This is a genomic window from Providencia alcalifaciens, assembly GCF_020271745.1.
Classification (GTDB): Bacteria; Pseudomonadota; Gammaproteobacteria; order Enterobacterales; family Enterobacteriaceae; genus Providencia; species Providencia alcalifaciens_B.
On record NZ_CP084296.1, the window covers coordinates 4,093,132 to 4,150,802 of the forward strand.

The following is a 57,671-nucleotide window of genomic DNA, read 5'->3' on the forward strand; positions in this document are numbered from 1 at the left end:
TTGATCAGATGTTTGGTTGTGATGCTGATATCAATGCGGTTATCCACTATGACAAAAACTACTCCAATGCATTTTGGAATTCTCAAGCTATTTTCTTTGGGGATGGTGATGGAACTGTTTTTGGCCCGTTCTACAACGATATTGACATAATCGCTCATGAACTTGCTCATGGATACATTAGCTCACAAGCTGATTTTAACTATGTCAATCAATCCGGTGCGTTAAATGAATCGGTCGCTGACGTTTTAGGGATGATGACAAAGCAATATGTTCAAAAACAAACTGTGCAACAGTCCAACTGGTTACTGGGAGAAAACTTATTTATTGATAAGAAAAAGGGGCCTGCATTACGCTCAATGAAAGAGCCGGGCACCGCTTACTATTTCACTAAATCAAACAATGATCCACAAGTGGGACATATGCAGCAATATCGCGATTTACCTCGCTATGTGGATAATGGCGGTGTGCATATTAACTCAGGAATTCCAAACAAAGCCTTCTATTTACTGGCAACAAGATTGGGCGGTTATTCTTGGGAAGTGGCAGGGAAAATCTGGGTCGCCGCAGTGTCGGATCCAAACGTATCAAATACGGCAACCTTTATTGAATTTGCTCAGGCAACAATTCGTTCAGCGAAAAACCTGTTTGGTGATCAAATTGAATTGGCAACTCGCCAAAGCTGGCTAGATGTTGGGTTACGTGTTCAATAAAAATGAAGTGTAATAAGTGAGTTACATACCATTGTCGGCCCATAAAGAGGCTGACTTTTATCTAAAACTTTGATCTAAAATCATAATAAAAAAGGCCAAGTACAAACGAGTTTCAGGTAACTCATCCTCAGCCTTTTCTCACTTCACTATCTTTTATTTTGTCATTTGCCCAATTAACGTTTTTTCTTTTTACGTCCTGGCTGGGTAAATTTCTTTTTCGGTGGTTCCGCATTTGCTTTCGGCTTTTGACTACCTGTGCCTTGTTTTCCTGCGGCCTTCCCACTGCCACTACGTACTTGAGGTTTTGCCGCTTTTTTAGGCTTAACATCTGACTCTGATTTTTCAATCAAATTAAACAGCTCGATAAGCTCATCATCAGTTAAATCACGCCACTCACCTACAGGAATACCTGTAAGCCTTACATTCATAATCCGCACTCGTTCTAACTTCGTGACTTCGTAACCAAAATGTTCGGTCATACGGCGAATTTGGCGGTTTAAACCTTGAACCAGCGTAATACGGAAAACAAACGGCGCCTCTTTTTTGACTTTACATTTCTTAGTCATGGTACCGAGAATTGGCACACCAGCACCCATACCACGAATAAATTCATCGGTCACCGGCTTGTTTACAGTAACGATGTACTCTTTCTCGTGGTCATTACCCGCACGTAAGATTTTATTCACTAAATCGCCGTGGTTCGTCAGGAAGATCAAACCTTGAGAGTCTTTATCTAAGCGGCCAATTGGGAAAATGCGGGTACTGTGATTCACATAGTCCACAATATTATCTTTTTCGCCACTTTCAGTGGTGCTGACAATCCCAACAGGCTTATTCAACGCGATCAAGACTAAATCTTCTTCGTTGCGTGGTTCAATTAACTGCCCATTGACCTTGACCACGTCTCCCGCAGAAACTTGATCGCCAATACCTGCACGTTTACCGTTAATGAACACATTACCTTGCTCGATATAACGATCAGCCTCACGTCTAGAGCAGATACCGCTCTCGCTAATGTATTTATTCAGGCGTGTGGTTGAATTGATTTCCATGGTTTTCCTCAGTCATTAAAACAACTTAAATTTTAGGGCTGTGGCGAGCTAATAAATAATAGTAAAAAGCCGTAACAACATAATCGGGTTACGGCTTTAGTCTGTTTATCGCGCTAACAGTTGGCGATTAGCGTTTTTTCAAGTGCTGCATCAGACGCTTACGTTTACGTAACTGGGTTGGCGTCAATTTATTTTTCTTATCTGCATATGGGTTTTCACCCTCTTTAAACAGAATACGAATTGGCGTTCCCATCACATTTAATGAACGACGGAAATAGTTCATTAAATAACGTTTATAGCTATCTGGTAAATCAGAAACTTGGTTACCGTGGATCACAACGATTGGTGGGTTATGACCCCCCGCATGCGCATACTTCATCTTCACGCGGCGACCACGGATCAATGGTGGTTGGTGTTCATCTTCTGCCATTTTCATAATACGCGTTAATAGCGCAGTACCAACACGACGAGTCGCTGACTCATACGCTTCTTGTACAGATTCAAACAAGTTACCCACGCCGCTACCATGTAGCGCAGAGATAAAGTGAATACGGGCGAAATCCACAAAACCAAGACGCAGTTCCAGCATATCTTTTACATGCTCGCGATCTTCAGGCTTCATGCCATCCCATTTATTCACTGCAATCACTAATGAACGACCTGCGTTCAAAATGAATCCTAGTAACGATAAATCTTGATCAGAGATACCTTCACGGGCATCGATAACCAGCAAGACAACGTTAGCATCTTCAATTGCTTGCAGCGTTTTAATAACTGAGAATTTCTCTACAGTTTCAGTTACCTTACCGCGCTTACGCACCCCAGCGGTATCGATGAGAATATATTCACGCTCATCACGCTCCATTGGGATATAAATACTGTCACGAGTGGTTCCCGGCATATCAAACACGACCACACGGTCTTCACCGAGAATACGGTTAGTCAGGGTAGATTTGCCCACATTTGGACGCCCTACGATAGCCAGTTTTATTGGCAATGTGCTCGGGTCGAAATCATCTTCTTCGTCTTCGGAGAATTCGCCTTCTGCTTCCAGCTCTGCCCAATAAGCAGCATTCGCTTCTTCGTCAGTAAGTTCGACTTCTTCGTCTTCAACCTCGATAAAAGGCTTTAAAGAGTGCTCAATTAACTGAGTAACACCACGACCATGAGAGGCGGCAATAGGGTAAATTTCCCCAAGACCCAGTGAATAGAAATCACCAACAACAATATTGGCATCAATACCATCAGTTTTGTTGGCAACTAAATACGTTTTTTTCTTGCGGCTGCGTAAGTGCTTAGCGATGCCTTCATCTGCTGGCATCAAGCCTGCTCTTGCATCTACCATGAAGAGAACAACGTCAGCCTCTTCAATCGCTTGAAGCGACTGAGCCGCCATATGGGTTTCTACGCCCTCTTCTGTACCATCGATACCACCAGTGTCGATAATAATAAATTCGTGCCCTTCAACTTCTGCACGACCATATTTACGATCACGGGTCAGACCGGGAAAGTCCGCTACAAGTGCGTCACGGGTACGGGTTAATCGGTTAAATAACGTGGATTTTCCTACGTTTGGACGCCCAACCAGCGCTACGACGGGTATCATTCTTCAGTGCCTCACAACTTTAATTAACTAATAGAATTCTGAGGCTAAACTCAGAAAACAAAAAAACGAAACGGCCCCTGTATTCAGGAACCGCTTATTTTATCGATAAATTGTCTGCTTGTCAGAAAATTAACGTGTTAACAGGTAAACTGTTCCGTTTCTTGTCTGAACCATCAGTTTATCACTCGCAATCACAGGGCGACTGTGGATCCCTGAACTATTCAGTTTATTTTGAGCCACAAAACCTCCGGTGCTGGTATCTAACCAGTGCAGATAACCTTCTTTGTCACCCACAACAATATAGCCGTTATAAACTTCTGGCGCAGATAATCCACGGTTCAGTAATTGATCTTGAGTCCATAATGTCACGCCGTCGCTCTTACGAACAGCCAGCACGCGGTCGGTTTGGTCAACTAAATACAGGGTATCACCCGATAACACCATATCATTGATGGAGCCTAAATCACGCTTCCATAACATTTGACCAGAACGCATGTCCAGAGCTGCCAATGTGCCGTTATAGGCAATTGCGTACACTTTGCCATCATCAATCACAGGCGTCATATCCACATCGTTCAGACGACCAATTTCTGTTGAACTGGTGACTAAAGAGATACGTTGTTGCCAAATCAATTGACCTTGAGACAGCAGGACTGCACTCACTCGACCGTTATCACCGCCGACGATAGCCGCACCGAATGCAACCGCAGGCGCAGATTCACCACGTAATGACAGTGATGGCGTATCCATATTCACTGTCCACTTAATCGCGCCTGTCGCTGTATCCAGCGCTTGCAATTGACCATTGCTAGTGTGGATAATCACCATATCGCCACTCACGACAGGCTTGGACAAGGCTTCGCCTGCCACTTCCACATCCCACAACACTTCACCATTTTCTTTATTTAGCGCAATAACTGTACCACGCTCAGTACCGATGAAAATTTTGTCATCAGAAATGGTCAAGCCACCAGACAGTAACGCAGATAAATTGGCAGAAAGAAAACCAGTACGTTTTGATAAATCGACAGACCACAGTTCTTTACCGCTATCAAGTTCTAGCGCTTTAACTAAGCCTTTACGATCTGCAGCGTAAATTGCAGAACCATCCCACACAGGAGAAAGTTCAGAATAGAACTGCTCAACACCATTACCGACGGATTTATCCCAAACAATAGAAGGTGTAAATTGATTCTCAACCTGTGGTAATGGCGCCATCACAATAGAATCAGTTTCGCTGGAACAACCGGCAAGTAAAGCTGAAGCAACCAGGCCTACCAAAAGAGTTTTGCGCAACTGCATAGTGTGTCGTTTCCTTTCTTCTTATGAATTAGATACGTTGTTCAATTTCAGAGTCAAAATACCTCTGAGTGATTGAGAACCTTCACTTTCTAACCCCTGAGTGTATGCCGCTTTAGCGCCGGATTTATCACCCTTATGGAGTAAAGCATCCCCACGAACATCCTGTGCCGTAGCTTGCCATGACTTACCTTGGATCTTAGCAACAGAGGCGATAGCCGCATCCGCATTACCGAGTGCAAGTTGGATACGCGCTAAACGCAGGTTAATCACATCTTGCAAATCAACGGTTTTTGCTTTAGCTAATGCATCAGTCAGTGCTTTCTCAGCACCTGCTAAATCGCCTTTATCAGCAAAAACTTGCGCCAGTTCCAGTCCAGTCATTGAACTGTAAACGTCGTTAGTTTCTGCTGCAAATTTTTGTGCAGCTTGAATACCTTCCGCTGAACCTGAACGTAACTGAGTATTGACGGCTTCGTATTTTGCTGCACTTTCTTGCAACACATTCGACTGGTGTGATTGCCAATAGTTCCAACCAAACACACCACCGACACCAATAACCAGTCCAACCACTAAAGCAACGCCGTTGTTAGCGAAAAAACGTTTGATCGCCTCAACTTGATCTTGTTCGTTTGTATAGACTTCCACTTGTCTCTCCTTAACCTAACAGCGCTGCGATACGCGATGCCATTAGTTGCTGTGAAATAGTTTCTTGCTCACCAGTACGTAAATCTTTCAACGTCACTTGGCTATTATTGATTTCGTCTTCGCCTAAGATCAGAGCAATTTTTGCCCCTTGCTTATCAGCACGCGCTAGCTGCTTCTTAAAGTTACCGCCGCCGTGGTTGGTCATTAGGCGCAGGGTAGGTAACTCGTCACGCACTTTTTCAGCCACTAAAAGCGCTGATTGTTGGCTATTTTCACCAAACGATGCCAAATAAACATCAGCGACCGAAGTGTCTGCAGTAAACTCTGGATTCACTTCTTGAACCAGCAGAACCATACGCTCCATACCCATTGCAAATCCAACGGCTGGTGTTGCACGACCGCCCAGTTGTTCAACCAGACCATCATAACGCCCCCCCGCACAGACCGTACCTTGGGAACCTAACGCAGTTGTCACCCACTCAAATACTGTGCGGTTGTAATAGTCTAAACCGCGCACTAAGCGTTGGTTAACACGGTATTTAATGCCCGCGTTATCTAATAATTTGCACAGACCCTCGAAGTGTTCGCGAGATTCCGCGTCCAGATAGTCAAACAGTGCTGGTGCATCATTTAATAATGTTTGAACATCTTGGTTTTTAGAATCCAAAACACGCAGAGGATTGCTGTACATACGACGCTTGCAGTCTTCATCCAGTTTATCTTTGTGCTGTTCAAGGAAAGCGACTAACGCATCACGGTAGTTTGCGCGAGCTTCTAATGAACCGATGGAGTTCAGCTCCAGAGTGACATGCTCGCTGATCCCAAGCGCACGCCACCAGCGCGCTGTCATTAAGATCACTTCTGCATCAATATCGGGGCCAGCCAGACCAAATACCTCAGCACCTAGCTGATGGAATTGGCGGTAACGTCCTTTCTGTGGACGCTCATAGCGGAACATTGGCCCTAAATACCATAAGCGCTGTTCCTGATTGTACAGCAAACCATGCTCAATACCGGCGCGTACGCAACCTGCGGTATTTTCTGGACGCAGTGTGAGGCTCTCTTCATTACGGTCGTTGAAGGTATACATCTCTTTTTCAACAACGTCAGTCACTTCACCAATCGCCCGTTTAAATAACGGGGTCTGCTCTACAATCGGGGTACGAATTTCGCTAAAACCATAACCCTGTAAAATATTTTTCAATGTTGCTTCGATTTTTTGCCACACTCGAGTATCTGCTGGCAAGTAGTCATTCATGCCTCGGATGGCTTGGATATTTTTTCCCACTTTATTTCTCTATTTTCAGAATTACATAAGGTCGATTATAAGAGCGAAATGTCATCAGGTTCAATCAACAAACTGCAAATCCACTATGGAATCGGGAATTATCTGTTGATTTTGGTCGCTATGGCGTAATTTTAAGAAAAAATGACCGTGATTAACACTGCTAATCACGGTGATAAATAAAAAACTGACTCATGATGAGCCAGTTTCTAAATATTATTTCTCTATCTGATTAATATTTATTCGCATGCTTTCGTCTAGCATTGCCGCTTTGGCTCGAATTTTAGCTTCTAGCTGATCAATGATGTTGTTATTATCAAAGCGCTCTTTTTGACGAATACCATCTTCGTAGAATCCGCTCTTGGTTTTCGCACCCGCGACACCCAATGTGGACACTTCAGCTTCACCGGGACCGTTCACTACACAACCGATGATAGACACATCCATTGGCGTGATAATGTCTTCAAGTCGCTGCTCTAACGCGTTCACCGTGCCAATCACGTCAAATTCTTGGCGTGAGCATGTTGGGCAAGCAATAAAGTTGATGCCACGGGAACGAATACGCAGTGACTTCAGAATATCGAAGCCCACTTTGACTTCTTCAACGGGATCCGCGGCAAGAGAAATACGCAGTGTATCCCCAATGCCTTCAGAGAGCAGCATACCTAAACCAATAGCTGACTTCACGGAACCTGAGCGTGCACCACCCGCTTCAGTAATACCTAGATGAAGTGGTTGGTCAATTTTTTGAGCCAGTAGACGATAAGAGCCCACGGCAAGGAATACATCAGAGGCTTTCACACTGACTTTAAATTGATCAAAGTTCAATCTATCCAGAATATCCACATGACGCATGGCGGATTCAACCAACGCTTCTGGTGTCGGTTCACCGTATTTTTCTTGGATATCTTTTTCCAGCGAGCCGCCATTCACGCCAATACGAATAGGAATATTGTAATGACGAGCGCAGTCAACCACTTGGCGAATTCGCTCTTCGCTACCGATATTTCCCGGGTTAATACGCAGGCAATCAACACCATATTCTGCCACTTTTAAGGCAATACGGTAATCGAAGTGGATATCTGCGACCAAAGGGACATTGACTTGCTGTTTGATTAATTTAAAGGCTTCTGCGGCATCCATCGTGGGTACCGATACGCGCACAATATCCACTCCAACACGTTCAAGGGCTTGAATTTGGCGGACAGTCGCTTCGACATCGGTTGTACGGGTATTGGTCATTGATTGAACAGCGATAGGTGCGCCGTCGCCAACAGGAACATTACCGACATAAATACGGGTGGATTTGCGTCTTTTGATTGGTGATTCGTTATGCATTTTTATTTAATTCTCCGAACATCCATGTGCTCATTTTAATACCATGGCGCTCTTTAATATCATGGCATAGTGTACGGTCATTGCTTTAACGCGACCCACTATACACAAGAAAGCAAACTATAAACTATCACAAAGAGTGTTTTAGGATATAGTTTGCTTCTTTAATTTCGTAATATTTTTATGCTTCTGGCAACTTAAATTTCGCGGAACGTTTCGCTTTGATGAAACGGCTTAAATCAACGTTTTTACCTTGGAACGCCACAATCACATTGGCTGGTGCACCGATGTTTAAACGATAAGGTTGCGCACCATTAAGCTCTAATTTATCACCGCTATTTTTCATGCCGCTAAATAAAACTTTATTATTTGCGTCACGAATTTCTAACCAACATTGACCAGAGAAACTTAACGTTAAACCATTACCTGTTGTAACTGGCATCTCCGTTGTTTCAGGGGCATCAGTTTGGGCTCTATCTACAGAAGGCGTTGTTTGCGGCGCATTTGGCAGCGGGATAGTTTTTACACCTTCTGCGTCAGTATTCGTTGCTGGTTGAGTGTCCGTCAATACAGGTGCAGGGTCGACCTGCGGATCGGTTTGCACAGCGCTATTGTCAGTTGCAAGTGGCATATCAACCGCAATATTATTTACGGGTTCGCTACTATTTTGTTGAACCAATGCTTCATTTTGGTTCGCCATCGTTAACAGGTCTTTCTGTTGCGCATTGTGCTCTTGCCACCACCAAATACCCACCATAGCAATCAGCACAATGACTATCAGCCACGTCAGTTTCATTAGCCAACCTTCGCGTTTTTTACGCTTTTTACCTAATGAGTAGCTTTGCATTGGGGAAACATTGGAAGACTGCGCGGGAACATCACTTTTTAAGAGTGTGTTAATATCGTTTTCAGAAATTCCGACCATTCGTGCATACAGACGAATATAACCACGTAAAAACGTTGGCTCTACGCCCGCAGGATGAATATCTTGTTCTATTTCCTTTACCGTACTCACTTTAAGACACAGTCGCTCCGCAACCGTTTCTTGAGTTAGTCCCATACGCTCACGCGCTCGGGATAATAATTGCCCTACAGTGATAGAAGTTTGTTCGGTATTATTTTCGATAGTCATTAGCTGGCAACACTATTTCCAAGTTTAATTAATATAAAGCAGATTTCTCGCTACTTTACCCGTCTGATTACGTCATAATTTCCAACAACAATAGAGAAGATATGCCGCTTTAATTATTGTAGGCGAACCAGGGCGTTTTGCCTAACCATAAAACGCCCCGTGTTATAACCTAACTCACTGATTACATATTATCTATATATCAGACTGATTTTACCTGGATAGGTTCCCCAGCAAGGCGTTTTTTCAAGGTACGCTTCGTCCTATCAATAACATCCCCTGCCAGCTGCCCACATGCAGCATCAATATCATCACCACGAGTCTTGCGAACTATCGTGGTAAAACCGTACTCCATCAATACTTTAGAGAATCGATCAATTCGGCTGTTGGAACTGCGACCATAGGGCGCTCCCGGGAACGGGTTCCATGGGATCAAGTTGATTTTGCTTGGCGTATTTTTCAAACATTCCGCGAGTTGATGGGCTTGCTCAACGCTGTCGTTAATATGATCAAGCATCACGTATTCAACCGTGACACGCCCCGCATTCGCGTTGGATTTCGTTAAATAACGATTCACGCTAGCTAAGAATGTTTCGATATTATACTTCTTATTGATTGGTACGATGTCATCACGCACATCGTCCGTTGGCGCATGCAGAGAAATGGCCAGCGCGACATCAATCATATCGCCTAACTTATCCAGTGCAGGAACAACGCCTGAAGTGGAAATTGTCACGCGGCGTTTTGATAAACCGAATCCAAAATCATCTAACATGATTTCCATCGCAGGAACCACGTTGTTTAAATTCAATAACGGCTCCCCCATCCCCATCATCACCACGTTGGTGATAGGACGGCGGCCACTAGACTTCAGCGAACCGATGATTTTAGCCGCACGCCAAACTTGTCCGATGATTTCGGAAACACGTAAGTTACGGTTGAAACCTTGCTGGGCTGTAGAACAGAATTTACATTCCAATGCACAGCCAACTTGAGAAGAGACACACAGTGTTGCGCGATCAGCTTCAGGGATATACACCGTTTCAACCAGTTGATCACCGACTTTGATAGCCCACTTAATCGTGCCATCGGATGAACGTTGTTCATCAGCGACTTCAGGTGCTCGGATCTCAGCGACTTCTGTTAATTTCGCGCGCAGCACCTTGTTGATATCAGTCATTAGCTCGAAATCATCGTAGCAATAATGGTAAATCCACTTCATCACTTGGTCTGCACGGAACGGTTTTTCGCCGAGCTCAGCAAAAAATTCGCGCATCTGCTTGCGGTTTAAATCGAGCAGGTTAATTTTTTGACCGCTTTTTTCTGGCTGCCCATTTTTTTCTGGCATAGCAGATACAGCAGAAGGAGTTGCACATTGTGCATTGGTAGTCATATCAGACATTGAGTTTGCCTCGTTATTACACTTTCGGCAGTGCGAAAAGCACGACGTAAATTGGGATTGCGATTAGTCGGGACGACTAAAAAATAAATCACCCTGTTAACGCGATGATTAACAGGGCGACGTATTGTACAAATATTATAACAATAATGCTAATGCATTATTGAGAACGCCTTAGCGTGGGCAGATTTCGTCAGCAGCGAAGAAATACGCGATTTCACGTGCAGCAGACTCTTCTGAATCTGAACCGTGAGTTGCGTTTTCAGTGAAGCTGTCTGCGTAGTCAGCACGTAAAGTACCCGCTAATGCGTTATCAGGGTTAGTTGCGCCCATCAGGTCACGGTGACGTTGGATTGCGTTTTCGCCTTCTAACACTTGTAACATGATTGGACCAGAAGTCATGAATTCAACCAGACCATCAAAGAAAGGACGACCTTTATGCTCAGCGTAGAAGCCTTCAGCTTGTTCACGAGTCAGGTGCATCATTTTAGCAGCAACGATTTTGAAGCCTGCGCTTTCAAAACGGTTGTAAATTGCACCAATGACGTTTTTCTTAACTGCGTTTGGTTTGATGATAGAAAATGTACGTTGAACAGCCATAAATAACCTCTTAGCGATTGACTTGACTTTTACTCTTTATTCTCTGCTTTGTTTCTCTTACTTAACCCAATGTTTCCACTAGGATTTCAAGAAGGACATGTGAAGAACCAAGAATATGTGCCTGTTGTAGTTTTTATATTGTTTCTATTCCTGATGTTAGGAAGCAGAAAAATAGGGCGTTGATTATAGGGGCTTGGATTACAATTTCCTACAGTCACATCAACATTTTGTTAATCTTTTTGCAGCAATAAATGCTAACTTTTTAATTAAGTCATTGTTTTATGCTATTACTTGACCTTAAAGTTGATAGCTGTGACCTGACCACTCATATCTAAGACAGATATTTGGTAGTTTCCACTTTTTTCGAGCGTCAGCAAAATTGCCCCATTTTGCTCTGTATTGTTCACTTGCTCACCGTTTAAAAACCACCATTTTTGCCCTTGCCCACCTTGAGTGAGTAGACGTAGGTCTAAACTGATTTTTCCGGGTAAACGCTGTAGGACTTCCCCCTCGCGTATCCCTGAAATTAATAATGGCGGCATTTCAAAATTTAGCGGCGGACAAACTGTATCGGGCTTAGGCAGTCGATTCATTCGTTTTTCACTTGCGGGTAGCCATGACTCTACGGTGATAGGCCATAAATGGATCTCTTTTTCTTGAGCATTTGGGCAATCTGGTGCAACTTGTAGCCCCTGCTCATTCACCCACACTTTTTGTCTGAGTCCAAGAGAAGATTCTTGATCCCGTGCCATTAACGTTGGTGGAATAGTATTGTCTAGAATCCAACTCAAACGGCGCTGGCGACAATTACTATCTTCTTTCAATAATGAGGTTCCCCCCGGCCAGCAGATCACGGCTTGGCTAACACTCGCGGGTCTTGAATCTTTGGGGAGTACTTCGCGAGATTGATAAATTCGCGTCAGCAGCATGTTATTCACTTGGTTCATAATTGGGATCGCTGTGGCATAGCCAAGTTGCCCTGCAACTGGCGTGGCATCAGGGCGTCCAACCCAAACACCAATCGTATAACGCGGGTTCACACCAATCGCCCAAGCATCGCGGTAGCCGTAACTGGTCCCTGTTTTCCATGCAAGGTTTGGCTGTCCAGATAAATTAGCATCAGGGACTGGGCGGGCTTCTCCGGCCATAATCCGGCGAACAATCCACGCTGCACCCGGAGACATCAACGCACGATCTCGGATAACATCGGTCGGTCGATAACGCAGAGGAGAAACGTGCCCTTGGCGTGCAAATGCACTGTAAGCTGACACTAAATCTTCCATTCGCGCCGCCGTTCCCCCAAGGATCAACGATAAATTAGGCTCTCCGCCAACGGGGAAACGCAGTTCTGCGCCCACATTACGTAATTGCGCTGCAAAACGCTTACTGCCGTAGACATCCAGCAATTGCACAACGGGTAAATTTAATGAGCGCACTAACGCATCACTCACACTGACAGGGCCATTAAAGCCACTATCAAAGTTACCGGGACGATAATCATTAAACCGACGAGGCACATCCTGCAACAGTGATTCGGCGTGGATCAGGCCATCATCCATTGCCAGCGCATATAAAAATGGCTTGAGCGTTGACCCCGGCGAGCGCCATGCACTGATCATATCCACGTGACCAAAGCGGCTATCATCCTGAAAATCAATCGACCCAATATAAGCTTTCACGCTCATATCCGTATGATCAACCACCAGTAATCCTAAGGAAGTTTGCTTAGGTAGTTGGTTTTTCCAGTTCATTGCCATCTCTTCGAGCTGCTTTTGCAGGCTAGCATCAATGGTGGTTTCCACGATGGATTCTTGGGAATCTTTGATCATCCGACGCGCCAGTAATGGCGCTGAATGTGGATTTTTACGTGGGGCAAGCCAGATTTGCTCTTGCTTAATTTCATTGACTTTTTCAGTGCTCCAAACTTGGTATTCAGCCAGTCTGTCGAGTACTTTATCCCGTGCTGCTTGCGCCCGTTCTGGGTATCTATCAGGTCTTAAACGACTTGGCGCTTGCGGTAAAACAGCAAACAATGCCGCTTCACTTGCGGTCAATTTTGCGGGGGATTTATTCAAATAAACCCAACTGGCCGCTCCAATACCTTCAATCGTGCCCCCATAAGGCGCACGATTAAGATACATTTCGAGAATTTCATCTTTGGAATAGTGATATTCCAGCTGTGCGGTACGCCATAACTGTTTAAGCTTGCCACCAAACGTACGCTCATGTGGGTCAATCAGCCTTGCTACCTGCATTGAGATGGTACTGCCCCCGGATACAATGCGTCCTGAGCTCACTAACTGCCCGGCTGCACGCATTAACGAAAATGGGTTAATCCCCGGATGCTGATAAAAATGGCGATCTTCATAGGTTAATAACGCATCAATATATTCCGGCGAAACCTCGTCCAATTTAACCGGGAAACGCCAAATTCCTTCTTTGTCGGCAAAGCGCCATAACGGAGTCCCATCTCCCGCGACGACCGTACGCGCCATCTCAATCTGCTTGATTGGCAATGGCCAAATTTTATCTGCTGCTAAAAAGGCCAGTGGCAATACCACGACCAAAACCAGTAGCGTCCACCCAATGCGACGTAGCCATCTCTTCATTCGTCAATATACCGAGAGTTATTATTTGTTTTTATGATACTAAAAAAAGAGGGAAACACACGCTTCCCTCTTTATCTTCATCTAGTTCAATGATTCTCTAATTTAATATTAATTAACGAACCACTTCCAACTGACCATCGGAGTAACCTGTTGCACGCCATTCTGGCACATACATAGATTCCACCTGTGGCACTGGTTTGTTATACACACCCGGCGTAACCGCGCGAGCTAAGTAAACCAGTGTGGTTGGACGATATTGCTGAACTTCCACTGCCGCCACAAAACGGTCATCACGGTATTCCATATGACGAATTTGCGATTGCTGCATATCATCAATCATCTCTTGCAGATTTGGCGCTGATTCACTGAGGTTAGCGCTGCTATTGGCTAAGTTTTGGTTTTCCAATTCTAAGCCCGCAGGTAATAAATCCACCACCAGTGCATCAGGGACAGTTTGGTTGGCATTCACTTCCAACTTCACCACTACCATTTCGCCGCTTCTTAATCTATCGATTGAAACACGGTTGCCTTTCATATCGTAGTAGCTGCGTTTGATATCCAGTACATTTGAGTATGGCTTCGGTGAACGCATCGGGTAGCCGACAACATTCAAACGAGTATACAGTGTGCTGGTACCGCTGTTTTCAACACTATAACCATTCACTAGCTGTTGTTTCGTTAAGAACTCGCTCACTGGTTTATCTGAAACTAATGGCGGCTCTTGACCATTCACTAGCGCTTTCCATGGTGTTTCTGTCTCATTGGCATAGAAACGACCCGCTAAGTACAGGGCATTGCTCTCTTGAGTCGAGAAATACTTCTGTGAAGTCAGGTTGTTAGACAGCGTTTGCAGTTTCTGATCTCGGGATTTTGGCATCAAGTTATATTCATTCAATAATGCTACGATCATCGCATCATCACGGATAGCTGAGCCGTAATCACCAATGCTGCTGTAACGTGCGCTCTGTTTCTTCATACCATCAATAATGGCACTTTCACCACGCGCTTTATCACCCATCAGGTTTAATGCCACACCGAGTTGAACTAACGCTAAACCGCTGGTCGCATTATTGGCTTGACCATAGATTTGACGCAGTGCCCCTAATGGCGCTTTCTGCTGAGTCGCTAACACTAAGCCTGCATACGCCTGAGTCGCAAAGCGTGAAGCATTTGGCAGGTCGGTGTATGGGTAGTTAATTTGACTACCATCTTGTAAGTAGCTTAACAGACGTGCATTCGCATTATTCAACGCACTTTGCGGTACGGAGAAACCACGCTGATTCGCTTTATTTAAGAAATCCGTCGCATACGCGGTTAACCAATACTCTTCACGCCCCATTTTATCCCATAGAGAGAAGCTACCGTCATCACGCTGCATGCTCAGTAAGTGTGGGATCCCTAACTCAATCGCTTTATGGCGATCCGCATCAGTTTGTGAATTAATACCCAGTTTTTGTAATTCAGCTTGTGTAGAGAACAGTGACGGATACAGCCCGCTCACGGTTTGTTCTAAACAGCCGTATGGATACGCAAACAGCTCACGAATATAGCGCGCAATTTGCAGTGGAGGACGGCTCGTTAACAGCACTTGCCCTTCCAGCGTATCTTGCTGTAAATAAGCAAAATCATTGGTTGGTAATGACCAAATTTCACCCGGCTCAATCGCGGTAGCAAATGCCACGGTTTCCGCTGGTTGTGCTGGGCGTACACCCACTTTCCAACTGTTTTTGTACTCTTTCTCCGCTTCCCCTTCGACTTTTACGCCGTTGATGGTCATGGAGACTTCACCTTCACCAAAGCCATAATCAGCACTGACTGGCAGCGTCACTGTAGTACGTTTGCCTTTGGTCAGTTCGATATCACGGGTCGGTGCGCCGTCTAATGTCACCATGCCCGATGCTTTGAATGTGACAGTCACATTCTGCGTGTTGTCGGTCATATTGGTAAGATCTAACGCGAAGTAAGATTTATCGCCACCCGCCATAAAGCGAGGCATCGACATTTGCGTCACTAATGGTGCTGCAACAACGACTTTACTGTCTGCATGACCAAAATCTTTTTGGTTCCATGCTTGCGCCATTAAGCGTAACTCCCCATTAAAATCAGGGATTGCCAGCGTAATTTCACCTTCACCATTTTTGTCTAAAATGACCGGTTGCGCTTGCTCCGCAATGATTTGCACCTCTGTCAGAGGCTTCATACCACCACGTTCCAATGCCGCATCTTCACCATCACCACCAAAACGCAGGTTAGCTAACTTGCCTTGGCCTTCAATTAAGTGACCATACACATCATATTGGTCAACGCTATAGCGCTTACGACCAAAGAACGCATCGTATGGATCCGGGGTTTTAAAATCGGTGATATTCAAGACACCTGTATCGACAGCAGACAGCAACACGTTCACTTTTTCAGGCAGTGGCTTGCCATCTTGAGAAGTGGCTTTGATCTTCACTTTCAGATCTTCATTTGGGCGCATTTTTGTCGGCGCGTTCAGTGCCAATGCAATCTTACGATTTTCATCTGCTAGCGGCAGATGTAATACCCCAACCGCGCGTTTAACAGTCGCCTCTTTAGAATCATCCCCCGGGCGAACAACCACCGCTGAGATATATAAATCATGGCGCGCCCACTCTTTATTCACAGGCACTTCCACATCTAATCCGCCAGCTGGGACATCAATTTCCTGCCACCATAATGGCGCGCTGCTGGATTCAAGCAGAATATAGCCTTTACCTGCTTTTGGCGCTTCAATATGAACTTTCGCTTTTTCACCTGGTAAGTAAGCAGGTTTGTTCAAGCTTAATTTCACTTGGTCGGGACGTACAGAACCGCTGCCCCCCGTATTATCTTGCCAAGAGTAGCCCGCCCAAAATTGAATGCTACTTACCAGTTGATTCTCAGAGTTAGTAATTTCTAAACGGAATGAACCCCAATCTACAGGGAATGAAATCTTAGCGGTACCATCTTTCGCAATGGTGATATTTTCATTCGCCATCACGAGATCTTTTTGATCGTAATTAGATACCCAACCGCCACTTTCTGACCAGCTCCAGTAATAATCGCGGCGCTCATACACTAAACGTGCTGTGAGGTTATCAGCCGCAAGCTTGTTCCCTGCCATATCAGCCATGACAATTTCGAACTCAGCTAATGAATTTTCATCGACGTTATAACGCTTCGCGTAGCGATCTGTACGGTAATCGTAGATCTCTTTTTTCTCAAAGAGAGGACGAATGCCCACCAATTTTTTCGCTGGCCAAATCGCTTGCTCAGCACGACGAGTTACTGGCCGACCTCCTGCCTCTAATAAGCTAGCTTGCAGAACCGCTGTAATTGGTGAACGGGTTGATTCCCAGTTACTTTGCGGCAAGGAAATCACAGTTTCACCGCTACCATCTAAGGTTAAATCAAACTCATCCAGTTTACGTGGTAAACCTTCTTCATTCGTCGCACCGAATTCAAAGCCCGGCAATTTCGCAACCGCTTCACGATTTGCTTTCAGCAACACTTGCCCTTGCAACTGATTATCCGCGGCTGGGGCGCCGTAGAGGTAACGACCTTTAATGTCAAAGTCAACGGGCTGCGAACTTAATACCGGCTTCTCACTGCCTGTAATATCCAGCGCCATACGCTCTGGCATAAAATCTTCAACATTGAATTTGTAATAACGTTGTGGTGAACCATCACCTAAATCAAAACGCAGTGACCAACCACCCGTTTCAGCATTTTTCGGGATCTCTAGCTGATACTGGTACAGACCATCTTGTTTTTCATCCCCTTGCCATACAAAGCTCTTGTAGACTTGCCCATCCGTCTTTAAGACATCCACTTTGACTGGCTGAGATTTCACTGGCTGGCCATCGCCATCACGCAGTAAGCCATTCACTAGCAGTAATTCGCCCGGACGATATAAATCACGAGGACCAAATACAAAGAACTGTTTTGCATAGCCTGAAGGGCCTGAAATATCAAACTCAGACAGGTCTAATGCGGGTTGAGTCAAGTCAATCATACTGGTTTGCCCTTCGTGGGTTGCCAGTAATAATTTGCCACCAGCCAGTTTGTCTAACTGTGCATGACCGTCACCATCAGTCGTGCCTTTGGTGACTAATTGACCTTTTTCATCCAAAATACGCAGCTCGACACCTTTGATCGCCGAACCTTTGGCTAATGATTGAGTGAAAATATCCACACGATCATGATAGCTATGTAATGACACGCCGATATCACTGAGCGTAAAGACTGTCGCAGGGAATTGATAACTGTAGCTACCCGCTTTTTGCATAATAGCTAAGTAGACGCCATCTTGTTGTAGCTCTTTAATATCTTTTAATGGCAACAGAATGGATTGGCGGGTATTTTTATCTGGGTTTAAATCGAAACGCCCTGTGTAGGCTAATTCGACTTTATCGAGGAATTCATCGGAATACCAATATTCATAGTTACTGCGGTATTGCCACATCGCGAGGAATTGCGGTAATTGCTTTTCATCTACTCGAAAGAAATTCACGTCGATTTTATCCACGTTCAGCGCAATCACTGGCAAGCCTTGGGCAACTTTGCTTGGCAGCAAAGAGCCTTTACTTGCGAATCCAACGGTTGGAATAATTTGCGCCGTTTGGAATTTCTTCTCAAAGCTGTTGTTGATGGTGCGTTCGTTAACCGCTTTTATTCCCGGATTAACCGAAAGGTTTAATTCTTTTGATGGCGGTAAATGGCGGAATCGCAACTCCATCTGGTTATCAGATAGCTCCCAATCTCCATCCAGCTTGCCTGATTTCACATCCACCAGATTCAGATACTGACTAAAGTTTTGATTCGGTTGTAAAGGTACCGAGAACGTCACGACCATGGCGCTCGCACCATCTAGCTGTAATTCTGAGGCATCCAAAATTTCCAGATCTTTCCCGGCATATTTCTTCACTAACTCTTCATTGGAAAGCTTAGGCGCAGCCTGTTTGGGCTCTGCAACGGGTGCTGTTTTGGTACTTGTTTCTGCCGCAGAGGTTGAGACTTTACTCTCTTTTTTCGTCGTATCGTCTGTATTATCGCAACCCGCTAGTGCCATAACGGACGCTAAGGCCAATGCTACATAACGCTTTTTCGTTTTTAAACCCGCCAATGAAGTCCAACTTGATTGTTGTTTCATTACCGCCCCATCCCTTATTAAGTTAATTTATTATGTTCATGAAGCCCAAGAAAATGCTTGAACTTAAATACGTTGCGATGATTGAGCTTAGTGTGTAATCCGCAATAATAAGTATGCGCATTAATTGAATACATAATTTAACAGAATGTAACACCCACACCTATCAGACAAAACGGAAAAAACAGCATGAAAAAATAAAGACACGGAGAAATCCGGTCTTTATTTTGAATAAGAAGAGAATTAGGTATTTTTGATGGGAATACTATCGCGCAGGAAGCTGCCTAATCGGCGTTGATAAAATGGCGCAACATGCTGGGTAATAAAGTGACTTAACCCTTTTTCGTCTTCATTAACGATGCAAAAATCAATAGATTCATCCTCATCGATATATTCGCACGCGGTTGCACCAGCTTCTTGAATAATTTCATTGATATCTTCTGCACCTGGGACAAATTCCAAAGCTATCATCAAAATATCATCAAATTGTTCATCTTCCACTTCTTGGACTGAAACAATAAACGCGCGTCGTACGACTTTATGCTGTTTAAAAAACTCACTAAGCGCCGCTGTCAGCTCTTCAGGTTCTTGTTCGAGAACGCTTAATTTTAATGAAGAGCCTTCAGGCACCGTAAGTTCAGTAAATTGAACATCGGATTGCGAGTCTGTTGTTAGGTTTTGGGATTGTTGTGTCATTCAATATCCTCTATAACCAAAAATAATGTCGTCTAAATTCAAAAACCATTCATGTTAAAGAAAAAATCGCAGGTTGCATTGACTGCACCACTGCGATTTCATTATAACGCGAATTATTTTGATTTTTTGAGAAGTAAGTTAGCTAATGTTCTCACACCAATCCCCGTTGCCCCTTCAGCCCATAAGCTCACTGGCGATTTACGGTAAGTTGCTGAGCAATCGATATGTACCCAATTTTGACGGTAGTTTTCAACAAAGTAAGACAAGAAGGCTGCCGCTGTGCTTGCACCCGCAGTATGCGAAGGCGCTGCAATATTATTCAGGTCAGCAAAACCAGAAGGCAGTTGTTGACGATGGAATTCAGCTAATGGTAAGCGCCAGAATAATTCGAACTCTTCATCTGATGCTGACATTAATTCTGCGACTAATTTGTCATCGAAACTCAATACTGAGTGGTAGTCATTACCCACTGCTGTTTTCGCTGCTCCTGTTAAGGTTGCGGCATCGATTAATAACGTTGGTTTCTCTTTGCTTGCATCAATCAGACCATCTGCTAACACTAAGCGGCCTTCCGCATCGGTATTCATGATTTCAACAGATTTACCATTACGATAACGAATAATATCCCCTAATTTAAACGCATTACCGCTTACCATGTTATCTGCAATGCACAGGAATAATTTCACGCGTTTGTTTAAACCACGAGTGATCGCGAGCGCTAAAGAACCGACTAATGTTGCCGCACCGCCCATATCCGCTTTCATCGAATTCATCGAAGCAGATGGCTTAATGCTATAACCCCCTGAATCGAAGGTAATGCCTTTACCCACTAAACAGGCAAACACAGGCGTTTTTTCATCTTTACCTGGGTTGTAATCCAATGCCAACAATACTGGCGGGCGGCTTGAACCACGACCCACAGTATGAATACCTGCATAACCTTGTTCTAATAGGTCATCGCCTTTGACAATGCGGTAACTGATATCTTGAGCGCCGACTTTGCACAGTAAGTCGATTGAACGCTGAGCCAGTTGCTCAGGGCCTAATTCTTCGGCAGGAGCATTGATCGTGTCACGAACCCAATCAATCGTGTTGATACGTTGCTCTAATTCTTTGCGATCTGCTTCTTGCAGTGCTGGCCATTCGATGGTTCTCGCCCCTTTTGGTGCACGGAAACCTTGCCAAAATGCCCAACTTTTTTCTAAGTCCCAACCTTCGCCAGTTAATGAAACATTACGAATGCCTTGGCTATCTAACTTACGACCAGCACTTTGTACGGCACACAGTTTACCTGGGTGCTTAAGGTGGATAGTCATGCCTTTATCGTTTGAGCTTAATAGAGCGCCTTCACCCCAGCATGGTGCTGCAGGTTCGCATGTAATCATGACTGGCATAATTTGTTTGGTCATTATTTTTCTCACTTTATCCACTACGTTGATTATTGCGGGATCTTGAATTTAGCTTATCACTTTCTGCTATCAATCTTTGCTAATTCGCCAACTATACCCTAAAAACGGCAATATTATTGAATTTAGTTCCTATCGGACCGATTGATTCATTTAAAGTATTTTACTTGCTGTAAGGTCTTGGCGCAGATGAAAAAAAACCGGATGCAACCTGTTCAGCGCTATCCGGTTTTTTATCCACGAAAATTATTCGTACTCGTCCAGCCAGACTAACAGAATAGCTTCGAGGATTTTTTCGTTAGATTTTTGTGGATCATCATCAAAATCTTCTAAGTCGCAGATCCATTGATGCATATCCGTGAAACGCACGGTTTTTGGGTCTGTATCCGGGTAAGCATCATAGAGTGCTTCACCGATTTCACGACTGTTTGTCCACTTTAGGCTCATATTTTTTCCAAATTCTACAAAGTAAGTTTTTGGGGATTATACCGCTCTAAATAATATTGCCTAATACTTTTAATTTACTCACTATTTTTAGTTAGCTGAGGTAAGTCTATCAGCGTCTCCAAACACGCGAGAGTGATACCATGCTCCCTTAAGGCAGTGAATAAACCATTAGACGAAACATGAGAACAACCGAGTTTATCTTTAATATGTTGAATTCTTTTATGCTCATTAGCTTCCGCACATCCTTGAATATAGCTAATTTCTTTGACTTTACAGTGCGATAATAACAAACGAATTGTGATCATTTCTTTGCGCGTAAAACGAATATGACCAAAACGCATATATTTGTGAGGGTTTAATAATTCTGGTGCTGCATTTTTTGTTTTCCCTAATAATTTGGTATCTAAGGATATATTAGCCCGCATAGGTAGGACAACTTCAGGGCTTTTTTTCCACAACTGGTAGGCATACTCTGAAATAATAGGGCGATGCTTATAGATGGATAACATATCTGAGAATGTCAGTTGCTTATTTGAATTTACCGTTGTGATTTCAAAGGTATTTTCATATCGATTACAAAAGTCTACTTTAAACTTGTTCTTTTTAGCCTTAGCAAGAATTTGCTGTAGTGAATCTGAGTAGTTATTCCAATATTGCAGGCTTGATTTTAGTCGCTCTTCCACTAATTTATCTAAATCATTAGCTATAGAAACCAATTGCCACTCATAATTATTGGAGGCTATATGCATATTTTTATTTTTTATATCTATACAAAAGTAGGTGATATCAATATCATGCCAGTCAAATATACTTGAAAATTCATTTTTAAAATTATTGCATACCCCTTCAAACACTAAACTTTCTACATTCATTTTATATCCCTCAAATTCTTTAAATTTCAATGTTTATATTTCACTTCCAGATAATTAAATATTTCTTCTATATATAATGAATCGTAGTGAACCACAAAACGTTAAGAACAAACCGATATAAACCACATTTATCGATGCAAGATATGTGATTACCAAAGGTGAAAAGCCCCCAAAAAGCATTGCTGCAAAATTAAACCCAAGAGCTAATGTAACGATCTTTCCTTTAGCAGCCTTAAATAAAATAAAAGGAGTTGTAGCTAAAATCATGGCAGCGTAAATATTGATAATAAACTGTGATAATATAATTAATTCAATGGATTGAGTATTTATCATTACATAAGCTGGAATAGAAAAAAACACCATGAAAATGACACCTAGATTAAATACCTTTTCCACGGCATTATATTTATCCGCTAGCCACCCGAAAATTAACATTAATAAAAGTGCTAGAATTGCAAGTGATAATGCCCAGTTAGTTTTATCTACGATAACTTGCATTTTATCAAGAAGTACAACGGTTGAAAAATGTTGTACAAAGAACATAATATTCCCTGGTATCGTTAATAAAAATACTGAAAACATATGAGTATAATTGACCTTTTCTTCATTAATTTCTTTAGTATTATTCTCTGGTAATTTAATTCTAAACCAAAAACTGATTGCAATATTAAGTAAACCTAAAAACAATGGAATTCGCCAGCCTACCCTTTGCATAAATTCTGGCTCTAAAAAGTACTCAAGAGAAAAAACGACACTTAATGAAAAAATAATACCAAGTAATGTACTACCATTTATTATGGCTGATAGCCTTGCCTTTTCATTATGTTTAGAGTGATTAAAAAGATAGGTTATTAATGATGGATATTCCCCTGCATAACTAAATGCCAATGCCATTTGTAAAATTAAAATAGCAATAGGCGTATAATTACCTAATAAACTAATAGGTAATAAAGCCATGCAAAGTGTTGCTGTCCCTGTAATAAAACTTGTTAATACTAAAGCGGATTTTTTACCTTTTATATCCGCATAGCGCCCTATTACATAAGCACCAATGGGTCGAATAATAAATCGCAATGCAAATATTCCCCATACCATTTCAGTCGCTTGGTTATAACCCAGCCGTTCTAATTCTGCACTTAAATAACCCGATATAGCAGCAAAAATAGCAATATCATAATACTCCAATGTATTTCCTGCTACGGCACCAAATCGATACTTCCATTTCATAATAAAATCCTTTTTATATAATATAAAAATTACCAATTTAAATAATAAGTAATTTATAGGCTTCCTTTGACCAATGGAGGTTTATTTATATCATCGAGAGGGAGAAATAAAAAGAATGGATTTAAATTAAAAATTAAAATTAAAAGGTTAATATTTTAATTAATTAAATATGAAAAATAAGCAGGATGAAATTTAAATCATGCTTTCGAAATATAAAAACTTGATGCTCTAAATAGTTCGTGCTGTAGCTAGGCGGCAAAGGAGCTAATCCCTAGGAGCATACACAAGTATGTGACTAGGGTTAGCGAGTGTAGCCAACAACGCTACGGCGCGAACTATGACGAGCCTAGGCGGCAAAGGTGCTAATCCCTAGAAGCATACACAAGTATGTGACTAGGGTTAGCGAGTGTAGCCAACAACGCTACGGTGAGAACTATGACGAGCGAGTCGATAACGCTACGGCGTGAACTACATAACGAGCATCAGTGTTCACGGGCATGGTTAATCGTATACTTCGGAATATCCACAACAAGATCCTCATCCGCCACCAATGCCTGGCAGCTTAGACGGCTTTCTGGCTCAAGGCCCCATGCTTTATCTAGCATGTCATCTTCGAGTTCGCTGCTCTCTTCGAGTGAATCAAAGCCTTCACGAACGATGCAGTGGCAGGTTGTGCATGCGCAGGATTTTTCGCAGGCATGGTCGATTTCAATTCCATTGCGCAGTGCTACGTCTAAAATGGATTCGCCCTCTTGTGCTTCGACTACGGCACCTTCCGGACATAATGTACTATGAGGTAAAAAAACGATTTTAGGCATAATTATATCTCATCCACAGAATGGCCTGACAGCGCCTGACGAATTGAAGCATCCATTCGGCGAGCGGCAAATTCTTGGGATTTCTTATCCAGTTGTTTAATTGCATTTTCAATAACAGTAGGGTCTGTGCCTTCTACTGCTTGGATTAACTCATTGACCGCATTATCAATTTCTGACTCTTCGGTTGGAGTCAGTAAATGTGCATCTTGCTCTAATGCGCTCGTTAAACTTTCAAGCACTCTTGCCGCTTCAACTTTTTGCTCCGCTAGGCGGCGCGCATTTAAATCATCTTGCGCGTTAGTCATTGAATCTTTAATCATGGTTGAAATTTCGGTGTCAGTTAAACCGTAGGATGGCTTAACTTGAATCGATGCGGCAACACCCGTGGATTTTTCCATGGCACTCACGCTGAGTAAGCCATCGGCATCCACTTGGAATGTGACACGAATATGTGCGCCACCTGCCGCCATTGGCGGAATGTCACGCAGTGTAAAGCGGGCTAATGAACGACAATCCGAAACCATTTCACGCTCACCTTGTACAACGTGAACGCTCATCGCGGTTTGTCCATCTTTAAATGTTGTGAACTCTTGCGCACGGGCTACAGGGATAGTGGTATTTCGTGGGATCACTTTTTCCACTAAGCCGCCCATGGTTTCCAAACCTAATGACAGCGGGATCACATCCAATAGCAGCATATCGCTATCCGGTTTATTTCCTACTAAAATATCGGCTTGAATTGCAGCACCGATAGCAACAACTTTATCGGGGTCAATAGAGGTTAATGGCGTACGACCAAAAAACTCACCCACTTTTTCACGAACTAATGGTACGCGAGTCGAACCGCCAACCATAACCACATTTAAAACATCGTCATTTTCTACGCCAGCATCTTTTAAGGCTCGACGACACGCCATCAGTGTACGCTTGATGTGAGTTTCAATCAGTGATTCAAAGGTTTCACGGCTAACTGTACCTTGCCAATTTGGTAGAGTGATTGTCGCGGCATCAGCGTCACTTAATGCGATTTTTGTTTCGGTGGCAATGTTCAATAATTGGCGCGTTAAACGGTGATCACCCTGAATGGAAAGCCCCGCTTGCTGTGCAATCCACTGCGCTAATACGTGGTCAAAATCATCGCCACCTAACGCCGTATCACCACCTGTTGCCAACACTTCAAAAACACCGCGGCTCAGGCGTAAAATCGAAACGTCAAATGTACCGCCACCTAAATCATAAACAGCAATCACCCCTTCCTGACCGGAATCTAAGCCATAAGCAATCGCGGCAGCAGTAGGTTCATTCAGTAAACGCAAAACATGCAAGCCCGCCAAACGAGCTGCATCTTTAGTGCCTTGGCGCTGAGCATCATCAAAGTAAGCTGGAACCGTGATCACCACGCCATCCATTTCACCGCCAAGGGTTTGTTCGGCACGCTTTGCTAACGTTTTTAAAATATCTGAGGAAACTTGAATAGGATCTACTTGCCCTGCTGCTGTTTGAATAAATGGCAGGCCGTTTTCACTCGCTGTTAGCTGGTAAGGTAAACCCGGGTAACGTTTTTGAATATCGGCTAATGAACGTCCCATCATGCGTTTCACTGAAATCACGGTGTTGACAGGATCTTGTTCAGATAATTGTTTCGCTTCCCAACCAACAATGCGATTATCTTCTTGATAATTCACTACAGAAGGAAGCAAATAACGACCTTGTTCATCGGGTAATACCGCCGCTTCACCACTACGAACAGTGGCAATCAGAGAGTGTGTTGTACCAAGATCGATCCCTGCTGCCAACTTTCGTTGGTGCGGCGCAGCGGTCATTCCTGGTTCGCTAATTTGTAATAAAGACATAATCGTTTTCTCTTAAAAGTCGTCTAGTAACCGTTCTTCGAGTTGCTCAGCTTGTTGCTGTAACTTATCGAGAAAACGCAATTTCCGGACGGTATCAGCGGCTTTTTCCCACTGCATCGCATCAAGTTCTGAAACCATCAAGGCGCTGCGCGTCTGCTGCATTTGTTTGACATTTTTCATAAAGGCAGACACCCTTTCAAGGGCTTGCGGGCTGTTTTCGATGTTATCTAACTCTTCGCGTAATTCGAGTTGCTCCATCAAGAATGCCGTGTCATGCATGGTATGTTGTTCGTTATTTATATCAAAACCATGTAATAGCAGCATATATTCCGCACGTTTCAGCGGATGTCGAAGGGATTGATATGCCGCATTGATAGTCGCAGCATGTTGGAGTGCTTGCATTTTTTCCTGTTCTGAACAGGTTGCAAAGCGATCGGGATGATATTGTCGCTGTAATTCTTGAAAGCGATGTGTGAGTTGCTCGCTGTCAATCGCGTAATTAGGGGTTAGCCCAAAAAGAGTAAAGTAATCCATAAGTGCTCAGTTTCTCGAACCGGGTACCAATGTAGCTAAGCTTAGCTAAAGATCATGTGGTCATTAACGCCACGTTAGTTACATTGGTCAAGTCATGCTCATTTAAAGACATTATACGTGAAAACTTTCACCGCATCCGCATTCACTGTTAACGTTAGGGTTATTAAATTTAAACCCTTCGTTTAAGCCTTCTTTTACGAAATCCAGCTCAGTGCCGTCTAAATAAACCATGCTTTTGCCATCAATGATGACCTTAACACCTTTGTCTTCAAAAACGGTGTCTTCTTCATTAATTACATCAGCGAATTCAAGCACGTATGCCATTCCCGAGCAACCTGAAGTTCTTACACCTAAACGCAAGCCTTCGCCTTTACCACGATTATTCAAAAATGCTTGAATTCGTTGCGCTGCACTTTCAGTAAGAGAAATCGACATTGCAAACCTCACTTTAGAAACAAACAAGGCAGATGCTAGAAATTATTAGCATCCGCCTTCAAATCATCGGTACAACTCATTATATTTAAAGTTGCATAATAAATACATCTTTAATTAATTTGAGTTTAACTATCAGTCGTGGGCTGTCCGTTTTTGTTGTTTATATGGTCTAAGGTACAGCCCTTACTTACTGATATTTATCTATTATTTGCCTTGGCGTTTGCTTTTGTAATCAGCAATAGCAGCTTTGATTGCATCTTCAGCTAGAATTGAGCAGTGAATTTTCACTGGTGGTAATTCTAATTCTTCCGCGATCGCTGTATTTTTGATTGACTCAGCTTCGTCTAAGCTTTTGCCTTTCATCCACTCAGTTACCAATGAACTTGATGCAATTGCAGAGCCACAACCATAGGTTTTGAAACGTGCATCTTCAATGATACCGTCATCATTTACCTTGATTTGTAACTTCATAACGTCACCACAAGCAGGTGCACCTACCATACCGCTACCCACGCTTGGATCATTGTTATCAAATGAACCGACGTTACGTGGATTTTCATAATGATCGATAACTTTTTCGCTGTAAGCCATTTTTAAACTCCTGAAACTGTCTGATTAATGGTGAGACCATTCGATGCTGTTGAGATCTACGCCTGCTTTAAACATATCCCATAAAGGAGACAGCTCACGTAAGTGGCCGATCGCACCATGAATTTGTTTAATTGCATAGTCAATTTCTTCTTCTGTCGTAAAGCGACCTAAAGAAAAACGAATTGAGCTATGAGCCAGTTCATCATTCATACCTAAAGCACGCAGCACGTATGAAGGTTCTAAGCTTGCAGAAGTACATGCTGAACCAGAGGAAACTGCTAAATCTTTCAGCGACATCATCAATGACTCACCTTCAACATAGTTGAAGCTGACGTTCAGAATGTGCGGCGCACCATTTTCTAAGTCACCGTTAAGGTAAACTTCTTCGATATCTTTAATACCATTCCATAAACGTAAGCGTAAACCACGCAGACGTTCAGATTCTTGAGCCATTTCTTCTTTAGCGATACGGTAAGCTTCGCCCATGCCCACGATTTGGTGGACAGGTAAAGTGCCTGAACGCATACCACGTTCATGACCACCACCATGTTGCTGTGCTTCCAAGCGGATACGCGGTTTACGACGAACATACAGTGCGCCGATACCCATTGGTCCGTACAGTTTGTGTGCAGAGAATGACATCAGGTCAACTTTCAACGCTGACAGGTCGATAGGTAATTTACCAACGCTTTGCGTTGCATCAACGTGGAATACGATACCACGGCTACGGCATAATTCGCCGATTGTCGCGATGTCCTGAACAATACCGATTTCGTTATTCACGTGCATGATTGACACTAAAATAGTGTCTTCGCGCATTGCCGCTTCTAACTCTTTCAGGTCAATTAAACCGTTGCTTTGAGGTGCTAAGTAAGTCACTTCAAAACCTTCACGCTCTAATTGACGGCATGTATCCAGAACCGCTTTATGTTCTGTTTTACAAGTGATGACGTGCTTGCCTTTTTTCTGATAGAACTGGGCAGCACCTTTGATAGCTAAGTTATCAGATTCTGTTGCACCTGATGTGAAAACGATTTCACGAGGATCAGCATTCACTAATTCAGCGATTTGATTACGAGCAATATCTACAGCCTCTTCAGCTTGCCAGCCGAAACGGTGTGAACGAGATGCTGGGTTACCAAAATTCCCATCCATTGTTAGACATTGCATCATTTTTTCAGCAACGCGTGGGTCAACAGGCGTAGTCGCTGAATAATCTAGATAAATCGGTAATTTCATTGCTCACATACTCCAAAGGACAAGACAACTTTGCCTTTAATTTTTTAATGACCCCACTGGTGCAAGCCGCTATAGGCTGGGCTTTTTCACCATTTGGTGATCGACTGCAATTTATAATCTATCTTATGTTAGATACGGACTTATTTAGGCACGAACATTGATAATGGATTCTGGCGTAATGCCGTTCGGCATTGTTTTACGCTTTTCATTATCTTGCCTATCAGCAACATCCAGAACTTCTTGATTCTTAACCAGCTCATCAAGGCTGATGCTGCTGAGAAAACTGGTAATTCTGTCACTTAGATCACGCCACAATGCGTGAGTTAAGCAGCGGTCGCCATTTTGACAACCTTCTTTGTTACCCTGACAACGGGTTGCATCCACGGATTCATCCACCGCAGCAATTACTTCAGCAACAAAAATTTGGTCAGCATCACGCCCAAGCAGATAACCGCCACCGGGACCGCGAACGCTAGAGACTAAATCGTTTTTACGTAAACGAGAGAAGAGTTGCTCAAGATAAGAGAGGGAGATTCCCTGACGTTCAGAAATGTCAGCTAAAGGTACTGGACCTGTCTGAGAGTGTAACGCGACATCTAGCATCGCAGTTACTGCGTAACGCCCTTTAGAAGTGAGTCTCATAACATAAATACTCCGTGGTAAAATATGCAGCAATTGTGACATACCTGAGTAATTTGGTCAACTATTTACCTGACTAATTTACTCAAGTATTATGCTCACTTTACCACGGCATTAACCTCATTTTTTCGCCCATTTTTCCATTGATGTCAAAATGCCACGAAGAATGTGCAACTCTTGGGTTTCAACATGAGCGCGGGTAAATAAACGTCGCAGTTTATTCATAATTAACCCCGGGTGCGCCTTGCGAATAAAGCCCGATTCATTCAATACGCTTTCAAGATGAACATAGAAACGCTCTAGATCTTCAGCCGGTGGGTATTCTACCTCATCATCGGTCGATGTTTGCGTATTTTTTTCTTCCATTGCCAAATACGCCATGCGGATCTCGTAGCTAACTAATTGAACCGCCATTGCTAAATTCAGCGAACCATATTCTGGGTTGGTAGGAATATACAAATGATAGTTACATTTTTGCAATTCTTCGTTGGTTAAACCAACACGCTCACGACCAAAAACAATCGCTACTGGTGACTCTTTTGACTGTTCAACAGATTTCACACCACATTCACGAGGCTCGACCATTGGCCAAGAAAGTGTACGAGAACGCGCACTGGTACCAATGACTAATTTGCACCCTTCTAATGCTTCATCGAGAGATTTTACGATTTTTGCATTGCCAATAACATCGCTTGCTCCCGCAGATAACGCGATAGCATGAGAATCAGGTTCAACCAGTGGATTAACTAAATAGAGATTTGAAAGCCCCATGGTTTTCATTGCGCGAGCCGTTGAGCCCATATTGCCAGTGTGTGAGGTTTCAACAAGAACGATACGAATATTTTCTAGCATGGTTTATACGTTGTCATGAAAAATTAATCGCAAGAGTCTAACACAAAATTGCTTATTGTGACGAACATCTATATACTTTGCGTCTCTTGATTTTCGTTCTTTAACATCCCAGTGGAAAATACCCATGCATCCGATGCTTAACATCGCCATACGTGCTGCACGTAAGGCTGGTAATTACATAGCTAAAAACTATGAAGATCCTCAGAACGTAACAGTAACCCAAAAGGGTGCTAACGATTTCGTCACTAACGTTGACCGTGACGCTGAACAAATCATCGTTGATATTATTCGTAAATCTTACCCAGACCACACTATCATCACTGAAGAAAGTGGTGAATTATTAGGTAAAGATGATGATATTCAATGGGTAATTGATCCACTGGATGGCACCACCAACTTCACAAAACGTTTTCCTCACTTCTCAGTTTCTATCGCTGTACGCGTAAAAGGCCGTACAGAGGTTGCTGCTGTCTATGACCCAATGCGTAACGAATTATTTACTGCGGTACGTGGTCAAGGCGCTCAAATGAACGGTTACCGTTTACGTATGGCTGAGAAGCGCGACCTTGAAGGCGCAGTTGTCGCAACTGGCTTCCCATTCAAACACAAACAACACGCGTCTATCTACATGAATATCATGGGTAAAATGTTTGATCAATGTGCAGATTTCCGTCGCACAGGTTCAGCGGCTCTGGATTTATGTTACGTGGCGGCAGGCCGTGTGGATGCATACTTCGAAATCGGTTTAAAACCATGGGATTTCTTAGGCGGTGAACTGATCATGCGTGAAGCTGGCGGGATCATGACTGACTTCGTAGGCGGTCACAACTATTTAGCATCAGGTAACTTAGTCGCAGGTAGCCCACGCGTTGTTCGTGACATTCTGGCTGCAATGAAAGATGAATTATCTGAAGCATTAAAACGTTAATTTAACCCTCGTTAAATTTGCTAAAAAGGGCGCTAGTGAAAACTAAGCGCCCTTTTTATTATTGGGTTACGGTAACTTCAGACTAAGACTGAGCCATCACTTTTGGTCGAATAAATAGCGCAGGCACCGCTAAAAGCGCCATTAAATAAAACACGACGCCATGTTGGTCAGGCATACGTTCATAAATATAACCGACCATAATGGTGATCACCGCAAGCCCTCCCCCAGTCGCTAATGCAGAATAAGCACCTTGCAACGGTATAATTTCATTTTCTTTACGCGCACTAATAAAACGCATTGCCGCTAAGTGGCAAACGGTAAAGGTGCCGCTATGCAAGATTTGAACAATAATTAAGACCGGTAATGCAGTAAATGCCCCCATCATTCCCCAGCGGACAATTCCACAAACTGCAGATAATAAGAGTAAATTACGTGCGCTCCAACGCCGGAATAATCGATGGCTCAGCATAAATACAATCACTTCTGCCACCACACCCAGCGACCATAAATTACCAATCACTAAATCGGAATAACCCGCTTCTTTCCAGAACAGCGAAGCAAAACCGTAATACGCAGCATGGGCACCTTGCAACAACGTGACACAGATTAAAAACAACAACACGTTTTTATCTGCAATCAGCTGTTTGAATGAGACCTTATTGGCGCCATTCACTTTCGCCACACCTGCGGGCATAATCGCCGGTTTTAACATCGCTCCCAATAATAGGGCAGCGCAGCTTACCACCAGCGCCACCATGATAGAAGTATGTCCCCACACACCAGCGAAATAGCCCATCGACGATGAGCCAATAATAAAGGCGATAGAGCCCCAAACACGGATTTTACCATAATCAAAAGTAAACTGTTTTTGCCATGTTCCCGCCAATGAATCGCCAAGTGGCACCATAGGGGCAAAAAATAGGTTAAACCCTATCATGACAAACATTAGCCAAGCCCAATGGGACCCAAATGAAAACCCAATGGAGAAAATAAGGGAAAGCGCCGCCAGTAATCGCAATGCATTGATAAGCTTAGAAGGCTCTTTAACTTGGGGGGTGATAAACATTGCGCCGAGAAAACGTGCCGCAAGCCCGATACCTAACAAAAGCCCTATCATTTCTGCATCAATTCCCTCACCTTGTAGCCATACTGACCAAAATGGTAAGAAAATGCTGTAAGCAAAAAAGTAGGTAAAATAATCAATCGCTAGCCAACGCGTTGATGGAATAACCATCACTCCTCCCTTATTTTCATATCCCCCTCCCTATGAAGGGGTTTACAACCGACAACAAAAAACCCGCTTTTACAAAGTGTAGAAGCGGGTTTATCATGCTAATTCAGCTTACTTTATGGGCATATCGCCATTATGCATAAACTGGGTATTTTTTGCAGATAGCTAATACTTTCTGTTTAACAGCTTCAATGGTCGCTTCGTCATTGAGGTTATCCAGAATATCACACATCCAGCCAGCTAGCTCGCGTGCATCTGCTTCATTGAAGCCACGACGTGTAATTGCAGGAGAACCGATACGCACACCAGAAGTCACAAACGGACTCTTCGGATCGTTAGGTACGCTATTTTTGTTTACAGTAATGTTTGCGCGACCCAGTGCAGCGTCAGCGTCTTTACCTGTGATGTCTTTGTCAACTAAGTCAACTAAGAACAGGTGGTTTTCAGTACCGCCAGACACCACTTTAAAGCCACGTTTTTGGAAAACTTCAACCATCGCTTTCGCATTTTTAGCGACTTGCTGTTGGTAAGTTTTGAACGCAGGCTCCATCGCTTCTTTCAGTGCTACCGCTTTACCTGCGATAACGTGCATCAGAGGACCGCCTTGTGAACCTGGGAATACCGCAGAGTTCAGACGCTTGTACAGATCTTCATCGCCGCCTTTAGCTAAAATCAGACCACCGCGTGGGCCCGCTAATGTTTTATGCGTTGTTGTAGTAACGACGTGTGCATGTGGAACTGGGTTAGGATAAACACCCGCCGCCACCAGACCCGCAACGTGAGCCATATCAACGAACAGATAAGCACCGATGCTGTCAGCGATTTCACGCATCTTAGCCCAATCAACTACACCAGAATACGCAGAGAAGCCACCGATGATCATTTTTGGTTGATGTTTTTTCGCTTGAGCCGCGATATCGTCGTAATCGATTTTACCGCTTTCATCGATACCGTAAGGAACAATGTTATACAGTTTACCGGAGAAGTTTACTGGAGAACCGTGAGTTAAGTGACCGCCGTGCGCAAGGTTCATACCTAATACAGTGTCACCTGGTTGCAGTAACGCCATATAGACGGCAGCATTAGCTTGTGAACCTGAGTGTGGCTGTACGTTTGCGTAGTCAGCACCAAATAACTCTTTTGCACGGTCGATAGCTAATTGCTCAACCACATCAACGAATTCACAACCACCATAATAACGTTTAGTTGGATAACCTTCCGCATACTTATTGGTCAGCTGAGAGCCTTGAGCTTGCATAACTCGTGGGCTGGTATAGTTTTCAGAAGCAATTAATTCAATGTGTTCTTCTTGACGTTGTACTTCTTTTTCCATTGCTTCCCACAGTTGTGGGTCGTAATCTGCAATATTCATTTCACGCTTTAACATTCGCTTCTCCTGCCTCAGCAATTCAATAAGGTAACAATCAATTCAACTTAATGACTGACAGTGTAAACTCTTTTTCGTCATTGAGATAGCCCCTAAGAAAAAATATACGCAAACGATTGCATTAATTTTTTTGCTTTCAGATACCTTTAAACAACACAAAATATAATAGCGCACATTTCAATAATACCGAGACGAATATCTAACTTTGCTAGCTACCTCTAATTTTGCGGTGAATTCCCCCACTTTTTAATGCGTTAATTATTTACATTTCTCGTTAAATATTATAAGTTGCATATAAAATACATGTTTATAAATTCATAATATCATGAAAATAATTCAGGAGTACCTGTATGCTTGACCAACAAACTATCGCCACAATTAAATCCACCATCCCTGCCATCGCAGCAACGGGTCCTAAATTGACGGCTCACTTTTATGACAGAATGTTTAGACAACATCCTGAGCTGAAAGACATTTTCAATATGAGAAATCAAACGAATGGCGATCAGCGTGAAGCTCTATTCAACGCCATTTGCGCTTATGCAGTCCATATTGAAACCCCTGAAGCGTTAATTGGTGCAGTGGAAAAAATTGCGCAAAAACACGCCAGCTTAAACATCAAACCAGAGCATTACCCGATTGTCGGGGAAAACCTGCTCGCTGCCATTGATGAGCTACTGAGCCCGGGTCAAGAAGTATTGGACGCATGGGGAAGAGCTTATGGCGTTCTGGCGGATATTTTTATTAACCGTGAAAGCGCAATTTACCGTGAAAACGCCGAAAAATCTGGCGGATGGGAAGGCTTACGTGAATTTAAAGTCACTAAAAAACAACCTCAAAGTGCCGTTATCACGAGTTTTGAATTCACTCCCGTAGACGGCAAAGCAGTGGCAGATTATCAACCAGGGCAATATATTACTGTGTACCTGAATGAAAATAGTTTTGAAAATCAAGAAATTCGCCAGTATTCACTCACCACTGCGCCAAATGGAAAAAACTACCGCATTGCGGTGAAACGTGAAGAGCAAGGTACCGTTTCTGGCTTCTTACATCAAAATCTCAATGAAGGCGATATTGTTCGTTTAGCGCCACCATGCGGTGATTTTTACCTTGATGTTGAACCGAAAACGCCAGTGACTTTAATTTCTGCTGGCGTCGGTCTAACGCCAATGCTCAGCATGCTTAACCACCTCACCATGCACCAACATCAAGCACCTGTGAATTGGCTGCACGCCGCTGAAAATGGGGATGTACACGCTTTTAATCAAGAAGTTAGTCAATTGATGTCACAACATACTCAAGGTCATTCAGCAGTCTGGTTTAATCAGCCAGCCCCACAAGATAAACTGGGTGAAGATTACCAATACCGTGGATTACTGGATTTAACGCAAGTCAAAGAGAAAGTGCTTCAGCCAAATATGCAATTCTATTTCTGTGGGCCTGTTGGCTTTATGCAACATGTTGGAAAGCAGCTAATTGAAATGGGTGTTGCTACCGATAATATTCATTATGAGTGTTTTGGTCCGCATAAAGTATTACCGTTAAATTAATCGAACTTATTCATTATAGTAAGTTGTTTTTAAAGCTTTAGTTATAAATCATTTTTAATTATTGCGGTAACGGACTCGCATATAAATATATTGTCATCCCATATAAGATATATTTATCCCGTTACCGCATTTTTCATTCTAGTTAAATGGCTTCTTCGTCCTGCTCACCCGTACGAATACGAATGACGCGAGCAACGTCGTACACAAAGATTTTCCCATCACCGATTTTGCCGGTTTGCGCCGTTTGCATAATAGTTTCTACACAGCTTTCAACAATATCGTCTGGCACAACGATTTCAATTTTTACCTTCGGTAAAAAATCCACCATATATTCTGCGCCACGATACAGTTCAGTGTGACCTTTTTGGCGACCAAAGCCTTTCACTTCAGTCACCGTCATACCCGTGATACCCACTTCGGCTAACGCTTCGCGCACATCATCAAGTTTGAATGGCTTTATAATTGCATCAATTTTTTTCATTTTCAGTTCCTGTTATGACCAGTTTTTGCGGCCAAAACCTGAGGTAATCGGATAACGACGATCTTTACCGAAATTACGCATTGTGATCCGCGGTCCAACAGGAGCCTGACGGCGCTTATATTCGTTAATATCGACAAGACGCACAACTTTGCGAACAATTTCTCTATCAAATCCGAGCTTGATAAGGTCAGCTACAGATAAATCTTTTTCTACATAACCGTCTAAGATGGCATCTAACACATCGTAAGGCGGTAAACTATCTTGGTCTAATTGGCCTGGAGCCAGTTCCGCTGAAGGTGGTCTATCAATCACGCGCTGCGGAATTGCCGGCGATATTGTATTACGATATTTAGCCAGTTCAAAGACCAGCGTTTTTGGCACATCTTTAAGGACATCAAAGCCCCCTGCCATATCCCCATACAACGTTGAATACCCAACTGCGGATTCACTTTTATTGCTGGTAGTCAGCACTAAACGACGGCGCTTATTGGACATCGCCATTAAGATCACAGCGCGGCAACGAGCTTGTAAATTCTCTTCGGTGGTATCCGGTTGAGTGCCTTCAAACATCGGCTGCAATTGCGCCATAAAGGCATCAAACATCGGTTCGATGGAAACGATATCAAATTCAACACCCAGTAATTCTGCCTGCTCTTTAGCATCATGAATGCTCATTTCAGAAGTGTAACGGAACGGCATCATAACGGCTTGTACGCGATCTTTACCAATAGCATCCGCCGCGATCGCCACGGTTAATCCTGAATCAATCCCGCCGGATAGCCCTAAAATCGCCCCATTAAAACCATTTTTGTTGATGTAATCACGGGTGGCTAAGACTAATGCTTGGTACACCTGCGCAATTTGAGACGCTTCAGGTTGCTTCCGCTGCTCAGTCACTAATTTCACATCTTCAAAGGTGACTGTCGCCACTTGCTCTGCAAACTCATCCAGTTGGTAGACTTGCTTGCCTTTGTTTGCCAACACTTTCGAGCCGCCATCAAACACGAGTTCATCCTGTCCACCCACTTGGTTAAGATAGACAATCGGCAAACCAGTACGCTGAGCATGTTCCACCAGCAGGTCACTGCGAATATGCTCTTTGTTTAAATCATACGGTGAGGCATTGATAGTGAGAACTAACTCAGCACCCGCCCCTTTCACTGCATCAATCGGCTCGTCATACCAAATATCTTCGCAAATCAATAAACCGAGCTGATAGCCTTTGAATTCCACCACGCACGTTTTTTCCGCCGCAGTGAAATAACGAGGCTCATCAAAAACACCATAATTAGGCAGTTCTTGCTTAAAGTAACGGGCTAATAGCTTTCCTTGGTGGAAAAATGATAATGCATTATAAATTTCATTATCTTCATACCACGGATGACCCACGATAATTCCGCATTGACCGCTAGCTTGTTGTAAACGTTTTAATTGCGCGGTGCATCGCTCTTCAAAATCGTGGCGGAAGAGTAAATCTTCAGGGGAGTACCCTGTTAGAGCCAACTCAGAAAACATGACGATATCAGTATTTTCGGCATGCTCTTCAACAGTTTGCAACATACGCTCGCAGTTGCCTTCGATGTCGCCAACCAACCAGTTAAGTTGTGCCAGAGTGATATTAAGCTTACGGCCCATAACGTGTTTGTTCTCCCTTAATCCTTTAGGCTATAAAGGTTTTATTCTTTAAAATCATTCGCTTCTAAATCGTGACGCCCAAGTAATTTATAAAACTCGGTGCGGTTGCGCCCCGCCATGCGTGCAGCTTGGGTCACGTTCCCTTTGGTCATCTGCAATAATTTACGCAGATAATTTAATTCGAATTGATTACGTGCTTCAACAAAGGTCGGTAGCGCCGTATTTTCTCCTTCCAGAGCTTGGCTAACGAGGGCTTCGCTGATAACTGGAGATGTCGTCAATGCGACACACTGCTCAATCACGTTCACTAACTGGCGCACGTTTCCGGGCCAGCTTGCTGTCATCAAGCACTTCATCGCATCACTCGAAAAACTACGAACAAAGGGTTTATGGCGGTTCGCAGCTTCACGTAATAAATGATTAGCTAATAACGGAATATCTTCCGCACGTTCATTCAATGCAGGGATCCGCAAGTTCACCACATTCAAGCGATAATAGAGATCTTCACGGAACTCATTTTTTTCCATCGCTTTCGGTAAGTTACGGTGAGTCGCAGAAATAATGCGTACATCGATATCTAAATCGCGGTTACTTCCTAGTGGGCGAACCTTACGTTCTTGCAGAACACGCAGCAATTTGACTTGCAACGGCATCGGCATATCACCAATTTCGTCTAAAAAGAGCGTTCCACCGCTGGCTGCAAAAAATAGTCCTTCACGGCTACTGACTGCACCTGTAAACGCGCCTTTAGCATGACCAAACAGTTCAGATTCAAGCAATTGCTCAGGTAATGCGCCACAGTTAATTGCGATAAACGGTTTATGAGCACGCGGACTAACTTTATGAATCGCTTGCGCTAATACTTCTTTACCCGTACCACTTTGCCCATTAATCAGCACACTCACATCCGATTGCGCCACCATATGTGCCTGTTCAAGTAAACGGATCATCAGCGGGCTACGTGTGACAATGCCAGCGCTCCACTCTTCATCACTAATCGGAGTGGAAGATAATGCTAACGCTTCATCAATGGCTTTATAGAGCGCATCTTTATCAACGGGTTTGGTTAAGAAACTAAACACCCCGCGCTGCGTTGCCGCAACCGCATCAGGAATCGAACCATGAGCCGTTAGAATAATCACCGGAAGATTAGGATGGGCTTTTTGCACTTCATCAAACAGTGCCATACCGTCCATTTCATCCATTCGTAAATCACTAATAACGAGGTCAATTTTTTCTTTTTGGAGTAATTTTAGTGCTTCAGGTCCACTTTCCGCTGTTGAGACTTTAAAACCTTCACTACTCAAACGCATACCAAGCAGTTTTAGCAGGCTAGGATCATCATCCACCAAAAGTAAGTTAGCTGACTTACGGCCGGTCATTGTGCTTTATTCTCCGAGGAATTCTGTTCGGCTGAGGCTGGCTTCGTTTCTGATGGCGCAGCAACAGCGGCTTCATCTTCTTTTTCAACTTCATTCGCATTTTTCTTGCGAGAAGAGAGCTGGCGTTCAATATCCGTTAAGTTTTCTAACTTGCGGGAAGTACTATCCAGCTCAAAACGCAGCTTGGCATTATCTTCTTTTAGACGGTCAAGCTTTGCATCCATCTCTTGCTGCATACGCTTATAACGTGCATTCGCATCGGCAAGATTAATCACTTGAACCTGCTGCTCGCGCCACAATTGCAATAATGGGCGAATTGGTGTTGGGAAGTTCAAACTATAGGTGTTGATGCTATCGAGCATTTGGCGACGTTCAGCGATTGTCGGCTCCGCTGAACCTAATAGAATATTTTTAGTAAATGAAGTAGCCCAATCATTCACGTCAATCTTTTTCGCTTCGGCGCGTGCTTTATCAGCATCCATTCTGTCCACACAGCCCATCATACGTAACCAATAGAGGGCATTTTCCTGTGAGACTGGCTCTTGATTTTCCCAAATTGATTCGCAAGAAGCATAACGGTAATCCGTAGTTTTCACTTCAGGGATCACGACTTTAGCTAGGGTTTCTAATGGAGATTGGCCATTCTTCGCGACACACCCGGTTAAAATAAGCGAGAATAAAATCATTCCCAAAGGGGTACTGACGTGGGAAGGCTTCACACTTGTCCCGCGGCGAATTGAGATTGTTTTTGTCTTTAACAATCTCGTTTTTGTCTTCGACAATACTGCGTTACACAATACCGCCAAAAAATCTGTAGACCTGTTTTGCATTATTATTCGTTCTCTGCGGTTAAAGGCAATTCAATTCGGAAGCAAACATCCGCTGATTTATGTGGCACTAGTGATAATTCACCACCCATCTGCTTAATACAATCTTGCGCGATGCTAAGCCCTAACCCACTTCCTTTGACGGCGCCTTTTCTTTGGAGGCTGCCTTGATAGAAAGGTTCAAAAATCATATTTTGCTCAGACTCAGGGATAGGCGTGCCCGTATTGGCAACCTCAATAAGTAATTTATTCCCTGTCCTGCGGCTTGAGATCCAAATATTACCTGATTCGCCACCATAGTGCACCGCATTGGAATAGATATTATCAATAACCCTTCCGAGTAAGGTCGGTTCTGCAAGGCAACTTTCCACTTTTAAGCGGACATCAGTGGTAATATCTTTCGCTCTTGCGGGTAAATTATGTGCATTAACAATATCTTCAATAAGTTTTTTTAAATCGACGTGCTGGGCAACTGGCGGCTCATCAACTAATTTCCGATTATAGTCAAGAAGCTGTTCAATAAGTTGCTGAAGATGCTTACTGCTCTGGTCAAGAATTTCAACCACCTCTTTTTGTGAGCTAGTTAACGGGCCGGCAACCTCATCCGCCAATAATTCCGTTCCTTCTCGCATACTGGCTAATGGTGTTTTCAGCTCATGGGAAATATGGCGTAAAAACTCATGACGCTGGGATTCTAACCAAGCCAACCGCTCACTTAACCAAATAATTCGCTGAGCAATAATCCGCAGCTCTCTTGGACCTTTAAAACGGTCAGTATCATTTTCCAGAGTCAGTCCCGTCCCTAAGCGGTTAATCATGCGTTCAATGATTTTAACCGGGCCGATAATCATACGAGTAAATAATGTCACCAACAGCGCGCTCAACAAGAATAGGATCAATGTTTGCCAACCAAATAGTTGTCCTTTATTGGCAATCGCTTTTTGAAGCTGTTCACCGCGGCTGAAAATAACCTCTCGAGTTTGCTGAACGACAGCCGTATTTTGCGCAGAGAATTGCTCTAAAACTTTGGTAGTGGCTTCCATCGGCTCATTATTTTCACAACTAATCACCTTCAGTTTTTGCAATCCAGTAAATAGCCCTAACACTTCAGGTGTCTCTGGCAAAATGGTTTTTTGGCGTTCCAGCATCTGTTCATAATCAGCAAACTGCTTTTGATACTGCGTCTGTAAGGCTTTATCTTGTAATACACAATACTGGCGATAGCTGCGCTCCATTTCTAGCGCGAGGCTACTCATCGCTTCACTGCGCCGAGCATCAATCAGCGTGGTTTTATTGATATCTGCCGCTTGGTTACTCAATTGTTCTAGACTTTGATAAGCCTGATAAGCCAATACCAATAATGGCAAAAGGACTAACCAAAAAGCCATGACCACTAACTGCCGCAATGAGCGCGGAAAAAGGCGCAATTTACTCAACGCATTCATCTCTTACCTATTTATATGTAATTCAATGGTAGCAGAACTCCCGTTAATGCGAAAAGTGCTGTTTACATTGATGATAGATAAACCATTAGACAGATAGATAGCAATGAACATGCCAAAAAAGTGGATGAAACGTGAATGATTTCAGATAAATAGATTAAATATACTGCGATTGAATAAAAGGATAAATCCGATAGGGAGAAAAGTTGATGCCCCAGAAATGGGAAGGCGGAGGAAAGAATTGCTTCTCACCTCCGCCAGCGATACTCGACATTACGCTTGAGTGTCGATTTTTTTGCATATGATTATGTCTTTTATTAAAGATAATCATATAGGTGGTGCCTCACTCCACGTGTCGCCCTGTGTTTGATAAGGCTCGAAAGCGAATATCGATGATTTGGACGGTAGGCACCTTACTTTGGCATCATTCGGGTTTTATGTGGTATGTTCCCATTTGCTAGGTTTCCCCAAGCTTGGACCTACATAAGCAATTGAATGAGCAACTGATAGATATAATGCACAACCCGTGCCAACATTTCAATAATATTTTTATCCAATTGATTTTTATATAAATTTATTTTCTTATTTATTCATATCATTTTTGAATTGTTATGAATGCAAAGAAATGCCATTAACTCACTACGAATCTGTCTCCAATTTAAGACAGTCAACACCTTAATTTATAAAATTCTTATTTATCAACATGATAAATGTCTCCTTTTAGAGACACTACAGTACCATGTTTGTCGCTAATATTAGACATCACCATCAAATGTCCCTGAATCAACCACTACGTTCGACTTAACCCAGTGATCTTATTGTTTTTTATATTAGCATGGTCAATTTATGATTTTGGCTGTTCCCGCCTTCCCTACGATACTTAAGACTCCTAACGAAAACATGTTACTACCCCCTATACGGAGACTCTATGAGCTTGTCGTTATCCCACTCTTTTTCGCATCTGGAACCAGGCATTCGATTACTTCACAAATCTGTTGGTTTTATTTTTCAGGCGGCTTTACGTGCGGCCGTGAAATTAGAGTTAGCTGAACATCTGCAAAACGGCCCCCAAACCGCAAAGCAAATTGCACAAAAAATTGATGCTAATGCCACGATGATCCATCAAATTTTACGCCTACTTGCGACACAGAATATTTTTACAGCAATTGATAAGCATCGATTCGCAATCACACCAGAGGCTGAATTCCTCCTCGCAGACCATCCATATTCCTTACATGATGCCGTGCTAATGTTCACTGATGACACGTTTTGGAAGCCTTCATTATATTTTGCAGAAATGACTCTGGGGGAGCCTATATTTGAACGTCTGTTTGGCGGAAGTTTCTTTGAATATTGGGAAAAAAAGGCCAATCATCCGGGTAACTTTCATGATGGAATGACCTCATTTGCATCCATAGAAAATCCATTTATCACAGCCAAGTATTCTTTCCCCCCAAATAGCACAATTACCGATATTGGCGGTGGAACGGGAGGTTTACTCCTTGAAGTATTAAAAGTAAATCCAGAAACAAACGGTATTCTCTTCGATATGAAAGCCGTGACAGATAAACACATTTTACATAAGTTAAATGATGATAGCCGCTGGAAAATAGAGAATGGCTCTTTCTTTGAAAAAGTCCCGTGCTCAGATTTTTACCTACTCAAATCTATTTGCCGAGATTGGAATGATGACCATATGATTCAAATACTTAAAATTATTCGTCAGTCGATGAAAAAAACGTCAAAAATATTGTTAATTGATATTCATCTCAACCACGGCAATCAACCTAATTTTGGCAAAAACCTTGGTTTACTCTGTGCCAATTTGGTTGTTGGTGCCGATGAACGCACCAAAGAAGAGCTTGAAAATTTATTGCACCAAGCTGGCTTAAAAGCCACCCACGAAATCAAAACTGACTGTGATTTATCAATTCTTGAAGCCCAAATAAACTAATCCCTTTCTCGCACTCGCTTTTACGGTATTTTAGCAGCGAGTGTATGAAAACTCAGCGAACCCTATTTTATTTGATGGCAAACCCGCCTCATCCCCAAATAAAATATTGCCATCCTATTTATTATCGCTATGATCCTGCGCGTTTCATTTCTGATGTACGTCAGAATTTCATGTTATTCCGCTAGCTTATCCATCCCTATATTGATATAAGACTGGCAAATGGTCTCCTACTTACTTTTGATACTACAGTCCTCAATACAATAAAATGATAAAAATAGCCCTTATTGATGACCATATTGTTGTTCGCTCCGGCTTTGCCCAATTACTGACGTTAGAACCTGACATTAGTATTGTGGGGCAATATGCGAGTGCACAAGAAGCATGGCCACACCTAATTAGCCTTGATATTGACGTGGCAATCATGGATATTTCAATGCCAGATGAGAGCGGTTTACAACTATTAACCCGTTTACGTAAAAAAAAGCCCGACTTTCGTACTATTATTTTAAGCATCTATGACACCCCTGCTTTCGTGCAAAGTGCACTCGATGCAGGTGCCAGTGCCTATCTCACCAAATGCTGTGGACCTGAAGAATTAGTCCAGGCGGTACGCTCTGTTCACCAAGGTGGATGCTACCTATGCGCTGATGCAATGCGAGCCTTGCGCCAAACACCACAGCAAAAACAAGGTATTCAAGAGCTCACTAACCGTGAGCGCGAAGTCTTTAATTTACTGGTGACAGGCCTCAGTGTGAAAGTCATTGCGGAACAATTAAACCTCAGCCATAAAACAGTGCATGTACATCGCGCGAATGTCCTCGGGAAATTGCAATGCGAAAATACCATTGATTTAGTGCACTACGCCTTAGAACACAATATTATTTCTCGATAGGTAGATTTTCGATCCAACAAGGTAACGTCCCAGCAAGGTAACGTCCCAGCAAGGTAAATAGTAATGAACAAAGCGGCTCGTTTAGGATTACAGTCTCTATTCCTATTATTTACCTATTCACTGATTTGGGTGGGATTATGGATCATTGGCTTTTATCTTAGCCAAAATAGCTTTCAAGCCACCCTATTTCTACCGCAAGCCTTACGCCTCACCTTGATGATCCTATTATGGCGACGCTACTGGCCAACCGTTTTACTCGCTGAAGGGCTACTGACCTACTGGCTTGCGCAAGAGCAATTGCTCACTCAACCTGTTTTGCTGTTATCCCCAATACTGAGTCTGCTGGTTGCGATGGTTATCCAAAATATTTGGTGGCGATATACGCTTTATTGGCAACGACTTATTTTGTTATTGGCTGGCGTTGCCGCCAACAGCATATTCAATGCCTTGCTGTTTGGGCTTTTATCTCAATATTCCATTAGCCAATTATTCTTAACGACATTTACAGGCGGAATTCTCCTCTCCCCCTTTGTCTATCTTATCTATGAGTACTTGCACGAGCAGCACTATCATATGCTGCTCGACTACGGAACCACGGATAAGCAATTACGTACTTCATTGATTATTTGGTGTTTTCTTTTTTGCCTCGTCGGCTTAAGTGCCCAAATTTTCTTTGCCCCGGAAATTGAACAACTGATTGTTTTATTAGTCTTTATTCCCAATATTTTCATGGCATATCGTTATGGCTGGCAAGGTGGGGTGTTATCCGCATTACTAGGCAGCTTAATCATCACCTTTGCAAGGCAGTTCCAAGGTGCTTTTGATGATCTCCAAGAGCTACAACTCTTTTTAAGCTCTCAAGCCCTGATTGGTATTGGGTTAGGCATTGCTATCAGCCGCCAAAAACAACTCTCAGGCAACTTACAACGCTACCGCCAGCGATTAGAAGAAGAGCTTCACGCCCGTCGAGACTTGATGCGTCAATTAGTGCACACCGAAGAAGATGTGAAGAAGGATATCGCCCGTGAACTTCATGATGAAATTGGACAAAACATTACCGCGATCCAAATCCAATCGATGCTGGTGAAGAAAACTGCGGCTAACGATTTAAGCTATAATGCTGCTAGCCAAATCAATGAATTGGCACTACAGATCCACCAAGCTACCCGCCATCTATTGCGCCAATTACGTCCACCTGTACTCGATGAAATGTCCCTCGAAAACGCACTCACCCATTTAATCGGTGAATTTGCTTTCAAAGAAAACAATATTCAATGTGACTTTCATTACGGATTAACTGAAACTCCAGCCAATGAAACAGTGTTATTCACCCTTTACCGTTTGGTTCAAGAGCTACTGAACAATATCAGCAAGCACGCCAAAGCCACAAAGATCCACATCTCATTAAATCAACAAGGTGACTCGATACAGCTAATTGTTGATGATAATGGTGTGGGTATTCCTTTTAGCAAACGCACATCAGGCTTCGGTTTACGCGGAATTGAGGAGCGAGTCAGAGCCTTAGGTGGCGACTGGACGCTAACAACCCAAAGTGGCACCAAAATAATTGTTAACTTGCCCACATTTTGAAATGAAATAGTGAAAAACTAGGAATTATTCTTAGCCTCCTAATACCTTATCTCATCCTTTTATTTAAAAACTTCATTACATTCTGCCAAACGGGAGAAACACAATTATGACGGGTACAAGCAAACTGGATCTGGATAGCAATTACCGTTTCTGGCGTCGCCGCCTGATGTTTTCCATGATCATCGGTTATGCTGCGTTTTACCTTACCCGTAAAAGCTTTAATTTTGTGATGCCCGTTATGCAGGCGGAATTATTTTTAGACAAAAGTGATATTGGTTGGATCGCCTCAGCATTTTACCTTGCGTATGGTCTATCCAAGTTTATATCCGGTATTTTCCATGACATTACAGGCTACCGTTGGTTTATGGGTGTTGGCCTCGTGATGACAGGGATCCTCAATATCATTTTTGCCTACTGTTTATCGTTCCCTGCGCTATTAGTCGTTTGGACGTTAAACGGATTTTTCCAAGGCTGGGGTTGGCCGCCTTGTGCTCGTATTCTCACTCATTGGTACTCACGTAACGAGCGGGGCTTTTGGTGGGGACTGTGGAATATCTCCATCAATCTTGGGGGAATGGCACTGCCGCTGTTAGCGGCACTGTTGGCTACCCATTACAGTTGGCAAATGGCGCTAATCGTTCCGGGAATTATTGGGGTTATTTTAGGATTATGGCTATGTCGCCAGCTTCGAGGTACGCCCAAAGAAGAACATTTACCCACCGTGGGGCAGTGGCGACATGATGCATTAGAGTTACGCCAAGAGCAGCTTTCTCCCCCGCAATCCATGTGGGTGATTTTAAAACAAACTATTGTGTTTAACCCAATGATTTGGCTGCTCGGTTTCACCTACATTTTGGTTTATCTCATCCGTATTGGGATAAACGATTGGGGAAATTTATGGCTAACCGAAACACACGGAAGCAATTTATTAAGCGCCAATGCCACGTTAGCTCTGTTTGAATTAGGTGGTTTATTAGGTGCATTGTGCGCAGGTTGGGGTTCCGACCTCCTGTTTCGAGGACAACGCGCACCGATGATTTTGCTGTTTTCCTTAGGGTTATTCGTTTCTGTGAATGCCCTATGGTTAATACCAATTCATCACTATGGGCTATTAGCTGCGTGCTTCTTAGCCAACGGTTTCTTTGTATTTGGACCACAGATGTTAGTTGGTCTAGCTGCTACAGAATATTGTCATAAAAAGGCAGCTGGAACGGTAACGGGTTATCTTGGATTGTACGCTTATCTTGGGGCGGCAATCGCAGGATGGCCGCTCTCTCAAGTGATTGCCAATTATGGTTGGTCAGGGATGTTTACCTTACTTGCCAGTGCAGCCGCTTTGATGGGGCTCCTACTGATGCCTCTTTTGATTGCCAATGTGAGCAAAAGAGAACATTTAGCCGGTGCAGTTTCACCGACACATAATAAATAATAGTTAATCCGAAAACGTGAATAAAGGACTGACAATGAAACTTAAGACTCTCTCTACACTTGTTGCAGCAGGTTTATCCCTTGCCGCTATTACGACCACTGCAAACGCAGCAGGTCGTTTAGTGGTTTACTGTAGTGCCACCAACGCAATGTGCGAAGCGGAAACGCAAGCATTCGCCAAGAAATACGACGTTAAAACTACGTTTGTTCGAAACGGTTCAGGCAGTACTTTAGCGAAAATCGAAGCTGAAAAACGTAACCCTCAAGCAGACGTTTGGTATGGCGGAACCTTAGATCCACACTCACAAGCCGGTGAAATGGATCTGCTAGAGCCGTACAAATCCCCTAACCTGTCTCAAATCATGCCACAATTCCAAGATCCAGCTAAACGCAAAGGCAACTACTCTTCTGCGGTTTATATCGGTATCTTAGGCTTTGGTGTGAATAAAGATCGCTTAAAAGAGAAAGGGTTACCAATTCCTACTTGCTGGAAAGATCTGACTAAGCCTGAATATAAAGGCGAAATTCAAATCGCGGATCCACAAAGTTCAGGGACTGCTTACACTGCATTGGCAACGTTTGACCAACTTTGGGGTAACGAGCAAGCCTTTGATTACCTGAAAAAACTGAACGCTAACATCTCCCAATACACCAAATCAGGTATTGCCCCAGCGCGTAACGCGGCTCGCGGCGAATCTGCTATCGGTATCGGCTTCCTGCATGACTACTCTTTAGAAGTTGAAAATGGTGCACCATTAGAGTTAATCGCGCCATGTGAAGGGACAGGCTATGAAATCGGCGGGATCAGTATTCTGAAAAACGCACGTAACATGGACAACGCAAAACTGTTCGTGGATTTCGTTCTGTCTAAAGAAGCCCAAGAACTGAGCTGGAAACAAGGTCAGTCTTACCAAATCCTGACCAACACCACCGCAGAGTCTTCTCCACTGTCTCTGAAACTCAAAGACTTAAACTTAATCAACTACGATATGGATAAATACGGCGATGCTGAAGTCCGTAAGAACCTGATCAACAAGTGGGTTACTGAAGTTAAAATGAGTAAATAAGATGTTGGGTGCGGCGCCTGTCGCCGCACTTTACCTGATTGACTCACGTATGACTCGCAAGCTTCGCGATTTAGTGTATTAGCTACTTACTATAAAAAATGATGCCAAATAAAAGAGTGTCTGCCCTACGCAGACGGCTCCAGTCTGGCTCACTCATTAGAACGATAATATTAATTAAGTTTAAAATTATTTTCGTTATAAATCATGATATTAAAAAAATGATCAATTAACTCAATAATCATAAACTTAGGGGAAAAACAATGCCTCAGACCTTAACCCTAACAGCCTCGAAGAAAAAGGACAGTATCTTCCTTTGGATTCTGATAGCTTGGCTGGGCTTCGCTCTGTTACCCTCATGGAGCCTCGACTACGGCTTATTCGACTCAACCCAAGATGAGATCTTAGCTGCGTACGGCTGGAGCAGTGTCAATATTAGTTGGCTATGGTATTTATTGCCTTCTATTTTACTGTTAAGACCAATCACGCCAGCCGATCGTAATCAAAAATCCCGTCACTATCTTGATATCGCTATTGCCGCTATCACGACAGTTCTCGTGATTATTACTGCTTATTTAGAGGGTAAGGGATTAGGCTATTCCGCCATCACCTTATTTATCGCCCTTGGTATGATAATGACCCACGCCCTGACTCGTTTAGAGTGGCTGGGTGGCGACCAATTTGTTATTGGCTCCCTTATCACCGTCGTCGCACTGATTGCGCTATTTATTGTCTTTCCCAGTGTGGCCATTTTTATTCCGATGTTTACTGACGGGAACGGAGATTTTGCACCATTTGCATTTGTGGCTATTTTAACTCAGTCGCATATTGTTCAGGTCATCATCAACTCCATATTCCTCTCATTAGCCGTAGGTATTGGATGTACTTTTTTTGGTTTGATCCTCGCGATTTACACCACCCGAATTGCTAAGCGCTCTGCGATTATTGGTCGCGTATTCTCGATTTTACCGATTGTGACCCCGCCGTTTGTTGTCGGTTTAGGCGTCACCTTAATGATGGGTCGCTCAGGCTATATTACTGAGTTTTTAGCTACCTATATGGGCCTAGAAAATACCAACTGGCTATACGGCTTTACGGGTATTTGGTTAGCGCAGGTTCTCGCGTTCACCCCGATGTCCTTTATGATCCTTGATGGTGCGATTAAAACCATCCATCCATCACTGGAAGAAGCGTCATACACCTTACGCGCTAACCGCTACCAGACATTCTTCAACGTGTTTATGCCACTGTTGAAACCTGCACTGGCTAACGCCTTTTTAATCGTAATTGTACAATCCCTCGCTGACTTCAGTAACCCGTTAGTATTAGGGGGTAACTTTGACGTTCTGGCGACACAAATCTATTTCTATATCACCGGTTCTCAGCTTGATTACCAAGCGGCCAGTACGTTAGGTGCTTCCTTGCTTGTCTTCTCATTGCTGGTTTTCTGTGTGCAATACATGTGGATAGGTAAACGCTCTTACGTCACCGTTTCCGGTAAATCTTACCGTGGCGATGTTCAACCGCTGCCAGTTTCTCTTGTCGCAACAGTAACAACAATTCTCGGTATTTGGGTCGCGTTTAACGTCTTACTGTACGGCAGCATCTTCTACGGAAGCTTCACCGTGAACTGGGGCGTGGACTACACCTTAACACTGGACAACTTTATCAAACTGTTTGGTCAAGGTTTTGATGATGGTGCATGGCCGTCTCTGTTAGACACCTTGTTATATGCGGGTATCGCTGCACCAATCACCGCAATTTTAGGTCTACTTATCGCATATATTGTGGTTCGCCAAGATTTCCGTGGTAAGAAAACCATCGAATTTACCACCATGTTGTGCTTTGCCGTACCGGGTACGGTAGCTGGGGTTTCTTACATCCTCGCCTTTAACGATACACCGTTCTATTTAACCGGTACCGCGGCGATTGTAATTATCTCCATGACCATGCGTAACGTACCGGTAGGTATTCGTGCGGGTATCGCGGGATTAGGGCAAATTGATAAATCGTTAGATGAGGCATCCCTTAGCTTGCGTGCAGGTTCAATGCGGACAATTTTCCACATCCTGCTGCCATTATTACGTCCAGCGATTTTATCGGCACTGATCTACAGCTTTGTCCGTGCTATTACCACCGTGAGCGCCATTGTGTTCTTGGTAACGCCAGATACCCGCGTTGCGACAGCGTATATCTTGAACCGCGTTGAAGATGGTGAATACGGTGTGGCGATTGCTTACGGTTCTATTCTGATCGTGGTCATGCTCGCGATTATCTTCTTATTTGACTATTTAATTGGCGAAGCCCGTGTTTCACGTTCCAAAGCCAAAAATGCACAGTAATCATGGAGTCACTGACATGACACAGAAAAGTTTCGTTGAATTAAAAAATATAACTAAGCGCTTTGGTGACAATACGGTCATTGACGATTTAAGCCTTTCCATCCCACAAGGGAGCATGGTCACCCTATTAGGGCCATCTGGTTGTGGTAAAACCACCGTACTGCGCTTAGTCGCAGGTTTAGAAAAGCCAACTGAAGGGCGTATGTTTATCGATGGCGAAGATGTCACCGACCGCTCTATTCAACAGCGCGATATTTGTATGGTATTCCAATCCTATGCCCTCTTCCCGCATATGTCGTTAGGGGATAACGTAGGATATGGTTTGAAAATGCTCGGCTTGCCGAAGGCTGAAATAAAAAAACGTGTAGAAGAAGCGCTGGAGCTGGTGGACTTAGCGGGCTTTGCAGACCGTTTCGTTGACCAAATTTCCGGTGGACAGCAGCAGCGTGTTGCACTGGCGCGTGCTCTGATTTTAAAACCGAAGGTGCTGTTATTTGATGAGCCATTAAGTAACTTGGATGCAAACTTACGCCGCAGCATGCGTGAAAAAATCCGTGAACTGCAACAGCAATTTAATATTACCTCACTGTACGTGACTCATGATCAGAGCGAAGCTTTTGCGGTTTCGGATATGGTTCTGGTGATGAACAAAGGTAAAATCATGCAGTTAGGTTCACCGCAAGCACTATACCGCCAGCCCGCTTCCAAATTTATGGCGAGCTTTATGGGGGATGCGAACATTTTCCCTGCAACCCTCAGCGCTGATGCTGTCGATATCTTTAATTACCGTTTACCTCGCCCTGCGCAGTTTACGACAGATAAAGCTCAAGTCACTGTCGGTGTTCGCCCTGAAGCCATCACATTAAGCAAACAAGGTGAAGATAGCCAACGCTGTACCATCACTCATGTGGCTTATATGGGACCGCAATATGAGGTCACAGTAGATTGGCATGGTCAATCCATGCTATTACAGATCAACGCAACTCAATTGCAACCGTCTGTGGGTGAAGATCTTTATTTGCAAATCCACCCATATGGGATGTTTATTTTAGAGTAAAGATTTTCTGTTTTAGATGCATCTTAACCGCCCGATTGGGCGGTTTTTTTATGGATAGTAGAATAAAAAAACGACAACTTTGTGTGACTTTGTATCACTCTTTGCTATAGTGTAACTAAGTTACACCTAATAGATATGCGAGGCTTATATGTCAACAACCAAATTAAGGCAGCAAGGCGGAGCTGTTGTTTTAACTATCCCAATTGAAGTCGCCAATATGGCAGGATGGGTTGTCGGTATGAAATTAAATATTGATGCTGTTGGAGAATCCATTTGCATAAAACCGGTCAAACGCGTGGCTAGAGGACGAAAATCTATCAATGAGCTGCTATCAGGTATTGATAAAGAAGAGATTAAGCTATTAAACAGTGAAGTCGATGATTCTGACCCAGAGGGAAATGAGGTTATTTAATGGTAAAAGCGAAAAGGCCTCACAAAGGCCAGATTTGGCACATTAATGGCGATCCTGTCGCAGGTAAGGAATTCAAGGGACCCCACTACTATTTAGTGGTTACAGATGCACAAATCAACACCGCACTTGGTACGTCAATTTGCGTTCCTATTACAAGTGGAGGGAGCCGCGCCAGAACTCAAAATGTCACTGTTTACTTAGATGGTTCAAGTACAGATACAGGTAACATTACTGGCTGTATCTTATGTTATCAACTCCGCTCGTTAGATCTAATAGCCAGAAAAGCCACTTACTCAGCAACACTAAATGATGATATTTTCGAAGAGGTTCTCAGCAATATTATTGATATCATTGACCCTCAAATTTGAATCTTTACCATTTTTGATGAATCGAAAAAACACCCTATAAATCAACCGACTTATAGGGTGTTTAGTTTTTAGCGCTAAATTAAAACAGGTGTTTTAATCTCAACCTAACTGTTTACGTGCATTACGGAAAATACGCATCCATGGGCTATCTTCCCCCCAGTTTTCTGGGTGCCAAGAGTTGCTCACCGTACGGAAGACACGCTCAGGGTGCGGCATCATGATAGTCGCGCGACCATCCGTTGATGTCACTGCCGTAATCCCATTCACAGAACCATTCGGGTTCGCTGGGTATTGCTCAGTCACTTGGCCGTAGTTATTCACAAAACGCATTGCTACCAACGCGTTATTTTCTAACTGCGTTAAATGAGCAGGTGCGCGAGTTTCTACTTGGCCTTCACCGTGAGATACCGCAATCGGCATACGTGAACCTGCCATATTTTGCAGTAACAATGATGGGCTGTTTGCAATTTCAACTAAGCTGAAGCGTGCTTCAAAACGCTCTGAACGGTTACGTACAAAACGTGGCCAATATTCAGCACCTGGGATCAGGTCATGCAAGTTAGACATCATCTGACAACCATTACACACCCCTAATGATAAAGTGTCTGGGCGGTTGAAGAAGGAGGCAAACTCATCACGAACACGGTTATTGAACAGAATGGACTTCGCCCAACCTTCACCAGCGCCTAATACGTCACCGTATGAGAAACCACCGCATGCCACTAGCGCTTGGAACTGTTCAAGAGACAAGTTGCCCGCCAGTAAATCACTCATATGGACGTCGATAGCATCAAAGCCTGCACGATCCCATGCCGCCGCCATTTCAACGTGAGAGTTGACCCCTTGCTCACGCAGCACAGCCACTTTAGGACGAACACCAGACGCGATATACGGCGCAGCAATATCCTCTGCGATATCGTAAGTCAGCTTCACATTCAGACCTGGGTCTTGATTGTCTTTCTTCGCGTCATGCTCTTGGTCTGCGCACTCTTCGTTATCACGTAAACGCTGCATCTGCCATGTGGTTTCAGCCCAGCACTCACGCAGTGCACTACGGGAACCGTTATAAACGACGGTATCACGGCTATTAATAATCACCGCGTCGTCATGAGTTGCAGAACCAAGATAGTGAACACAGCCTGCTAAGCCCGCATCAGCAAAACACTGCTCTACATATTGGCGATCGGCACCTTGGATTTGAATCACCGCCCCCAGCTCTTCATTAAACAACGCCGCTAAAGTGTCTTCATCAAATGAACTGATATCCACATTAATGCCGCAGTGACCTGCAAATGCCATCTCCACTAACGTGACAAACAGCCCGCCATCAGAACGGTCATGGTAAGCCAGTAATTTCTGTTCGGATAACAGTTTTTGGATGGTATTAAAGAAACCTAACAACAGCGCTGGATCACGGACATCTGGCGCCTTATTACCTAACTGACGGTAAACTTGTGCCAGTGCAGAACCACCAAGCGCATTGTGACCTTGACCAAGGTCGATCAATAATAAGCCGTTATCTGCCGTGGTTTTCAGCTCTGGCGTAACCGTTAGACGAACATCTTCAACGCGACCAAATGCACTAATGATCAACGATAATGGCGACGTCATTTCACGTTCTTCACCATTTTGCTGCCAGCGAGTCTTCATTGACATCGAATCTTTACCCACTGGAATTGTCAGACCTAATGCTGGACACAGCTCTTCACCAACCGCTTTAACGGCTTCATACAGGCCAGCATCTTCCCCAGGGTGACCCGCCGCAGACATCCAGTTAGCCGACAGCTTCACGCGCTTAAGGTCTTGCACATAAGAACAGGCTAAGTTGGTTAATGCTTCACCCACAGCCATACGCGCAGAAGCGGCAAAATCCAACAGCGCCACTGGCGTTCTTTCGCCAATAGACATTGATTCACCATAATAGCTATCCAAACTTGCGGTTGTCACCGCGCAGTCAGCCACAGGGATCTGCCATGGGCCAACCATTTGGTCACGAGCAACCATTCCCGTCACAGTACGGTCACCGATAGTGATTAAGAAGGTTTTTTCTGCAACAGCCGGTAAATGCAGAACACGCTTAACGGCTTCAGCTAAATCAATAGTGGTTCTATCCAGTGATTCAGGTTCGGCTTTCAGTGTCGTCACATCACGCAGCATTTTCGGCGTTTTACCCAGCAATACATCCAGTGGCATGTCGATAGGCTGGTTATCAAAATGCTCATCATTAAGGGTTAAATGACGCTCTTCAGTTGCTTCACCGATCACCGCAAACGGCGCGCGTTCACGCTCACAAATTTCAGTGAATAATGCCAGTTGTTCTGGAGCAACTGCCATCACATAGCGCTCTTGGGATTCGTTACACCATACTTCCAGTGGGCTCATTCCCGGTTCATCATTAAGAATTTTACGCAATTCAAAACGACCACCACGACCGCCATCGCTCACCAGTTCAGGCATTGCGTTGGATAAACCACCCGCACCAACATCATGGATAAACAAAATTGGGTTTTTATCACCTAGCTGCCAACATTTGTCGATCACTTCTTGGCAACGACGCTCCATTTCGGCGTTATCACGTTGAACAGAAGCAAAATCAAGATCAGCCGCAGATTGGCCGGATGTCATGGATGATGCAGCCCCGCCCCCTAGACCGATATTCATCGAAGGACCACCCAGAACGATTAACTTAGCACCAACAGTAATTTCACCTTTTTGAACGTGATCTGCACGAATGTTACCAATACCGCCCGCCAACATAATTGGCTTATGGTAACCACGTAATTCTTCACCGTTGTGACTATTCACTTTCTCTTCATAGGTACGGAAATAACCTAATAATGCAGGGCGCCCAAATTCGTTGTTAAATGCAGCTCCGCCTAAAGGACCTTCAGTCATAATATCGAGTGCGGTCACAATACGTTCTGGCTTGCCAAAATCTTCTTCCCAAGGTTGTTCAAAACCCGGAATACGTAAGTTTGAAACGGAGAAACCAACCAAACCTGCTTTTGGTTTTGCCCCACGGCCCGTTGCGCCTTCATCTCGAATTTCGCCACCAGAACCAGTTGCAGCCCCCGGCCATGGAGAAATTGCCGTTGGGTGGTTGTGGGTTTCCACTTTCATCAAAATATGTGCATCTTCTTGATGGTAACGATAAGTACGTCCATCAGGCTCAGGGAAGAAACGCCCCACTGAAGAGCCTTCCATGACCGCCGCATTATCTTTATAAGCAGACAGGACGTGATCTGGCGTTTTTTCGAAGGTATTTTTGATCATTTTAAACAGGGATTTTGGCTGTGTTTCCCCGTCAATAATCCAATCCGCATTGAAAATTTTATGGCGGCAATGTTCTGAGTTTGCTTGTGCAAACATATACAGTTCAACATCCGTCGGATTACGCTTTAAACCTGTGAATGCATCTAATAAGTAATCAATTTCATCATCCGCTAATGCTAAGCCCATCTCTTTGTTGGCGGTATCTAGTGCTTGGCGTCCACCTGCAATGATATCAATCACTTTCATTGGAGCAGGTTGTTGCTGAACGAATAGCGCCTCAGCTTGTTCAAAAGAGGCAAATACCGTTTCCATCATGCGATCATGTAACAGACTGATGACCAGATCCCACTGCTCGCTTGTCAGGGAATCGGCTTGAATATAATAGGCAACGCCGCGTTCAATACGTTTAACCTGTGTTAAACCACAGTTATGCGCGATATCCGTTGCTTTAGAAGACCAAGGAGAGATAGTTCCTGGGCGTGGGGTGACTAAAATCAGTTTTCCAAATGGCTCATGCTCTGCCAGAGAAGGACCATATTTTAACAAACTACTCAGTTTACCTTGCTCACTGCCACTTAATGGGGCTGATAGCTCAGCAAAATGCATATATTCAGCATAGATATCCGTTACAGGGAGCTGTTTTTCAGCAAACAGCGCCAAAAGGCGGGTAATACGAAATGCTGATAGTGCCGGTGAGCCACGCAAAATTTCCATAGTCTTAAATTCTCTCTTTTAAACGCCAGCCCTGATCACGAAAGCAGGGAAACCGGCGTCCATTATAGAGCAATGTTCATCAATACGAAACCGTTTGCGTGACTAAAAATAGAGCGATTAGTTAAATATTAATATGTGCTAAATACGATAATATTAGTTGCACCGACCATCATTGTTAGAGCAAAATATGAAAGCACTGGATTTATAACCATGATTAAACAGTTTTTATTAAGCGCACAACACCAGTTCCCGCACGAGAAATAATTATTTGAATAACCTAAAAGTTAACTATTTTATTATCGTGGTCATCGCCTTACTTGCCACCATGATCATTGGCTTCAATGTCCGATGGTCGAATACGCAAAGCACCCAAATCGACAAAATTATCTCTCGAGGGGAATTACGTATTAGCGCAGTAAATTCACCACTTATCTATATTAATGAGCAACATCAGCTACGTGGCTTCGACTACGAGCTAGCTCAAGGCTTTGCCACGTACCTAGGTGTTAAACTAAAAATCATTATCCGCCCCACTATCGAGCAAATTTTCAAAGATCTCGATAACGACGATGCCGACATCGCTGTGGCGGGGCTGCTGTATAACAAAGACCGTTTAGATACGATGAAAGCAGGTCCAAGCTATTTAAACGTGACTCAGCAATTGGTTTATCGTAAAGGGAAACCTCGTCCAAAAACCTTCAATGACGTGAAAGGAAAATTGGTCGTTATCACTGGGAGTACCCACGCAAGCACGTTAAAAGCACTTTCGACGCAATATCCTGATCTTAAGTGGGAAGAAAGCAGTGATTATACACCAAGCCAGTTATTAGAAATGGTGGCCGAAGGTGAGATTGACTATACTCTTGAGGATTCGATTGCTGTCTCTTTGCAGCAACGTATTCATCCTAAAGTCGCCGTGGCATTTGATTTACGCGATGACCACGCCATCACATGGTATATGAGCCGCCAGCATGACAATAGCTTAGATGCTGCACTACTCGATTTTTTTAATACCAGTAATCAAAATGACTCACTCGCCCGCTTGACCGAAAAATATTTTAGTCACGTCGAATCTTTTGATTATTTTGATACGATTACATTTATTAGTGCCATTAACAATAAATTACCTAATTATCAGCCTTTATTTGAAAAGTACGCTGATACTGTCGATACCGTCGATTGGAAATTACTCGCAGCGATAGCTTGGCAAGAATCTCACTGGGATCCTCTTGCTACATCACCGACTGGCGTTCGTGGAATCATGATGCTTACCAAACCGACCGC

The 57,671-nt window shown here is 43.5% G+C and carries 45 protein-coding genes (2 of these 45 only partly in view); 13 read left to right on the plus strand and 32 right to left on the minus strand.

Going from position 1 to position 57,671, the window contains the following annotated elements:
* Positions 1–710, plus strand: the 3' portion of a protein-coding gene (locus LDO51_RS18955; RefSeq protein ID WP_225575800.1) for a M4 family metallopeptidase. 421 nt of this gene lie to the left of the window's left edge; the window shows 710 of its 1,131 coding nt (coding positions 422–1,131); the start codon falls outside the window, past its left edge; it ends in the stop codon at positions 708–710.
* Positions 711–883: 173 nt separating this feature from the next.
* Here LDO51_RS18955 and rluF read toward each other — a convergent pair whose 3' ends face one another.
* The 24 genes from rluF to trmJ all read right to left on the minus strand — a co-directional run bounded on the left by rluF (position 884) and on the right by trmJ (position 30,430).
* A complete protein-coding gene (rluF, locus tag LDO51_RS18960) occupies positions 884–1,762 on the minus strand; it encodes a 23S rRNA pseudouridine(2604) synthase RluF (protein WP_225575801.1) in 879 nt (292 codons plus the stop codon).
* 127 nt (positions 1,763–1,889) lie between these two features.
* Positions 1,890–3,368 carry a ribosome biogenesis GTPase Der gene (gene der / locus LDO51_RS18965; RefSeq protein ID WP_225575802.1) on the minus strand — a complete coding sequence of 493 codons (1,479 nt, stop codon included), beginning with the start codon at positions 3,366–3,368 and terminating at the stop codon, positions 1,890–1,892.
* A gap of 129 nt (positions 3,369–3,497) precedes the next feature.
* Positions 3,498–4,670 (minus strand): outer membrane protein assembly factor BamB, encoded by a 1,173-nt coding sequence (gene bamB, locus LDO51_RS18970; protein ID WP_225575803.1) that lies wholly within the window; start codon positions 4,668–4,670, stop codon positions 3,498–3,500.
* A 21-nt stretch (positions 4,671–4,691) separates the two neighbouring features.
* Positions 4,692–5,315, minus strand: coding sequence for a YfgM family protein (locus LDO51_RS18975; RefSeq protein WP_225575804.1), 624 nt, complete (start codon positions 5,313–5,315; stop codon positions 4,692–4,694).
* Positions 5,316–5,325: 10 nt separating this feature from the next.
* The gene (hisS, locus tag LDO51_RS18980; protein WP_225575805.1) at positions 5,326–6,603 is read right to left on the minus strand and encodes a histidine--tRNA ligase; all 1,278 of its coding nucleotides are present in this window, start codon (positions 6,601–6,603) and stop codon (positions 5,326–5,328) included.
* Between the two features lie 213 nt (positions 6,604–6,816).
* Entirely contained in the window at positions 6,817–7,938 is a 1,122-nt protein-coding gene (gene ispG, locus LDO51_RS18985) for a flavodoxin-dependent (E)-4-hydroxy-3-methylbut-2-enyl-diphosphate synthase (RefSeq protein WP_225575806.1), read from the minus strand.
* 178 nt (positions 7,939–8,116) lie between these two features.
* Positions 8,117–9,067, minus strand: a complete 951-nt coding sequence (rodZ, locus tag LDO51_RS18990) for a cytoskeleton protein RodZ (RefSeq protein ID WP_225575807.1) — start codon at positions 9,065–9,067, stop codon at positions 8,117–8,119.
* A 199-nt stretch (positions 9,068–9,266) separates the two neighbouring features.
* Positions 9,267–10,412, minus strand: coding sequence for a bifunctional tRNA (adenosine(37)-C2)-methyltransferase TrmG/ribosomal RNA large subunit methyltransferase RlmN (locus LDO51_RS18995; protein WP_410431076.1), 1,146 nt, complete (start codon positions 10,410–10,412; stop codon positions 9,267–9,269).
* Between the two features lie 225 nt (positions 10,413–10,637).
* Positions 10,638–11,063, minus strand: a complete 426-nt coding sequence (gene ndk, locus LDO51_RS19000) for a nucleoside-diphosphate kinase (protein ID WP_006658631.1) — start codon at positions 11,061–11,063, stop codon at positions 10,638–10,640.
* Between the two features lie 287 nt (positions 11,064–11,350).
* Positions 11,351–13,672 (minus strand): peptidoglycan glycosyltransferase PbpC, encoded by a 2,322-nt coding sequence (pbpC, locus tag LDO51_RS19005; protein ID WP_225575808.1) that lies wholly within the window; start codon positions 13,670–13,672, stop codon positions 11,351–11,353.
* 112 nt (positions 13,673–13,784) lie between these two features.
* Positions 13,785–18,824, minus strand: coding sequence for an alpha-2-macroglobulin family protein (locus LDO51_RS19010; RefSeq protein WP_225575809.1), 5,040 nt, complete (start codon positions 18,822–18,824; stop codon positions 13,785–13,787).
* A gap of 240 nt (positions 18,825–19,064) precedes the next feature.
* The gene (locus LDO51_RS19015; RefSeq protein ID WP_225575810.1) at positions 19,065–19,517 is read right to left on the minus strand and encodes an enhanced serine sensitivity protein SseB C-terminal domain-containing protein; all 453 of its coding nucleotides are present in this window, start codon (positions 19,515–19,517) and stop codon (positions 19,065–19,067) included.
* A 113-nt stretch (positions 19,518–19,630) separates the two neighbouring features.
* Complete coding sequence (gene pepB, locus LDO51_RS19020) at positions 19,631–20,926, minus strand: aminopeptidase PepB (protein ID WP_225575811.1); 1,296 nt, start codon at positions 20,924–20,926, stop codon at positions 19,631–19,633.
* Between the two features lie 243 nt (positions 20,927–21,169).
* The gene (gene iscX, locus LDO51_RS19025) at positions 21,170–21,370 is read right to left on the minus strand and encodes a Fe-S cluster assembly protein IscX (protein WP_154602672.1); all 201 of its coding nucleotides are present in this window, start codon (positions 21,368–21,370) and stop codon (positions 21,170–21,172) included.
* 74 nt (positions 21,371–21,444) lie between these two features.
* Positions 21,445–22,242: a hypothetical protein gene (locus tag LDO51_RS19030; protein WP_225575812.1), complete on the minus strand. Its 798-nt coding sequence runs from the start codon at positions 22,240–22,242 to the stop codon at positions 21,445–21,447.
* 54 nt (positions 22,243–22,296) lie between these two features.
* Complete coding sequence (locus LDO51_RS19035) at positions 22,297–23,469, minus strand: MFS transporter (RefSeq protein WP_225575813.1); 1,173 nt, start codon at positions 23,467–23,469, stop codon at positions 22,297–22,299.
* 482 nt (positions 23,470–23,951) lie between these two features.
* A complete protein-coding gene (gene fdx, locus LDO51_RS19040) occupies positions 23,952–24,287 on the minus strand; it encodes an ISC system 2Fe-2S type ferredoxin (protein WP_225575814.1) in 336 nt (111 codons plus the stop codon).
* Between the two features lie 2 nt (positions 24,288–24,289).
* Positions 24,290–26,140, minus strand: coding sequence for a Fe-S protein assembly chaperone HscA (gene hscA, locus LDO51_RS19045; protein WP_225575815.1), 1,851 nt, complete (start codon positions 26,138–26,140; stop codon positions 24,290–24,292).
* 12 nt (positions 26,141–26,152) lie between these two features.
* Positions 26,153–26,674 (minus strand): co-chaperone HscB, encoded by a 522-nt coding sequence (gene hscB / locus LDO51_RS19050; protein WP_036949485.1) that lies wholly within the window; start codon positions 26,672–26,674, stop codon positions 26,153–26,155.
* 111 nt (positions 26,675–26,785) lie between these two features.
* On the minus strand, positions 26,786–27,109 hold the full coding sequence (gene iscA, locus LDO51_RS19055) for an iron-sulfur cluster assembly protein IscA (RefSeq protein WP_225575816.1): 324 nt from the start codon (positions 27,107–27,109) through the stop codon (positions 26,786–26,788).
* A 204-nt stretch (positions 27,110–27,313) separates the two neighbouring features.
* Positions 27,314–27,700: a Fe-S cluster assembly scaffold IscU gene (gene iscU, locus LDO51_RS19060; protein WP_036949481.1), complete on the minus strand. Its 387-nt coding sequence runs from the start codon at positions 27,698–27,700 to the stop codon at positions 27,314–27,316.
* A 24-nt stretch (positions 27,701–27,724) separates the two neighbouring features.
* On the minus strand, positions 27,725–28,939 hold the full coding sequence (locus LDO51_RS19065) for an IscS subfamily cysteine desulfurase (RefSeq protein WP_225575817.1): 1,215 nt from the start codon (positions 28,937–28,939) through the stop codon (positions 27,725–27,727).
* 144 nt (positions 28,940–29,083) lie between these two features.
* Complete coding sequence (iscR, locus tag LDO51_RS19070) at positions 29,084–29,581, minus strand: Fe-S cluster assembly transcriptional regulator IscR (protein ID WP_036949477.1); 498 nt, start codon at positions 29,579–29,581, stop codon at positions 29,084–29,086.
* Between the two features lie 117 nt (positions 29,582–29,698).
* Complete coding sequence (gene trmJ, locus LDO51_RS19075; RefSeq protein WP_225575818.1) at positions 29,699–30,430, minus strand: tRNA (cytosine(32)/uridine(32)-2'-O)-methyltransferase TrmJ; 732 nt, start codon at positions 30,428–30,430, stop codon at positions 29,699–29,701.
* 124 nt (positions 30,431–30,554) lie between these two features.
* On the opposite strand from trmJ, the gene suhB reads away from it, so the two are divergent.
* Positions 30,555–31,358, plus strand: coding sequence for an inositol-1-monophosphatase (suhB, locus tag LDO51_RS19080; RefSeq protein WP_108478536.1), 804 nt, complete (start codon positions 30,555–30,557; stop codon positions 31,356–31,358).
* 82 nt (positions 31,359–31,440) lie between these two features.
* On the opposite strand, the gene LDO51_RS19085 is transcribed toward suhB, so the two are convergent.
* Complete coding sequence (locus tag LDO51_RS19085; RefSeq protein ID WP_225575819.1) at positions 31,441–32,592, minus strand: 3-phenylpropionate MFS transporter; 1,152 nt, start codon at positions 32,590–32,592, stop codon at positions 31,441–31,443.
* Between the two features lie 130 nt (positions 32,593–32,722).
* A complete protein-coding gene (gene glyA / locus LDO51_RS19090) occupies positions 32,723–33,976 on the minus strand; it encodes a serine hydroxymethyltransferase (RefSeq protein ID WP_036949469.1) in 1,254 nt (417 codons plus the stop codon).
* Positions 33,977–34,326: 350 nt separating this feature from the next.
* Between glyA and hmpA the strand changes: the two genes are divergently transcribed.
* Positions 34,327–35,526, plus strand: a complete 1,200-nt coding sequence (hmpA, locus tag LDO51_RS19095) for an NO-inducible flavohemoprotein (RefSeq protein ID WP_225575820.1) — start codon at positions 34,327–34,329, stop codon at positions 35,524–35,526.
* Between the two features lie 142 nt (positions 35,527–35,668).
* Here hmpA and glnB read toward each other — a convergent pair whose 3' ends face one another.
* The 5 genes from glnB to LDO51_RS19120 all read right to left on the minus strand — a co-directional run bounded on the left by glnB (position 35,669) and on the right by LDO51_RS19120 (position 41,296).
* The gene (glnB, locus tag LDO51_RS19100; protein WP_004921424.1) at positions 35,669–36,007 is read right to left on the minus strand and encodes a nitrogen regulatory protein P-II; all 339 of its coding nucleotides are present in this window, start codon (positions 36,005–36,007) and stop codon (positions 35,669–35,671) included.
* A gap of 12 nt (positions 36,008–36,019) precedes the next feature.
* The gene (locus tag LDO51_RS19105) at positions 36,020–37,642 is read right to left on the minus strand and encodes an NAD+ synthase (protein WP_225575821.1); all 1,623 of its coding nucleotides are present in this window, start codon (positions 37,640–37,642) and stop codon (positions 36,020–36,022) included.
* 41 nt (positions 37,643–37,683) lie between these two features.
* Complete coding sequence (gene glrR, locus LDO51_RS19110) at positions 37,684–39,024, minus strand: two-component system response regulator GlrR (RefSeq protein ID WP_225575822.1); 1,341 nt, start codon at positions 39,022–39,024, stop codon at positions 37,684–37,686.
* Positions 39,021–39,743 carry a two-component system QseEF-associated lipoprotein QseG gene (gene qseG / locus LDO51_RS19115; protein WP_225575823.1) on the minus strand — a complete coding sequence of 241 codons (723 nt, stop codon included), beginning with the start codon at positions 39,741–39,743 and terminating at the stop codon, positions 39,021–39,023. Before qseG ends, glrR begins: the two co-directional genes overlap by 4 nt.
* Before the next feature lie 113 nt (positions 39,744–39,856).
* On the minus strand, positions 39,857–41,296 hold the full coding sequence (locus tag LDO51_RS19120) for a sensor histidine kinase (RefSeq protein ID WP_225575824.1): 1,440 nt from the start codon (positions 41,294–41,296) through the stop codon (positions 39,857–39,859).
* Positions 41,297–42,221: 925 nt separating this feature from the next.
* Here LDO51_RS19120 and LDO51_RS19125 point away from each other — a divergent pair.
* The 9 genes from LDO51_RS19125 to LDO51_RS19165 all read left to right on the plus strand — a co-directional run bounded on the left by LDO51_RS19125 (position 42,222) and on the right by LDO51_RS19165 (position 52,400).
* Complete coding sequence (locus LDO51_RS19125) at positions 42,222–43,247, plus strand: COMT family class I SAM-dependent methyltransferase (protein ID WP_225575825.1); 1,026 nt, start codon at positions 42,222–42,224, stop codon at positions 43,245–43,247.
* A 265-nt stretch (positions 43,248–43,512) separates the two neighbouring features.
* Positions 43,513–44,139 (plus strand): response regulator transcription factor, encoded by a 627-nt coding sequence (locus tag LDO51_RS19130; protein ID WP_225575826.1) that lies wholly within the window; start codon positions 43,513–43,515, stop codon positions 44,137–44,139.
* A 63-nt stretch (positions 44,140–44,202) separates the two neighbouring features.
* The gene (locus LDO51_RS19135) at positions 44,203–45,729 is read left to right on the plus strand and encodes an MASE1 domain-containing sensor histidine kinase (protein WP_225575827.1); all 1,527 of its coding nucleotides are present in this window, start codon (positions 44,203–44,205) and stop codon (positions 45,727–45,729) included.
* A gap of 106 nt (positions 45,730–45,835) precedes the next feature.
* Complete coding sequence (gene uhpC / locus LDO51_RS19140) at positions 45,836–47,158, plus strand: MFS transporter family glucose-6-phosphate receptor UhpC (RefSeq protein ID WP_225575828.1); 1,323 nt, start codon at positions 45,836–45,838, stop codon at positions 47,156–47,158.
* A 34-nt stretch (positions 47,159–47,192) separates the two neighbouring features.
* Entirely contained in the window at positions 47,193–48,224 is a 1,032-nt protein-coding gene (locus tag LDO51_RS19145; RefSeq protein ID WP_211886161.1) for an ABC transporter substrate-binding protein, read from the plus strand.
* 260 nt (positions 48,225–48,484) lie between these two features.
* A complete protein-coding gene (locus tag LDO51_RS19150; protein ID WP_225575829.1) occupies positions 48,485–50,563 on the plus strand; it encodes an ABC transporter permease in 2,079 nt (692 codons plus the stop codon).
* A gap of 16 nt (positions 50,564–50,579) precedes the next feature.
* On the plus strand, positions 50,580–51,620 hold the full coding sequence (fbpC, locus tag LDO51_RS19155) for a ferric ABC transporter ATP-binding protein (RefSeq protein WP_225575830.1): 1,041 nt from the start codon (positions 50,580–50,582) through the stop codon (positions 51,618–51,620).
* Between the two features lie 148 nt (positions 51,621–51,768).
* Positions 51,769–52,032 carry an AbrB/MazE/SpoVT family DNA-binding domain-containing protein gene (locus LDO51_RS19160; protein ID WP_132495588.1) on the plus strand — a complete coding sequence of 88 codons (264 nt, stop codon included), beginning with the start codon at positions 51,769–51,771 and terminating at the stop codon, positions 52,030–52,032.
* Complete coding sequence (locus LDO51_RS19165) at positions 52,032–52,400, plus strand: type II toxin-antitoxin system PemK/MazF family toxin (protein ID WP_225575831.1); 369 nt, start codon at positions 52,032–52,034, stop codon at positions 52,398–52,400. The genes LDO51_RS19160 and LDO51_RS19165 overlap by 1 nt, the downstream gene beginning before the upstream one ends.
* 99 nt (positions 52,401–52,499) lie before the next feature.
* Here the strand turns inward: LDO51_RS19165 and purL are convergent, their stop codons facing one another.
* Complete coding sequence (purL, locus tag LDO51_RS19170) at positions 52,500–56,387, minus strand: phosphoribosylformylglycinamidine synthase (protein ID WP_225575832.1); 3,888 nt, start codon at positions 56,385–56,387, stop codon at positions 52,500–52,502.
* 268 nt (positions 56,388–56,655) lie between these two features.
* On the opposite strand from purL, the gene mltF reads away from it, so the two are divergent.
* Positions 56,656–57,671: the 5' portion of a membrane-bound lytic murein transglycosylase MltF gene (mltF, locus tag LDO51_RS19175; RefSeq protein WP_225575833.1), read on the plus strand. The gene runs 631 nt beyond the window's last position; the window shows 1,016 of its 1,647 coding nt (coding positions 1–1,016); its start codon is at positions 56,656–56,658; the stop codon falls past the right edge of the window.

Coding starts and splice junctions, on each gene's coding strand:
- rluF (WP_225575801.1), bottom strand. CDS start 1,762: ATGGAAATCAATTCAACCACACGCCTGAATAAATACATTAGCGAGAGC.
- LDO51_RS19105 (WP_225575821.1), bottom strand. CDS start 37,642: ATGGGCCGTAAGCTTAATATCACTCTGGCACAACTTAACTGGTTGGTT.
- LDO51_RS19125 (WP_225575825.1), top strand. CDS start 42,222: ATGAGCTTGTCGTTATCCCACTCTTTTTCGCATCTGGAACCAGGCATT.
- LDO51_RS19010 (WP_225575809.1), bottom strand. CDS start 18,824: ATGAAACAACAATCAAGTTGGACTTCATTGGCGGGTTTAAAAACGAAA.
- ndk (WP_006658631.1), bottom strand. CDS start 11,063: ATGGCTGTTCAACGTACATTTTCTATCATCAAACCAAACGCAGTTAAG.
- LDO51_RS19085 (WP_225575819.1), bottom strand. CDS start 32,592: ATGGTTATTCCATCAACGCGTTGGCTAGCGATTGATTATTTTACCTAC.
- LDO51_RS19035 (WP_225575813.1), bottom strand. CDS start 23,469: ATGAAATGGAAGTATCGATTTGGTGCCGTAGCAGGAAATACATTGGAG.
- fdx (WP_225575814.1), bottom strand. CDS start 24,287: ATGCCTAAAATCGTTTTTTTACCTCATAGTACATTATGTCCGGAAGGT.
- hscA (WP_225575815.1), bottom strand. CDS start 26,140: ATGTCTTTATTACAAATTAGCGAACCAGGAATGACCGCTGCGCCGCAC.
- trmJ (WP_225575818.1), bottom strand. CDS start 30,430: ATGCTAGAAAATATTCGTATCGTTCTTGTTGAAACCTCACACACTGGC.
- LDO51_RS19065 (WP_225575817.1), bottom strand. CDS start 28,939: ATGAAATTACCGATTTATCTAGATTATTCAGCGACTACGCCTGTTGAC.
- LDO51_RS18995 (WP_410431076.1), bottom strand. CDS start 10,412: ATGCCAGAAAAAAATGGGCAGCCAGAAAAAAGCGGTCAAAAAATTAAC.
- hscB (WP_036949485.1), bottom strand. CDS start 26,674: ATGGATTACTTTACTCTTTTTGGGCTAACCCCTAATTACGCGATTGAC.
- LDO51_RS19120 (WP_225575824.1), bottom strand. CDS start 41,296: ATGAATGCGTTGAGTAAATTGCGCCTTTTTCCGCGCTCATTGCGGCAG.
- iscR (WP_036949477.1), bottom strand. CDS start 29,581: ATGAGACTCACTTCTAAAGGGCGTTACGCAGTAACTGCGATGCTAGAT.
- purL (WP_225575832.1), bottom strand. CDS start 56,387: ATGGAAATTTTGCGTGGCTCACCGGCACTATCAGCATTTCGTATTACC.
- fbpC (WP_225575830.1), top strand. CDS start 50,580: ATGACACAGAAAAGTTTCGTTGAATTAAAAAATATAACTAAGCGCTTT.
- der (WP_225575802.1), bottom strand. CDS start 3,368: ATGATACCCGTCGTAGCGCTGGTTGGGCGTCCAAACGTAGGAAAATCC.
- LDO51_RS19130 (WP_225575826.1), top strand. CDS start 43,513: ATGATAAAAATAGCCCTTATTGATGACCATATTGTTGTTCGCTCCGGC.
- LDO51_RS19150 (WP_225575829.1), top strand. CDS start 48,485: ATGCCTCAGACCTTAACCCTAACAGCCTCGAAGAAAAAGGACAGTATC.
- pepB (WP_225575811.1), bottom strand. CDS start 20,926: ATGACCAAACAAATTATGCCAGTCATGATTACATGCGAACCTGCAGCA.
- LDO51_RS19145 (WP_211886161.1), top strand. CDS start 47,193: ATGAAACTTAAGACTCTCTCTACACTTGTTGCAGCAGGTTTATCCCTT.
- LDO51_RS19015 (WP_225575810.1), bottom strand. CDS start 19,517: ATGACACAACAATCCCAAAACCTAACAACAGACTCGCAATCCGATGTT.
- bamB (WP_225575803.1), bottom strand. CDS start 4,670: ATGCAGTTGCGCAAAACTCTTTTGGTAGGCCTGGTTGCTTCAGCTTTA.
- glnB (WP_004921424.1), bottom strand. CDS start 36,007: ATGAAAAAAATTGATGCAATTATAAAGCCATTCAAACTTGATGATGTG.
- iscX (WP_154602672.1), bottom strand. CDS start 21,370: ATGAGCCTAAAGTGGACAAACAGTCGTGAAATCGGTGAAGCACTCTAT.
- hmpA (WP_225575820.1), top strand. CDS start 34,327: ATGCTTGACCAACAAACTATCGCCACAATTAAATCCACCATCCCTGCC.
- LDO51_RS19165 (WP_225575831.1), top strand. CDS start 52,032: ATGGTAAAAGCGAAAAGGCCTCACAAAGGCCAGATTTGGCACATTAAT.
- uhpC (WP_225575828.1), top strand. CDS start 45,836: ATGACGGGTACAAGCAAACTGGATCTGGATAGCAATTACCGTTTCTGG.
- iscA (WP_225575816.1), bottom strand. CDS start 27,109: ATGTCGATTTCTCTTACTGAAAGTGCAGCGCAACGAATTCAAGCATTT.
- rodZ (WP_225575807.1), bottom strand. CDS start 9,067: ATGACTATCGAAAATAATACCGAACAAACTTCTATCACTGTAGGGCAA.
- LDO51_RS19030 (WP_225575812.1), bottom strand. CDS start 22,242: ATGAATGTAGAAAGTTTAGTGTTTGAAGGGGTATGCAATAATTTTAAA.
- iscU (WP_036949481.1), bottom strand. CDS start 27,700: ATGGCTTACAGCGAAAAAGTTATCGATCATTATGAAAATCCACGTAAC.
- suhB (WP_108478536.1), top strand. CDS start 30,555: ATGCATCCGATGCTTAACATCGCCATACGTGCTGCACGTAAGGCTGGT.
- ispG (WP_225575806.1), bottom strand. CDS start 7,938: ATGCATAACGAATCACCAATCAAAAGACGCAAATCCACCCGTATTTAT.
- LDO51_RS19160 (WP_132495588.1), top strand. CDS start 51,769: ATGTCAACAACCAAATTAAGGCAGCAAGGCGGAGCTGTTGTTTTAACT.
- pbpC (WP_225575808.1), bottom strand. CDS start 13,672: ATGAAGAGATGGCTACGTCGCATTGGGTGGACGCTACTGGTTTTGGTC.
- LDO51_RS19135 (WP_225575827.1), top strand. CDS start 44,203: ATGAACAAAGCGGCTCGTTTAGGATTACAGTCTCTATTCCTATTATTT.
- glyA (WP_036949469.1), bottom strand. CDS start 33,976: ATGTTAAAGCGTGAAATGAATATTGCAGATTACGACCCACAACTGTGG.
- glrR (WP_225575822.1), bottom strand. CDS start 39,024: ATGACCGGCCGTAAGTCAGCTAACTTACTTTTGGTGGATGATGATCCT.